The organism is Oleiagrimonas sp. MCCC 1A03011 (assembly GCF_003267965.1).
Classification (GTDB): domain Bacteria; phylum Pseudomonadota; class Gammaproteobacteria; order Xanthomonadales; family Rhodanobacteraceae; genus Oleiagrimonas; species Oleiagrimonas citrea.
In genome coordinates this window covers 675,500-732,629 of the sequence record NZ_MSPY01000001.1, presented here as the reverse complement: position 1 = coordinate 732,629, position 57,130 = coordinate 675,500, and the positions used below count along the sequence as shown (strand labels likewise).

50 protein-coding genes and 1 tRNA gene (1 of these 51 only partly in view) are annotated in these 57,130 nt (G+C 59.8%); 31 read left to right on the top strand and 20 right to left on the bottom strand.

What is annotated here, in order from left to right; genetic code table 11:
• From BTJ49_RS03325 to BTJ49_RS03305, 5 genes are all read left to right on the top strand, one after another.
• Window positions 1-598, top strand: partial view of a TonB-dependent copper receptor gene (locus BTJ49_RS03325; RefSeq protein ID WP_113063904.1) — the 3' end only. The gene continues 1,562 nt to the left of window position 1, outside the view; only the last 598 of its 2,160 coding nucleotides appear in the window; its start codon lies beyond the left edge, outside the window; its stop codon occupies window positions 596-598.
• Between the two features lie 95 nt (window positions 599-693).
• Window positions 694-1,290, top strand: a complete 597-nt coding sequence (locus BTJ49_RS03320; RefSeq protein ID WP_113063903.1) for an aminodeoxychorismate/anthranilate synthase component II — start codon at window positions 694-696, stop codon at window positions 1,288-1,290.
• Between the two features lie 27 nt (window positions 1,291-1,317).
• On the top strand, window positions 1,318-2,352 hold the full coding sequence (gene trpD / locus BTJ49_RS03315; RefSeq protein ID WP_113063902.1) for an anthranilate phosphoribosyltransferase: 1,035 nt from the start codon (window positions 1,318-1,320) through the stop codon (window positions 2,350-2,352).
• A gap of 77 nt (window positions 2,353-2,429) precedes the next feature.
• Window positions 2,430-3,221, top strand: a complete 792-nt coding sequence (gene trpC, locus BTJ49_RS03310; RefSeq protein ID WP_113063901.1) for an indole-3-glycerol phosphate synthase TrpC — start codon at window positions 2,430-2,432, stop codon at window positions 3,219-3,221.
• A 5-nt stretch (window positions 3,222-3,226) separates the two neighbouring features.
• The gene (locus BTJ49_RS03305) at window positions 3,227-3,922 is read left to right on the top strand and encodes a haloacid dehalogenase-like hydrolase (RefSeq protein ID WP_113063900.1); all 696 of its coding nucleotides are present in this window, start codon (window positions 3,227-3,229) and stop codon (window positions 3,920-3,922) included.
• Window positions 3,923-3,973: 51 nt separating this feature from the next.
• Here the strand turns inward: BTJ49_RS03305 and crp are convergent, their stop codons facing one another.
• A complete protein-coding gene (crp, locus tag BTJ49_RS03300; RefSeq protein ID WP_193568481.1) occupies window positions 3,974-4,588 on the bottom strand; it encodes a cAMP-activated global transcriptional regulator CRP in 615 nt (204 codons plus the stop codon).
• Window positions 4,589-5,045: 457 nt separating this feature from the next.
• Between crp and speD the strand changes: the two genes are divergently transcribed.
• Both speD and BTJ49_RS03290 read left to right on the top strand, forming a co-directional pair.
• Window positions 5,046-5,828, top strand: a complete 783-nt coding sequence (gene speD / locus BTJ49_RS03295) for an adenosylmethionine decarboxylase (protein ID WP_113063898.1) — start codon at window positions 5,046-5,048, stop codon at window positions 5,826-5,828.
• Window positions 5,829-5,879: 51 nt separating this feature from the next.
• Window positions 5,880-6,521: an HAD-IB family phosphatase gene (locus tag BTJ49_RS03290; RefSeq protein WP_113063897.1), complete on the top strand. Its 642-nt coding sequence runs from the start codon at window positions 5,880-5,882 to the stop codon at window positions 6,519-6,521.
• 358 nt (window positions 6,522-6,879) lie between these two features.
• Here BTJ49_RS03290 and coq7 read toward each other — a convergent pair whose 3' ends face one another.
• Window positions 6,880-7,521, bottom strand: a complete 642-nt coding sequence (coq7, locus tag BTJ49_RS03285) for a 2-polyprenyl-3-methyl-6-methoxy-1,4-benzoquinone monooxygenase (RefSeq protein ID WP_113063896.1) — start codon at window positions 7,519-7,521, stop codon at window positions 6,880-6,882.
• The gene (locus BTJ49_RS03280; protein ID WP_240601707.1) at window positions 7,518-8,750 is read right to left on the bottom strand and encodes a (Fe-S)-binding protein; all 1,233 of its coding nucleotides are present in this window, start codon (window positions 8,748-8,750) and stop codon (window positions 7,518-7,520) included. The genes coq7 and BTJ49_RS03280 overlap by 4 nt, the downstream gene beginning before the upstream one ends.
• Window positions 8,751-8,883: 133 nt before the next feature.
• Between BTJ49_RS03280 and rplM the strand changes: the two genes are divergently transcribed.
• From rplM to BTJ49_RS03260, 4 genes are all read left to right on the top strand, one after another.
• Window positions 8,884-9,312 carry a 50S ribosomal protein L13 gene (gene rplM / locus BTJ49_RS03275; RefSeq protein WP_113063894.1) on the top strand — a complete coding sequence of 143 codons (429 nt, stop codon included), beginning with the start codon at window positions 8,884-8,886 and terminating at the stop codon, window positions 9,310-9,312.
• Window positions 9,313-9,321: 9 nt separating this feature from the next.
• On the top strand, window positions 9,322-9,714 hold the full coding sequence (rpsI, locus tag BTJ49_RS03270; protein ID WP_113063893.1) for a 30S ribosomal protein S9: 393 nt from the start codon (window positions 9,322-9,324) through the stop codon (window positions 9,712-9,714).
• 33 nt (window positions 9,715-9,747) lie between these two features.
• Window positions 9,748-9,821: transfer RNA gene (locus tag BTJ49_RS03265), tRNA-Gln, on the top strand.
• 85 nt (window positions 9,822-9,906) lie between these two features.
• Window positions 9,907-11,343 (top strand): DUF6538 domain-containing protein, encoded by a 1,437-nt coding sequence (locus BTJ49_RS03260; protein WP_113063892.1) that lies wholly within the window; start codon window positions 9,907-9,909, stop codon window positions 11,341-11,343.
• 33 nt (window positions 11,344-11,376) lie between these two features.
• Here the strand turns inward: BTJ49_RS03260 and BTJ49_RS03255 are convergent, their stop codons facing one another.
• Window positions 11,377-12,738, bottom strand: coding sequence for a hypothetical protein (locus BTJ49_RS03255; protein ID WP_146742251.1), 1,362 nt, complete (start codon window positions 12,736-12,738; stop codon window positions 11,377-11,379).
• Window positions 12,739-12,949: 211 nt separating this feature from the next.
• On the opposite strand from BTJ49_RS03255, the gene radC reads away from it, so the two are divergent.
• The 6 genes from radC (at window position 12,950) to BTJ49_RS03235 (ending at window position 19,720) form a co-directional block, all read left to right on the top strand.
• The gene (gene radC, locus BTJ49_RS03250; RefSeq protein ID WP_113063890.1) at window positions 12,950-13,435 is read left to right on the top strand and encodes a DNA repair protein RadC; all 486 of its coding nucleotides are present in this window, start codon (window positions 12,950-12,952) and stop codon (window positions 13,433-13,435) included.
• Window positions 13,436-13,598: 163 nt separating this feature from the next.
• A complete protein-coding gene (locus BTJ49_RS03245) occupies window positions 13,599-15,380 on the top strand; it encodes an N-6 DNA methylase (protein ID WP_240601706.1) in 1,782 nt (593 codons plus the stop codon).
• Window positions 15,377-16,453, top strand: coding sequence for a BsuBI/PstI family type II restriction endonuclease (locus BTJ49_RS03240; RefSeq protein WP_113063889.1), 1,077 nt, complete (start codon window positions 15,377-15,379; stop codon window positions 16,451-16,453). The genes BTJ49_RS03245 and BTJ49_RS03240 overlap by 4 nt, the downstream gene beginning before the upstream one ends.
• Window positions 16,454-16,507: 54 nt before the next feature.
• On the top strand, window positions 16,508-17,005 hold the full coding sequence (locus BTJ49_RS15410; protein ID WP_146742250.1) for a hypothetical protein: 498 nt from the start codon (window positions 16,508-16,510) through the stop codon (window positions 17,003-17,005).
• A gap of 35 nt (window positions 17,006-17,040) precedes the next feature.
• Complete coding sequence (locus BTJ49_RS15405) at window positions 17,041-17,937, top strand: hypothetical protein (RefSeq protein ID WP_146742249.1); 897 nt, start codon at window positions 17,041-17,043, stop codon at window positions 17,935-17,937.
• Window positions 17,938-18,136: 199 nt separating this feature from the next.
• Window positions 18,137-19,720: a MobA/MobL family protein gene (locus tag BTJ49_RS03235; protein WP_146742248.1), complete on the top strand. Its 1,584-nt coding sequence runs from the start codon at window positions 18,137-18,139 to the stop codon at window positions 19,718-19,720.
• 64 nt (window positions 19,721-19,784) lie between these two features.
• On the opposite strand, the gene BTJ49_RS15400 is transcribed toward BTJ49_RS03235, so the two are convergent.
• The 3 genes from BTJ49_RS15400 to bamE all read right to left on the bottom strand — a co-directional run bounded on the left by BTJ49_RS15400 (window position 19,785) and on the right by bamE (window position 21,712).
• Window positions 19,785-20,375: a hypothetical protein gene (locus BTJ49_RS15400; protein WP_146742247.1), complete on the bottom strand. Its 591-nt coding sequence runs from the start codon at window positions 20,373-20,375 to the stop codon at window positions 19,785-19,787.
• Window positions 20,372-21,283 (bottom strand): hypothetical protein, encoded by a 912-nt coding sequence (locus BTJ49_RS03230; RefSeq protein WP_113063887.1) that lies wholly within the window; start codon window positions 21,281-21,283, stop codon window positions 20,372-20,374. The genes BTJ49_RS15400 and BTJ49_RS03230 overlap by 4 nt, the downstream gene beginning before the upstream one ends.
• A gap of 72 nt (window positions 21,284-21,355) precedes the next feature.
• On the bottom strand, window positions 21,356-21,712 hold the full coding sequence (gene bamE / locus BTJ49_RS03225; RefSeq protein ID WP_168184646.1) for an outer membrane protein assembly factor BamE: 357 nt from the start codon (window positions 21,710-21,712) through the stop codon (window positions 21,356-21,358).
• A gap of 181 nt (window positions 21,713-21,893) precedes the next feature.
• Between bamE and BTJ49_RS03220 the strand changes: the two genes are divergently transcribed.
• Entirely contained in the window at window positions 21,894-22,178 is a 285-nt protein-coding gene (locus tag BTJ49_RS03220) for a helix-turn-helix transcriptional regulator (RefSeq protein ID WP_113063885.1), read from the top strand.
• A gap of 3 nt (window positions 22,179-22,181) precedes the next feature.
• Here BTJ49_RS03220 and BTJ49_RS03215 read toward each other — a convergent pair whose 3' ends face one another.
• A complete protein-coding gene (locus BTJ49_RS03215) occupies window positions 22,182-22,418 on the bottom strand; it encodes a 2-hydroxyacyl-CoA dehydratase (RefSeq protein WP_113063884.1) in 237 nt (78 codons plus the stop codon).
• Window positions 22,419-22,527: 109 nt separating this feature from the next.
• Between BTJ49_RS03215 and BTJ49_RS03210 the strand changes: the two genes are divergently transcribed.
• Window positions 22,528-25,137 (top strand): AAA family ATPase, encoded by a 2,610-nt coding sequence (locus BTJ49_RS03210; RefSeq protein WP_113064033.1) that lies wholly within the window; start codon window positions 22,528-22,530, stop codon window positions 25,135-25,137.
• 19 nt (window positions 25,138-25,156) lie between these two features.
• Here BTJ49_RS03210 and BTJ49_RS03205 read toward each other — a convergent pair whose 3' ends face one another.
• Entirely contained in the window at window positions 25,157-26,689 is a 1,533-nt protein-coding gene (locus tag BTJ49_RS03205) for a site-specific integrase (RefSeq protein ID WP_113063883.1), read from the bottom strand.
• Window positions 26,690-27,239: 550 nt separating this feature from the next.
• Between BTJ49_RS03205 and BTJ49_RS15395 the strand changes: the two genes are divergently transcribed.
• On the top strand, window positions 27,240-28,805 hold the full coding sequence (locus tag BTJ49_RS15395) for a hypothetical protein (RefSeq protein WP_146742246.1): 1,566 nt from the start codon (window positions 27,240-27,242) through the stop codon (window positions 28,803-28,805).
• Between the two features lie 304 nt (window positions 28,806-29,109).
• Window positions 29,110-29,442, top strand: coding sequence for a YegP family protein (locus BTJ49_RS03200; protein ID WP_113063882.1), 333 nt, complete (start codon window positions 29,110-29,112; stop codon window positions 29,440-29,442).
• A gap of 51 nt (window positions 29,443-29,493) precedes the next feature.
• Here the strand turns inward: BTJ49_RS03200 and BTJ49_RS03195 are convergent, their stop codons facing one another.
• Both BTJ49_RS03195 and BTJ49_RS15705 read right to left on the bottom strand, forming a co-directional pair.
• The gene (locus BTJ49_RS03195) at window positions 29,494-29,703 is read right to left on the bottom strand and encodes a hypothetical protein (protein WP_113063881.1); all 210 of its coding nucleotides are present in this window, start codon (window positions 29,701-29,703) and stop codon (window positions 29,494-29,496) included.
• A 42-nt stretch (window positions 29,704-29,745) separates the two neighbouring features.
• Entirely contained in the window at window positions 29,746-29,922 is a 177-nt protein-coding gene (locus BTJ49_RS15705) for a hypothetical protein (protein ID WP_168184645.1), read from the bottom strand.
• 216 nt (window positions 29,923-30,138) lie between these two features.
• Between BTJ49_RS15705 and BTJ49_RS03190 the strand changes: the two genes are divergently transcribed.
• The 3 genes from BTJ49_RS03190 (at window position 30,139) to BTJ49_RS03180 (ending at window position 32,814) form a co-directional block, all read left to right on the top strand.
• The gene (locus BTJ49_RS03190; protein WP_113063880.1) at window positions 30,139-30,744 is read left to right on the top strand and encodes a type IV toxin-antitoxin system AbiEi family antitoxin domain-containing protein; all 606 of its coding nucleotides are present in this window, start codon (window positions 30,139-30,141) and stop codon (window positions 30,742-30,744) included.
• A complete protein-coding gene (locus BTJ49_RS03185; protein WP_113063879.1) occupies window positions 30,741-31,592 on the top strand; it encodes a nucleotidyl transferase AbiEii/AbiGii toxin family protein in 852 nt (283 codons plus the stop codon). Before BTJ49_RS03190 ends, BTJ49_RS03185 begins: the two co-directional genes overlap by 4 nt.
• A 532-nt stretch (window positions 31,593-32,124) precedes the next feature.
• Window positions 32,125-32,814 (top strand): VIT family protein, encoded by a 690-nt coding sequence (locus tag BTJ49_RS03180; protein WP_113063878.1) that lies wholly within the window; start codon window positions 32,125-32,127, stop codon window positions 32,812-32,814.
• Window positions 32,815-33,236: 422 nt separating this feature from the next.
• Here the strand turns inward: BTJ49_RS03180 and BTJ49_RS03175 are convergent, their stop codons facing one another.
• Window positions 33,237-33,560, bottom strand: coding sequence for a YkgJ family cysteine cluster protein (locus BTJ49_RS03175; protein ID WP_113063877.1), 324 nt, complete (start codon window positions 33,558-33,560; stop codon window positions 33,237-33,239).
• Between the two features lie 469 nt (window positions 33,561-34,029).
• Here BTJ49_RS03175 and BTJ49_RS03170 point away from each other — a divergent pair, with 469 nt between their 5' ends.
• The 3 genes from BTJ49_RS03170 (at window position 34,030) to BTJ49_RS03165 (ending at window position 37,599) form a co-directional block, all read left to right on the top strand.
• Window positions 34,030-35,724: a hypothetical protein gene (locus BTJ49_RS03170; RefSeq protein ID WP_113063876.1), complete on the top strand. Its 1,695-nt coding sequence runs from the start codon at window positions 34,030-34,032 to the stop codon at window positions 35,722-35,724.
• 12 nt (window positions 35,725-35,736) lie between these two features.
• Window positions 35,737-36,228 (top strand): hypothetical protein, encoded by a 492-nt coding sequence (locus tag BTJ49_RS15390; RefSeq protein ID WP_146742245.1) that lies wholly within the window; start codon window positions 35,737-35,739, stop codon window positions 36,226-36,228.
• 324 nt (window positions 36,229-36,552) lie between these two features.
• Complete coding sequence (locus BTJ49_RS03165; protein WP_113063875.1) at window positions 36,553-37,599, top strand: LacI family DNA-binding transcriptional regulator; 1,047 nt, start codon at window positions 36,553-36,555, stop codon at window positions 37,597-37,599.
• A 123-nt stretch (window positions 37,600-37,722) separates the two neighbouring features.
• On the opposite strand, the gene BTJ49_RS03160 is transcribed toward BTJ49_RS03165, so the two are convergent.
• From BTJ49_RS03160 to BTJ49_RS03145, 4 genes are all read right to left on the bottom strand, one after another.
• Window positions 37,723-39,393, bottom strand: coding sequence for an alpha-amylase family glycosyl hydrolase (locus BTJ49_RS03160; RefSeq protein ID WP_113063874.1), 1,671 nt, complete (start codon window positions 39,391-39,393; stop codon window positions 37,723-37,725).
• Between the two features lie 74 nt (window positions 39,394-39,467).
• Window positions 39,468-40,928, bottom strand: a complete 1,461-nt coding sequence (locus BTJ49_RS03155; RefSeq protein ID WP_113063873.1) for an MFS transporter — start codon at window positions 40,926-40,928, stop codon at window positions 39,468-39,470.
• A 3-nt stretch (window positions 40,929-40,931) separates the two neighbouring features.
• Window positions 40,932-43,124, bottom strand: coding sequence for a Six-hairpin glycosidase-like protein (locus BTJ49_RS03150; RefSeq protein ID WP_113063872.1), 2,193 nt, complete (start codon window positions 43,122-43,124; stop codon window positions 40,932-40,934).
• Between the two features lie 496 nt (window positions 43,125-43,620).
• Window positions 43,621-44,685: an endonuclease/exonuclease/phosphatase family protein gene (locus tag BTJ49_RS03145; RefSeq protein ID WP_113063871.1), complete on the bottom strand. Its 1,065-nt coding sequence runs from the start codon at window positions 44,683-44,685 to the stop codon at window positions 43,621-43,623.
• Between the two features lie 422 nt (window positions 44,686-45,107).
• Here BTJ49_RS03145 and BTJ49_RS03140 point away from each other — a divergent pair, with 422 nt between their 5' ends.
• The 4 genes from BTJ49_RS03140 (at window position 45,108) to BTJ49_RS03125 (ending at window position 47,265) form a co-directional block, all read left to right on the top strand.
• Window positions 45,108-45,674, top strand: coding sequence for a cation diffusion facilitator family transporter (locus BTJ49_RS03140; protein ID WP_240601704.1), 567 nt, complete (start codon window positions 45,108-45,110; stop codon window positions 45,672-45,674).
• A 165-nt stretch (window positions 45,675-45,839) separates the two neighbouring features.
• Window positions 45,840-46,199, top strand: a complete 360-nt coding sequence (locus tag BTJ49_RS03135) for a hypothetical protein (protein ID WP_113063870.1) — start codon at window positions 45,840-45,842, stop codon at window positions 46,197-46,199.
• Window positions 46,200-46,270: 71 nt separating this feature from the next.
• Window positions 46,271-46,711 (top strand): hypothetical protein, encoded by a 441-nt coding sequence (locus BTJ49_RS03130; protein ID WP_113063869.1) that lies wholly within the window; start codon window positions 46,271-46,273, stop codon window positions 46,709-46,711.
• Between the two features lie 134 nt (window positions 46,712-46,845).
• Complete coding sequence (locus tag BTJ49_RS03125) at window positions 46,846-47,265, top strand: hypothetical protein (RefSeq protein WP_113063868.1); 420 nt, start codon at window positions 46,846-46,848, stop codon at window positions 47,263-47,265.
• Window positions 47,266-47,325: 60 nt separating this feature from the next.
• Here the strand turns inward: BTJ49_RS03125 and BTJ49_RS03120 are convergent, their stop codons facing one another.
• The 4 genes from BTJ49_RS03120 to BTJ49_RS03105 form a co-directional block, all read right to left on the bottom strand.
• A complete protein-coding gene (locus BTJ49_RS03120) occupies window positions 47,326-49,332 on the bottom strand; it encodes an alpha-glycosidase (RefSeq protein ID WP_113063867.1) in 2,007 nt (668 codons plus the stop codon).
• A 191-nt stretch (window positions 49,333-49,523) separates the two neighbouring features.
• A complete protein-coding gene (locus BTJ49_RS03115; protein WP_240601703.1) occupies window positions 49,524-51,869 on the bottom strand; it encodes a TIM-barrel domain-containing protein in 2,346 nt (781 codons plus the stop codon).
• A 418-nt stretch (window positions 51,870-52,287) separates the two neighbouring features.
• Window positions 52,288-53,802 carry a tryptophan halogenase family protein gene (locus tag BTJ49_RS03110; RefSeq protein WP_113064030.1) on the bottom strand — a complete coding sequence of 505 codons (1,515 nt, stop codon included), beginning with the start codon at window positions 53,800-53,802 and terminating at the stop codon, window positions 52,288-52,290.
• Window positions 53,803-53,907: 105 nt separating this feature from the next.
• Window positions 53,908-56,754, bottom strand: coding sequence for a TonB-dependent receptor (locus BTJ49_RS03105; RefSeq protein WP_113063866.1), 2,847 nt, complete (start codon window positions 56,752-56,754; stop codon window positions 53,908-53,910).
• Window positions 56,755-57,130 lie beyond the last annotated feature (376 nt).

Genomic DNA, 57,130 nt, shown 5'->3' with positions numbered 1-57,130 from the left:
GCTCGACATCGGCCTGCAATATCGCGATGCACGTACCAAGGCGTGGGTCTCCGGCTACTACGGCGCGATCGTGGATTTCATCCTGATCCATTACCCGACGGGCATGAGCACGGGCGCAGTGCGCAATGTCGACGCACGCATCGCCGGCGGCGAGGCCGGAGTCACCCATGCGCTGACGAAGCGCTGGAAAGTCGATGCCACGCTGGCCTATGCCTGGGGTGCAAACCGCACCGAGCATCGTCCGCTACCGCAGATGCCGCCGCTGGATCTGAAGCTGGGCCTGACCTACGACACCGGGAAATGGTCGGTCGGCGGGCTGTGGCGCGGCGTGGTCGCGCAGCACCGCGTGGCGGTGGGCGAGGGCAACATCGTCGGCCAGGATCTCGGTCCGACGCCCGGTTTTGCCGTGTTCTCGCTCAACGGCGGCGTTCGCCTCGACGATGCACTGACGCTCAGCGCGGGCATCGACAACCTGTTCAACCGCACCTACGCGGAGCACATCAACGCGTCGTCGGTGGAATTGGCCGGTTACGTCAATACGGTGCGAGTGAACGAGCCGGGCCGCACGGCCTGGATCAAGCTGGCGGTACACATGTAGCGCTCATGACCAGTCGTCAGGTGACGGCGGCGCATGCGGCCGTCACAATAGGGCGCCCTGGCGGCGCCCGTGCCGCTCCATCGAGGACATGCTCCGTGCTGTTGATGATCGACAACTACGACAGTTTCACCTGGAACCTGGTGCAGTACCTGGGCGAGCTGGGCCAGCCGGTGAAGGTGGTGCGCAACGATGCGCTCGATGTCGACGGCATCCGCGCGCTCAAGCCCTCGCGCATCATGATCTCGCCCGGGCCGGGTACACCCGACGACGCCGGCGTGTCGCTGGCGGCGATCGAGCAGCTTGGCGCGGAGATTCCGATCTTCGGCGTGTGCCTGGGCCATCAGTCCATCGGCCAGATCTACGGCGGGGAAGTAGTGCGTGCCAAGCAGATCATGCACGGCAAGACCTCGCCGGTGCGCCACCGCGGCCAGGGCGTGTTCGCCGGGCTGCCGGACCCGCTGGAGGCCACGCGCTACCATTCGCTGGTGGTGGCGCCGGATTCGGTGCCGGACTGTCTGGAGATCACGGCCTGGACCGAAAACCCCGATGGCAGCCTGGACGAGATCATGGGTCTCCGGCACAAGACGCTGCCGGTCGAGGGCGTGCAGTTCCACCCGGAGTCGATCCTGACCCGTCAGGGGCATGATCTGCTGCGCAATTTCCTCGGTTTGCCGCTGCCCAAGGCAGCCTGACACAAATACGTACACGGAGTCGCTTTCATGGCTTTCACCCCGCACGAGGCGTTGCAGCGCACCATCGAGCATCGCGAAATCTTCCACGACGAGATGATCGAGTTGATGCGCGAGATCATGGGCGGCAAGGTCAGTCCCTTGATGACCGCGGCGATCCTGACCGGTCTTCGGGTGAAGAAGGAAACCATCGGCGAGATCACCGGCGCGGCGCGCGTGATGCGCGAGCTGTCGACGCCGGTCCCGGCGCGCGGCACCGAGCACCTGGTCGACATCGTCGGTACCGGCGGCGACGGTGCGTCGAGTTTCAACATCTCCACCACGGCGATGTTCGTCGCCGCGGCGGCGGGCGCCAAGGTGGCCAAGCACGGCGGCCGCAGCGTGTCGTCGAAGTCGGGCAGCGCGGACCTGCTGGAATCGCTGGGTGCGCGCATCGACCTGACGCCGAAGCAGGTCGCGGACTGTCTGGACGAGACCGGCATCGGCTTCATGTACGCCCCGAACCATCATCCGGCGATGAAGGTCGTCGCGCCGGTGCGCAAGGAAATGGGCGTGCGCACGCTGTTCAACATCCTCGGTCCGCTGACCAATCCGGCTGGCGCGCCGAACATCCTGATGGGCGTGTTTCACGAGGATCTGGTCGGTATCCAGGTGCGCGTGCTTGAACGCTTGGGAGTATGGCGTGCGCTGGTGGTGTACGGCCGCGACGGCCTGGACGAGATTTCGCTGGGTGCGACCACCAAGGTCGGCGAGTTGCGCGACGGCGTGGTTCGCGAGTACGAGATCGAACCGGAGGAATACGGTCTGGCGATGGCGTCCAGCCGCAACCTGCGCGTGGATAATGCCGAGGAATCGATGCGCATGGTGCGCGAGGTGCTGGCCGGCACGCCGGGCGTGGCCCGCGACATCGTGCAGTTGAATGCCGGTGCGGCGCTGTATACGGCCGGTAGCGCCGACAGCATCGACAGCGGCATTCACTCCGCGCGCGAGGCCATCGAGAGCGGCGCGGCCGAGCGCAAGATGCTCGATTTCGTGGCCGCGACAAAGCGTCTGGCGGGCGATTGACGCGGGGGTGCAACATCGGCGGCGTTTGCCGTTAAGATGCGAGCCGAGTCGACCTTCCTCCATTCCCCGTTTCGACCATGTCTGACATCCTTCATCGCATTCTCGCCCGCAAGACCGAGGAAATCGCCGAGCGCGAAGCCCAGCTGCCGTTGAAGGAGCTGGCTGCACGCTGTGCGGACCTGCCCGAGACGCGCGGCTTCGCTGCAGCGATGGAAGCGCGCATCGACGCCGGCGATCCGGCGGTGATCGCCGAGGTCAAGAAGGCCAGTCCGAGCAAGGGCGTGATCCGCGACGACTTCGATCCGGCCCGGATCGCCAAGGCTTATGCCGAGGCGGGTGCGGCGTGTCTTTCGGTGCTGACCGACAAGGATTTCTTCCAGGGCAGCGAGGCCTTCCTGAAAGCGGCACGCGATGCCTGCAGTCTTCCGGTGTTGCGCAAGGATTTCATCGTTGCGCCGTACCAGGTGTACGAGGCGCGCACGATCGGCGCCGATTGCATTTTGCTGATTGTCGCGGCGCTGGAGGACGATGCGCTGCTGGAACTGACCCTGCTGGCTGCGCAGTTGAACATGGACGTGCTGGTGGAAGTGCACGACCTCGACGAGCTGGATCGCGCGTTGGCAGTGCCGGCGTCGCTGATCGGCGTCAACAACCGCAACCTGCGTACGTTCAAGACCTCGCTCGACACCTCGATGGACTTGCGCGACTACGTGCCCTACGACCGCGTGCTGGTCACCGAGAGCGGCATCCGTTCGCCGGAGGACGTCGAGCGGATGCGCGAGGCCGGCATCGAGGGATTCCTGGTCGGTGAGGCATTCATGCGCGCCGAGGACCCGGGTGCGGAATTGAAGCGGCTGTTCTTCAGCTGACGACGATGCGTGCAGAAAGGGAAGCGGACGCTGGGGCCGAGGCTGCTCCGGCATCGCGCGTCGTGCTGTTCGATTTCGATGGCGTGGTGCTGCGCGGCGATGCCTTCGCGGCGTTCGTGCGCGCGCGCCTGGAACGCCGACGTTGGCGCAAGTGGCTGGGCCTCGGTCTGTGCGTGCCGCTGCTGCCGACGCTGCCGTTCACCCGGCGCTGGGCCGTCAAGGCATTGATCTTCGCCGTGCTGTGCGGTCTGCGCGAGGACGGCTATCGTCGCTTGGCGCGGGATTTCGGCATCGAGCTGGTGCGTCAGCCGCGCCGTTTCCACCGCCCGGCGCTCACGCGGCTGCGGCAGCATCTGAGCGACGGTGATCGGGTCATCGTGGTGACGGGGTGCGAAGAGACCCTGGTGCGCAGCATCTTCGACGAGCTCGGTCTGCGCGATCTTACGATTCTGGCATCGCGCCTGCGAAGTGGTCGCCTGGGCATGCGCGTGCAGCTGCACAACGTCGGGGTGCGCAAGATCGAGTCGTTGAAGGGGGCCGGCGTCGAGCCGCCCTGGGCCGTGGCGTACGGCGATTCGGCCTACGATCTGCCGATGCTGCGCGAAGCGGCGGAGGCGGTGCTGGTCAATGCTTCGCCAAAGTGGTGCAAGCGGGTCGAGCGGGAGCTGGGTCGTAGCGTCACTCGCGTACACTGGCACTGAGCCTTGCGCTCGTGCCGGCCGCATCCGTGCGGCGCGGTGTGTTTCTCGGGGTCAGCGCGTGCCGCGCACCACGATAGTCTTGCCGGAGACGTCGATCATGCCCTGCTCCTCGAGCTGCTTGAGGACACGGCCGACCATCTCGCGCGAGCAGCCGACGATACGGCTCACTTCCTGGCGCGAGATGCGGATCTGGGTGCCATCCGGATGCGTCATCGCATCTGGCTCGTCGCACAGGTCCAGCAGGGTGCGCGCGACGCGGTTGGTGACGTCCATGAACGCCATGCGGCTGACCTGACGCGAGGTGCGCAGCAGTCGGTTGGTCAGCTGGAAGCCGATCGCGAACAGCAGTTTCGGACATTCGTCCTTCAGCGTGCTCTCGAACAGCTGGAACAGGCGTTCGTAGCTGATTTCGGCCAGCTCGCAGGTGGTGCGCGTGCGCACCAGCGATTCGCGCTCCGACTGATCGACGAACAGACCCATTTCGCCGATGAACTGGCCGCGGTTGATATAGGCCAGGATCAGTTCACGCCCGTTCTCGTCCTCGCTGCACACCGTCACCGAACCGTCGATGATGTAGTACAGCGTGTTGGCCGGGTCGCCCGGGCGGACGATGGCAGTCTTCTTCGGATAGCGACGACGATGGCAGTGCGCCAGAAAGCGCTCCATCGATTGCGGGTCGGGACCGAGCCCCCCGGGCGCGTGATGGCGGACGAATTGCTGCTGTAGCAGGTATTTTAGTTGGGCCACGATGTACTTCCGTCAGCGACAGTCAACGGGTCCCGCGGGAACTCCCCCTACGCGGAACCGGCATGCATCCCCATACTATAGCTATTTATGACTTGTGCGCCTAAGCCAAATCGGAAGCCATTTCGCACGGATGAACATGCGTTCGCATTTGTGCCTTCCCACGACCTGTCTGGAGCGGGGAACAGGATGCTTGCATCTCTTCAAATCCCCGCAGGCATGCCGCATAATTGCGAATTCCGGCGCCGGCGCTTCTGTCGTCGCGCTGCGTTCCGCGCGGCGGGCAAGGGCATTCTTGCAGTGATCCCTTCCGACCGCTGATCTCATTTTGCCGGTGACCTCTGCGCCAGAGCCGACCCGAGCATTCCGGAGGGTAGCCGTGGTGAAACCGCTTCCGCGTCTTCGGCTCCAGGGCTTCAACAACCTTACCAAGGCCCTGAGCTTCAATATTTATGATGTCTGCTATGCCGTCTCCGAGGAGCAGCGGCAGCGCTATATCGAGTACATCGACGAAGCCTATGACGCCGACCGGTTGACGCAGATCCTGACGGATGTGGCCGACATCATCGGCGCCAACGTGCTCAACATCGCACGCCAGGACTACGACCCGCAGGGCGCCTCCGTCACCATCCTCATCTCCGAGGAGCCGGTGGTCGAGAAGCTCGGCAAGGACTCGATCTCCGGCGCCGTGGCGCATCTGGACAAGAGCCACATCACCGTCCACACCTATCCGGAAACGCATCCGCACAACGGCATCGCGACCTTCCGTGCGGACATCGACGTGGCCACCTGCGGCGTCATCTCGCCGCTGAAGGCGCTGAACTACCTGATCGACAGCTTCGAGTCCGACATTGTCATCATGGACTACCGCGTGCGCGGCTTCACCCGCGACGTGAAGGGCAAGAAGCACTACATCGACCACAAGATCAACTCGATCCAGGACTATCTGGCGCGGCACATTCGCCAGAAGTACGAGATGTTCGATGTGAACGTGTATCAGGAAAACATGTTCCACACGAAAATGCACATCAAGGACTTCGACCTCGATACCTACCTGTTCGAGGCGCATTCCGAGGAGCTGTCCTTCAAGGATCGCAAGCGCATCGAGCTGCTGGTGCGCCGCGAGATCGAAGAGCTGTTCCACGGCCGCAACCTGATGTGACGAGACGGTCCGCACGACGCGGGCCGTTTTCACATCGGCGAATGCCTCGACATGCCTATCGACCGACCACCGGAAACGCCGGACCTGGCGCTGTTCGACTTCGACGGCACGCTGACCGTTCGCGAGACCTTCGCCGATTTCATGCGCGCGGCCACTCCGTCGTGGCGTCGTTACCTGGGCGGTCTCTGGTTCGGGCCGATGTATGCCGGCTACAAGGCCGGCTGGGTGTCCGGCAGCCGCATCCGCGCCGAGGTCGTGCGTTTTGGATTCCGCGGCCTGCCGGCGAACGCGCTGCGCGCGGCGGGCGAAGCCTTCGCGCGGAACGTGTTACCGACGCGGCTGGATATGCGCATGATGCAGCGCCTGGACGATCATCGCCGCCGCGGCGACGTGGTGGCCGTGGTCTCCGGCGCGCTGGATGTCTACCTGCAGCCCTGGTGCGCGCAACACGGGTTGCCCGTGATCTGTTCACGCCTGCAGGTGGTCGACCGCCTCGTCACCGGCCGCTACGAGGGCGCCCAGTGCGTGGGCGAGGAAAAAGCGCGGCGCGTACGGGCGGCCTGGGATCTGTCGAGCTTCGGCGAGATCCATGCCTACGGCGATACCGCCGAGGATCACGCCATGCTCGCGCTCGCCCATCGCGCCTACTTCCGCGGCCGGCTCATGGGCGCCGTCGGAGCGCGGACCATCTGAACACCCCGGTGCTCGCGCGACCGTTCTCGCGCGGCATGACCCGGCGGAAGCGGGGCGCGCGCCATTCCGTTGCTCACCATCCGAGCGGCCCCATGGCCGGACTGTCATCACGCGAGCATCATCACGCATGGCCGTCATCGCTCTTGGTCGCCATCCTGGACGGCCAGCTTCTTGGAAAGCCGGCATCCGCATGGCCTTCATTCAAGAGGGGGCGTGATCCTGGGTGGTCGTCGTCGTGATCTTGGGTCACTGCGATCTCGCGTAGTCGTCATCCCGGCGAACACCGGGACCCGGCCGACTCAAGCACCGCATGCGCGCCGAAGAAAGGGCGAGCGCTGCATCCAGGGCCACCGCTTGGTCAGATCCGGTAGGCGACCGCCTTCATCACCTTCGAGGTCAACGCCATCAGCGTCGGGATTGGCGCCGGCAGTTCGATGCCGCCGCGCGCGAGGGCGTTGTCGGCATGGCGAATCTCGTCTTCCTGCATCTGTCTGAGCACCGCGCGCGAGCGTTCGTCCTCGGCGGGCAGGCGTTCGATGTGTTCGGCCAGGTGCGCTTCGACCTGTCGTTCGGTCTCGACCACGAAGCCCAGGCTGACACGGTCGTTGACCGCGGCCGCGGCCGCGCCGATGGCCATGCTGCCGACGAACCACAGCGGGTTGAGCAGGCTCGGACGACTGTCCAGTTCGCGTAGACGATCCGCGCACCAGGCCAGGTGGTCGGTTTCTTCCACGGCCGCTTGCAGCAGATGTTCGCGAGTCTCGTCGTCACGAGCCAGCAGCGCCTGTCCCTTGTATAGCGCCTGTGCGCAGACTTCACCGGTGTGGTTGATGCGCATCAGGCCGGCGGCATGGCGGCGATCGGCGTCTTCCATTTCGACGTCGGGGTGCGCCTGTGCTGGCGATGGGCGTTGGGCGTCGGGCTGGCCCGCGACGGCTTCGAGTGCGTTTTCGATACCGATGAAGAAACGGTCGAGCGGTGTCAGGGTGCGTGCGTTCATGCGGATTCCAGTTGGCGTTCCAGCAGGGTGAGCGGGTGCTCGGTCGGCAACGCGGGATTGCCGGCGGCCAGGTGCAGGCGGCAGCCGATATTGGACGACAACAGACGGTCGACTGCCAAGTCATCGATCTGTTCGAGCTTGATCGCGCGCAGGCGCTCGGCGCGCGCGGGGAAGGTGAGCGCATGGCTGCCGGCCGCGCCGCAGCAGCCCGGGGCGGTCGGCAGGACCTGCACGTCGAGTTCGGGCACGCGGCGCAGCAGCCTGAGCGCCGCGTCCTCGCCCGTCGATTCGCTGCCTCGTGTGCAGGGCACGTGCAGTGCCGCACGCAGGGCGAGCGGGCGGAAGCGCAGTCGATCAGCGTGTCGCGCCAGAAAGTCCAGTGCGTCTTCGACACGGGTTGCCGGAAGATCGTGCCGCAGGGTGTCCAGGCAACCGGACGTGATCGTCAATACGGTCTCGGGAGAATCCGCGTGACGCCAGTCCTTTTCCGTGGCGCGCGCGGCTCGGGTAGCGCGCGCGGGAAGGCCGTCGTGCCGGTCCATGGCGCCACAGCAGCGGACGGGAAGGTGCTGTACGGCAAAGCCCGCTGCATCAAGCAGACGTTCGACCGCCTTCAGGGCAGCGGCCTCCTGTTCGGAGGCCATACAGCCCGGAAACAGGCCGACGCGCGGGCGCTCGGGTGTCGGCGCAGGTCGCGTGTCGGATCTCGCTGCCGCGCCGCGTGATGGGCTTGATCCGAGCATGCGCAGCGCCGCGCGCATGCTCGTGGCAGTTCCGCTGTGAACGCGTTCAAGTAGGGCCGGCATCCATTGCGGTGCGCGCAACACGCGCGCAAGTCGAATCAACGGAGTCGCCAGGCGTGGATGCGATACGATGTCGAGCAGACGTGTCGGTCGTTGCGGTGCCGGCCCGATGATCGCGCGGGTCTGGACCAGAAGCTCCCCATAACGGACCTGCGACGGGCATGCGCGTTCGCATTGTCCGCAACTCAGGCAGTGGTCGAGATATTCGCGAACCGGGTTCAGGTCACCGGTCAGCGAGCCGTCGGCCAGCGCGCGGGCCAGTCGGATGCGGCCGCGCGGCGATTCGGCTTCGGTGGCGTCCAGCGCGTAGGTCGGACAGTGCGGCAGGCACAGGCCGCACATCACGCATTGATCGGCGAGTTCGGCGATGCGTGCCAGAGGCGTGGATGCTGATCCTGTAAGGGGGTCGTCAAACATGCGATTCATGCTATCATCGCCCTCTTACGCACGGTCGGTTGATCGACCGGCTTGCGCGGAGTGCCGGATTCGGCTATTCTTTCGCGCCTTTCGTTTCACCATTGCGGTCCGCCCTACAGGGCGGCTAGACGGGTATTTCGAGATGAATACGTTCAGCGCCAAGTCCGAGAGCGTCAAACGCGACTGGTTTGTGGTCGACGCCACGGGCAAGACGCTTGGTCGGCTCTGCTCCGAAGTCGCTCGCCGCCTGCGCGGCAAGCACAAGCCGGAGTTCACTCCGCACGTCGATACCGGCGATTACATCGTCGTGATCAACGCGGAAAAAGTGGCCGTGACCGGCAGGAAGATGGGTGACAAGACCTATCACCGTTTCACCGGCTATGTCGGCAACATGAAGCATATGTCCCTGCAGGACATGCTGGCCAAGCACCCCGAGCGCGTCATCGAGATCGGCGTGAAGGGCATGCTGCCCAAGAATCCGCTGGGCCGCGCGATGTATCGCAAGCTGAAGGTGTACGGCGGCGCCGAGCACCCGCATGCCGCGCAGCAGCCCCAGACGCTGGAGCTTTAAGGAATCATCATGGCGATTCAGCAGAATTACGGCACCGGCCGTCGCAAGTCCTCCGCCGCCCGCGTGTTCCTGCGCAAGGGCAACGGTTCGATCGTCGTCAACGGCAAGCCGCTGGACGAGTTCTTCGGTCGTGAAACCTCGTGCATGATCGTGCGCCAGCCGCTCGAACTGACCGAGATGACCGAGAAGTTCGACATCAAGGTCACCGTCAGCGGTGGCGGCATCACCGGCCAGGCCGGCGCAATCCGCCTTGGCATTGCCCGCGCGCTGGTCGAGTACGACGAAAATCTGAAGTCGCCGCTGCGCAAGGCCGGCTTCATGACCCGTGACGCCCGCGAAGTCGAGCGCAAGAAGGTCGGTCTGCACAAGGCACGTCGCGCCACGCAGTTCTCGAAGCGCTAAGTTTCGTATATACTGCGCGGCCGATCCGCTTCTTGGGGGATCGTCTAATGGTAGGACTGCAGACTCTGACTCTGCCTATCTAGGTTCGAATCCTAGTCCCCCAGCCAGTTCAGAAAGCCCTGATTCGTCAGGGCTTTTTGTTTTTCGGAAGACCGCCGATGGATCAAATCTTGGATCAAACCAGGATGATCCATGCGCTTGCCCCACCACCTCATCTATCGCCCTTCGGGCTTCACCTTCCGCCTCATCGTTCCCGCCGACCTTCGCAGCCAAGTAGGCAAGGTCGTCATCAGCCGGTCCTTGCGCACCCATGACCGGACTCGGGCGCAGGTTTTCGCCTTAGCGCTGGCATCGCAGTATGCTCAGACCTTCAGGGAGCTGCGGGGGCAGGATGTGGCGGAAAAGGATGCGCCCATCGTTGACACGATTGTCGATGCATTCGGAGAGGGCAAGGTGCGCCCTTATGAGATTGATCTCGAAAAGGGCATCGTGCGCACCGACGGCTCCGACAAAGAACACGAGCGGGCGATGGCCGCGATGGACAAGGCCGGCAAGCTGCGGGCACAGATGCCGGTTCAGGCCGTGCCCGTTGCGGCGAATGCTCAGCCCTTAGCCCCAGCCGTCAAAGCCGGCATGCCCCTGCACAAGGCCATCCGCGATTACTCGGATGTGGAAGGGCCGAACCTGCATTCCAACACCTGGACAGGCCGACAACGGGCCTTGCGCTCGTTCGCCAAGGCGGTCGGTGCAAACACCCCCATCACGACCATCACTCGCCCAATGGCTGCGGACTGGGCGAACGACCTGGTGCGCAGTGGGGTCAGCAAGCGTACCGCCGTCAACTACGTGTCGAACGTGGCGCAAATCTTCGCCTACCTGATGCGTCAGGGGCACCTCACCAACAACCCGGTCAAGGGCGTGATGGTGATGAGCAAGCGCGAGAAGGCCAAGCGCCGCGCCGAAGGCCACGAGTGGGAGGCTTTCTCCGTCGACCAGCTCAAACGCATCTACGCCCCCGAAAACATCGCCACGATGACTTTGCTGCACAACCGATGGGCGGCCATGTTGGGGCTGTATACCGGCGCACGGGTGGGCGAGGTGGCGCAAATCTTTCTGCGCGACATCGTCAAAGAGGGCGACATCTGGTGCGTGCGCCTGACCGTCGAAAGCGACGGGCAAGCCCTCAAGACCGAGCATTCCAAGCGGCTGGTGCCCCTGCATCCAGATCTGATTGCGCTCGGCTTCACCGAGTACGTGAGCCGGTTGCGCAAGATGGGTGAAGAGCGTCTGTTTCCCCATGTGAATCTCAACGGGAAGGCCGGCAAAGGCTCAGGGATTTCCAAGAACTTTGGGTATCTCTTGAAGCGCAAGGGCGTGGCCGTCAAGCCTCGGCGTGAGCATGGCCGGGTGGGGTTTCATTCACTCCGTAAGACCGTGGTGCAGAGCCTGCAAGGCACGGGCGTATCAGACGAGCGGCGGCGAGCCTTCGTGGGCCATGAGCAATCGGACGATGTGCATGCCACCGTCTACATGCGGGCATGGACTGCCGAGGAGCTATCCAGCCTGTGGGCGGGACTGAAGTGGGGCGAGTGGCTGCGGATGGATGAGTTAAGGGCGTTGCTGGTTTAGGCGCATGACGAGGCCTGCTAATCAAAGAGAAGGTCAGCGAAACGGCGTAATTGCTGCATCTGGTGGACCGAACTCGAATTCGATCCAGTCATCGTTTTCGTTTTCATCGGTCTTGATGATGCTCATGCTGCTTGGCAACCGGCCTGCGCGAAGTTGTGCGTCGATCCACTGCGGCATCGAGATGGAGTGTCCGCTCCCGTGAAGTGCTTTGTGCTGTTCGTTGATTTCTTCAGCGGTGCGTTGACCTGCTAGAACTTCAAGAATCTCTCTGGCACTGAATCTTGCACGCTTTCCGCTCATCCTGAATCCTCCGTGGTAGCCCCACCCGAAACCACTTTCTTTCGCTCGATGTGATGCGTTGATGGGCATATTCACCGGTATCGGAAAGGCGTCGAGCATGCTTCTGAACAATGTTTCAAGCTTGGCGTAGATGTCGCCGGTCTTAGCGGGCACCAAGTCCGCTTCCAGCCACATCTTGCGTTCGTGAGCCTGATAGCAGGTGTGCGGCTCTTCACGAACGGTGATTAGAAGGACAAAGTCGACCGAGCTGTGTTGCCTGAGGAACTCTTCAGCGATAGCGCGTCCGGTCAGGGCAATTGAGCCAGTCATTGGGTCTTCGAGTGTGCCGGTGGCACTGTCTCCGACGATTACTCCGACAATGCCGGGTGCTTTGCGAAGCTGCTTCGCCTTTGCTTTGAGTGCTTCATAGAGCGGGTTCTTGTCACGAATCGATGGCGATGTATACGAGGCGTATGACATCGTGCTGAACGTGGGTTTGCTCGGGTCGATGATGAGGCGTAAAGAAGTCGTCTCATTCTTTATGGGAACGTGAAGCACGCGGGCTCCTGCATCAATCTGCTCCTTCAATTTCGGAACAATTTCGTTGCGAACAAGCTCAGGCAGTCGTTTCACCGGAGGTAGGCAAAGTTTCGTCTTCACCCCTCGATTCGATCTTTCCTCTCGATAGTCAATATCCAGCTTCATTCCAGCGTCGGGAAGGCCGAGTTTGACTTGCTGCTCGTATATAAGCTCTTGCAACTTTTGTGCAGGATTTATTTCGTGTAAGCCGTCATCCGAAACCGTTGTGACGTCAGCAGTGATTTCGAGGTCGTTCGACTTGAAGTGGATGTCCGGTTTGCGTCCAGTTTCGAGCGGCAGTTCATCTCGAAGGATGCCCAACTTGGATAGGCCGTGAAAGGTGACGACTTCCCACATGGCCGCCAGACGATCCTTGCCCGGTGTGTTCAATCGGCCGGCAAGTTTTTGGATGCTCTCATCTCCGAGGGTTGTTCGGAGTTGATCCAGGCGGTTTTGAATTGCACGTCGAGCGAAGATCATGCGGGACTCCATGCATGCGCGACCTTTCTGAAGCGTATCGCAGTTCTGCCAGGTCATAAGTGGCTCCCCCCAATACATCTCCCCAACACAGCCTTGCACCTTTCGTGAGCCATCGTCACTGCGCGTCGACAGGCGCAAGACGCAGGGTCTCGTCCACGTTGTTCCCGCCTTCCATCGACCGCAGAGCGGTCGCCTCCAGGTGCTGCCTGCCTTTTCCGCTTCGCTTCTGGAAGGCCCACGGCGCAATCCCGCGCCGGGGAGACAGAAGATGGGCATCGCCAAAGACAAAGCCGGCAACTACCGCCTCACCGGCAAGACCACCGAAACCGACATCCTCGCCGCTGCCGAACAACTCCTGCAACGCAAACTCGAACGCCTGGGTGCCATCTCCGACCCCTGCGATGCCGGCGACTTCCTGCGCATGCGCCTGGCCGGGCTTCCCCACGAAGAATTCCACGTCCTCTGGCTCGACAATCGCCATCGCATCCTGAACTGCCAGAAGCTCTTCAACGGCACCATCGATGGCGCTTCGGTTCATCCCCGCGAAGTGGTCCGCGCAGCTCTGGAGTGCAACGCCGCCGCAGCCATCCTGGCCCACAACCACCCCTCAGGCGTGGTCGAGCCGAGTTCGGCCGATGTGACCATCACCAAGGAACTTCGCTACGCCCTCAAGCTCATTGGGGTTCGCATCCTGGACCACATCGTGGTCGGCGGTGAAGGCTGCACCAGCTTGGCGGGTAGGGGGCTCATTTGAGCCCCTAGCCTGTCGCTGTTCCTGACCAGAATGGATTGGTCTGGATCGACTTGGCATGTAAGAATCGAGGGCAGGATGAACCGGCTATCCGTCTCAGCCTCTGAGCGTCAGTCGAGGCAGGCTGGGCTGTTGGGACAAGAGCCATGGAACAAGACACAGCCCTATGAACACCGCCGTTCAAGCCAATTTGTTTGCCGAAATACTGACGCCGCTGGAGCGCTTCCACGCCTGTAAGGCCATGGCGCGTGGCTATGCGCAGAACAAGGCGAACCCGCGCACACGTTTGTCACATGCCCGAGCCTTTTGTGCTGAGGTGCTGATGGCCTACTGGCGATGCTTGTGCCGAACGCACAAGACATCCATGAAAGCGAAGCGTGCCCCCACGCCGTTTGTCACCATCGCGAAGGAAGCGAGGAATCTTGCGCACAGTCTGGGGGAGCTGATTTCTATTTTCCCCACCGAAGATGCCGGTTTCCTGATGGGCTCGGTCTATACAGGCATGCTGCCGCCTGAAATGCGCTCCCAGCTGGGGGCCTACTACACGCCGCCACCTCTGGTGGCTCGTTTGCTGGATATGGCTGAGGCAGCCGGCTTTGATTTCAAGCATGGCACGGTGATTGATCCGGCATGTGGGGGAGGGGCGTTCTTGGCCCCCGTTGCTCTTCGGATGGTTGAACAAGCTGAAGGCGCCTCGCCGTCGTGGCTGATGCGGCGGCTGGGCAAACGGCTACGCGGCATCGAAATCGATCCATTTGCTGCCTGGATGACCAGTGTTCTGCTGGATGCGGCTCTGATGCCCATATCCATACAAGCCGGACGACGATTGGACAATGTTGTGGAGGTCGCTGACTCGCTTGAGCATCCACACAACGAGAAATACGACCTGGTTGTGGGCAATCCACCCTATGGCCGAATCACCTTGCCGGCGGACAAGCGCGAGAAGTTTGCGCGCTCTCTGTATGGCCATGCCAACCTCTATGGGTTGTTTACGGATCTCGCTCTTGGCTTGGTCAAGGGCGATGGTGTTGTCGCCTATCTGACGCCGACCTCTTTCCTTGGGGGGCAGTATTTCAAAGCGCTGCGACAGCTGCTTCTTGATGAAGTCACGCCCGTTGCCTTCGACTTTGTAGCTGACCGAGAGGGCGTCTTCGATGACGTCCTGCAAGAAACGCTTCTTGCGGCATACACCAAGAAGGACTTCTCAGCAGCGGCCCAAGTGTCGGTCTTGGTCCCTGAAGGCCTCAACGCGGCTCACATCGAAAGCGTAGCTGGAGTCCGGCTGGAGAAATCCAGTGAGCCATGGCTGCTGCCTCGAAATCGTGAGGACACCTCATTCTTTGAAAACTTGGCGTCGATGCCTACGCGGCTCGGTGACCTTGGTTACACCGTTTCCACGGGGCCGTTGGTTTGGAATCGGCATAAGGACCAACTGAAGACCACCAAGAGCAAATCGACACTGCCCATCATTTGGGCTGAGTCGGTCACTACGAGGGGCTTTGCCTTCAGTGCGGACAAGCGCGGCCACGTACCCTACATCGCTCTCAAGGCCCATCAAGATTTCCTGAAGACCGATAGACCTGTCGTTCTGGTTCAGCGCACGACATCCAAAGAGCAAGCCCGGCGCTTGGTCGCGGCAGAGCTGGATGCCGATTTTGTGTCCAAGAACGGAGGGGTGGTGGTAGAGAACCACCTGAACATGGTGGTGCCGACGAATGGCGCTCCACTCATTGGAGCGCATGTCATCGCTGCCTTGCTCAACACCTCTGCTGTTGATCGAGCTTTCCGCTGCATCAGTGGCAGCGTTGCGGTTTCAGCTTATGAGCTCAACGCTGTTCCCATGCCGGGGGCCGAGGCTCTAAAGGCGCTGGAGAAGATGATGGAAAAAGGGATGACCCATAAGGCTCTCGATGAGCACGTGTCCAAACTCTACGGTGGGTCGCAATGAGTCTTCCTGACGTTCCTCCGCTGGAGCTCATCAAGGAGCGGCTGCCTTTGATCTTTCCAGAAGGGACGGAGCATCGAAATTATGTCATCCGCGAGATGGCAGCCAAGACGCTCTACGTCATGTTCTACACGGGAGCGGTTGGGGGCTTGGGCCGATGGGTTCGTCCCAGCCAAATCACGGACATGAGTGATGGGCAGGCCGTGAAGTTAGATGAAGCAGACCGAGAGGCATGGACCGTAGAGTCACTGTCGAGCAAAAAGACGAGGCCGCTCGATACCTGGTATGCGGCCAACAGCCGCGAACCTGTGCGCGATGAAACCATCCGTCTGGGTTTTATCCAATTCAATGCAGTCATCGAGCGCTCAGGACTGCCAACAACGTCTTCCAAACCGAAGTATGCACTGGAGAAGGGCTTCGCTGAGTTGTTTGACCCGGATCTATCAGGCAAAGCCCTGGAAGAAAAGATTGAGGCGTGGCGTGAAACACATTTGAGCGCCGGCGCTGTGGCCAGGGTCAAATTGGTTCGGCGTGGGGCGGTGCGTTCCAAGGATGCAGTCAGTGTGATGTTCCCTGACGGTAGCTCTCGGGCGATGAAGCCAGGGGCATCCAGCGTCATCTCGAAGGCGGTCATTGAAGAATATGCGCCACGATTCTTGAAGAACCCAGTGGTCTTGTGGCTGTCCGAATCTGGCAACAAGGTTGTTGCCAGGGATGATGATTTGGCGCAGAGCCTCAATCTGCATATTGATCAGGCCAAAGCATTGCCGGATGTCATCTTGGTGGATCTGGGTGACGACCACAATCCGGCTAGTCTTCTCATCGTTTTCGTGGAAGTCGTTGCTTCGGATGGGCCCGTCAACGACTTGAGGCAACGCACATTCACTGACTTGGCGGTCAAGGCAGGTTTCAAAGAAGAGCAGTTGCGATTTCTGACCGCCTACAGCGACAGGGGCGACCAGATGTTCAGGAAGACTGTGTCAAATCTTGCTTGGCGTTCTGCGGCATGGTTTGCTTCGGAACCCGATAAAATTGTTATCTTTGCTCACCGTACTGGGATAGATAGAGTGGTTTAGATTGACAATCTTTTGATCTGAGTTATGTCTTGTCTCCTATTTATAGGAGGCAGCGTGAATGCTCAGGAGATGATTCAATATTTTGAAAAAGTTGGATATAAGGTTCAGAGAATAGATGGTGGTTGGAAGGTGACACTAAATGCTTGTACGGAAGAGGAGTATGGGTTTCACAATCAAAAGGACATTTGGGTTTGGTGGCGATTGAAGGTTCAGATGATGCATCGTAGCCGGTGTTGGTGGAACTACATAGCTCAGACTTACTCAAAATCTTCAGAGCATAATGCCACTATTATTTACGATGCGGTCCATCAACTGTTGGGTGGAAAAGGGGCAAGCAAGCTAATGAGATTGCTTGGTGAAAGAGCAGGGAGGTATGCCGAGATGGAGCGGCTGCCTTATCGTTGGCGCTTGTGGTCTATTAATCACGTCAAGCAAAATAAATATTTTAACCCAAGGCAATATCTTATAAAAATAAGATCTGAGTTCGTCAAGAAGAGATTGAGTGATTCTCTGCGTAAATCACGAGAATCCAAGTGTTGCATCAGACTTTGATATAATCTTGTTGATTAACTAGGAGTTCAAAGGAAATGAGCTTGAAGAGCAGGTGGTTAAAAGAGCTTGGGTTCGATGAGACTCGGGATGACATTAGTGCGATTGGCTACACATTTGTTCATGGATATAAAACGCTCATGGAATTGAAGTTTCCATCGAGTATTGATGAAGAAAGCATGACTGGCGCTCTCCTCGGAGCATTTGCTACTAGCTTCAAGCCTGCGGTTTGGGTGTTCGGTTCAGATAACAATCAAAAGTGTAGTTGGGCTCGATATAGGAAATCTGGAAAAAGACCTGACTCTGAGTCAGTACGTGGTGCTGATTTTGCTTTAGTGATAGCGATTAATTCTGATGTATCTAGAATTGCGATTTTTCAGGCCAAGAAAGCAAAAGTAAAGAAATCCGGTCGTTGGATTGATGTTCATCATTATCCGGCTGGTGATCCAAAAAGATCATCTCAAATCGTTTCGTTATTTAATACAGGTAAAAAAATTTTGTCATCCTCAGGAGTCAATAACCCCGGGCTTTCCGAGTGTGGCTGGATTCACTATTTGGCTTACGATGAAGATCGTATTACTCATTTACCAATGACGAAATTCGAAAATGAAATAAATTCTTACTCCGCCGAATCATTCGACGAGTCTTTGCCAGTGAATATAAGTTCGTTTAAATCATTATCTGAACTTCTGCTTGCAGGGTGTGGTAAGGGCGTGGATGATGTAGATGGATGGCTCACACTAAGTAATGATGTTTTGATTAAAGAGCTTCCAGACTTACTGAATATTATGGAGGTCTGTGTAGGGGATGACGGTTCGGGTGGGTTATTGTTGAATCACACTAAAGAACTCGAAAAATTTACACTTTCTGCAAGCCCCTCTATTCCTGAGCCGCTTCTCCAGCCCCCTTCTAGTCCACGCAGGGGGCCTCAATAGAGCGCGTCTTAGTGTTGTTCCAACACAACGCGGCTGGGGCATGACCCCAGCTCACCAAACGCTAAAGCGTCGCCATCGGGCGGCGCTTCTTTTTGTGTCAAGCACCCTTGACATGCGTGCGCAATCTGCTTGGATGAAGTTGGAACGCTAAGCGTTCTCGGTGCCCAAGGATGGACACCGCACCGTCAAGGAGGACTTCATGCACGCACACGCTCGCCCCCACCTGGAAACCCACAATCGCGGCAAAGGCCATTCTTCAGTGGCCGGCGCGGCGTATCGCCTCGGTCTCAAGCTCTTTGACGAGCGGACCGGAAAATGGCACGACTTCCGCCGCCGCAAGCTCGGTGAGGAAATCGTGCGCGCCCTCACCGTAGCCCCCAAGGATGCGCCAGCATGGGCGACCGATCCCGGTTTGCTCTGGAACAAGGTCGAGGCGATGGAAAAGCGCAAGGATGCGCAGGTCGCCCGCGATTACCGCATTCCCATTCCCTTTGGCCTGACCGACCAGCAAGCCGGTGACCTGGCTGAGGAGATGGCCCGTTACATCGCGGCCAATCTCAACGTGCCCGTCAGCATGGGTCTGCACCGCGATGCCGATCGGGATGTGCTCGGGGCAGTGAAGCCCAACGACAAGCAAGGCTTCCATGCCCATCTGTACTTCCCAACCCGTCGATTGGCGAAGGTTGGGGAAGACGGAGAAAGCGAAGGCGGCCAGCCGTTCGGGGCGAAACTAACGTTACTGTCGAACAAGCGCACCTCGGCCGCCTTCGTGGAATCGCTCAATGAGAAGTGGGCGGAACTGGCGAATGGCTATCGCGCCAGCCAGGGGCTGCCGGCGAACTACGACCATCGCAGCTACGAGCGCCAAGGCATCAGCCGGCCAGCCGAGCCGACCGTCGGTCGGGCTGCGGCTGCAATGCAGCGGAAGGGGCAGGACACCAGGAAGGGCAGTGAACTGAAAGATGCCCGCAATCTGGCCTGCCTGTTCGAGCACGTGCATGCGGAAGCCATGAAGTCCCAGCATGCGCGGGCAGTGGCGGATCTCAAGCGTGAGCAGGCCGCCAAGCTGCCTAGGCTGCCTGGCGTGAGCATTGCCAACCGCTTGCAGGCCAGACGAGTCGGCAAAGGCTTCGTGCGGATGGGGACGATGGCCCTGCGTTTGCAGTCCATCATGCCGGCGCCCAAGTCCAAGGCCGACCGGGAAGCCTTGGCCCGCTCCCTCATCCTCGCCGACCACATCGAACAGGTGCTCAGGTCGCTACGGGATGCGCAAGGTCAGGTTTGCTCGATACAGGCGACCCTCGACCAGGCCACCACCCGTCGGCTGGATGCCGAGTTCGAGCGGGACCAGGGGAGAAGGGCACGCAGTCGAGCGGTTCGACGTCTGAAGACCTGGGAGCAAGAACATCCTTGGCGGCGCAGAGCCGCCAAGATTGAAGGCTCAGTCTTCGCCAAAGAGAAGGCCATCATGCGGGCCGACATCGATGGACAGCATGAGCGTGTGCAGGTGATGAAGACAGCGGTTGTCCAAGAGACGGCCACCATTGAGCAGGCGAGGGAGCAACTGGCCGGTGCAGAGGCGGCCGTCACGGCCCGTCAGACCGACTTACAGCAAGCCTTGGCCGAACTAGAGGCTTTGGACCTGTCGGCCAATGGCTTGCTGCGGGTGGTGCCGGAGGAACTGCGGGACGTGCTGGGTGGTGAGGTTGGTCAGGTGCAGTGCGGAGTGGAAACCATGCAGCCTGAAGAACCCGGGAAACTGGAGCGAGGGCTTGAGATGTGATGCCGGCTTGTCGACAGGTGTCCTTCACCAGTTCGCGGTGTTTCGACTGAGGGGGGCTTACGCATCACCTCTGAGAGGAAAAAACGAAACTCAGTACAACATCCGTATGGTCTTGCTTGAACGTGAGCTTCTGAGGGACCCCAGTTTCAAAAGGAATATTTTTAGTGAGTAGCAACGTGCCTTTGGCGTTTGGATTTGTGCCCGTTTCGTCAGTGAAGACTTGGAAGGTCATAACGCCATGTTTTTTGTCACCAGATGCGTGCTTGGGCAAAAAGACATAACGGAATCCGCCGCCGTATTCGACAAACTGAGCATCCCAGCTTGTGTTTGCCCGGGATTGAATCGAATTAACCTTGCCGCCCGATGCAACTTTGACGTAATAATTCATGAATGAGGGTTGTGCCGATGCTGCGCTAACGAACAAGATCGCAGCGGCTGCCAGACCAACTCGCACGAGTAACTTTGGATAGCTCATTTCCCGTTCCCCTTTCTGCAAAAGCCCACCTTCGAGAGTGGCACGATAGCGCAATGTGGTTGCTGTACCAATCCCATGCACTCTAGTTGGTGAGCGTCGAGGCCGGTGCTGCACTACGAAGTGAGGTTGGGTCAGCAGAAAAAAGGCCCCGCTCGAAGCGGGGCAAGGTTGCGAGTTCATCCATGCATCCGTTGGCGCTTTTGCCATCGGCTGCGAATCTTGTGCAGGCTGGCCACCTGCGCCTCCTTCATCGCCAAGGTGGCTCGTCTGCCGTCCGGCAAGGGCACCGTCACAGTCATGCCTTGGGCCATCAAATCGTCGAAGTCGACTTCGTGGGCGGCAATGCCGCAGCCATGAAAGAAGGCAGCCCCGTCCTTGTCGATCGCCAGATAGCGAATGTCCGGTTTGGTGTCGAAATCGTAGAGTTCGAGCGGTTTCTTGAGGGCACGGACTTGGGGCGCTTTGCGGCAGGTTTTGAGTTGTTTCTCGCATGTCTTTTCCCACGCCATCCTGATGTCCCCCTCTGAAGGGGTGAGCTGGCGGCTGTGAGCATTGACCCACCTCTGGAGGGCCCTGGCCGCTCCATTGCTTAGGGTGAAGGTCGTTACGTGCCGTGCCACTGGGGTGCGGTCTGTATCCGGGTGCGTGGCCCATTTGCGGTGGTAATGCTCAATGGGGTCGAGTTCATGGAGGATGACCTCGGTGGTGCCTGTTGCCCGGGCCTCGGTGACTTCGATGTATTTGCCCTCGGTGCCCGGCGTCACGTCACCATAGGTCTGCCCGGTGCTGGTGGTGAAAGTCGATACCCTTCCTGGGATTCCAGGGAACCACTTTTGATAGGTCACATGATTGTGGACGTCACTGAACTGGAAGGCACCGCAACCGAACTTCAGCGTTGTCGGGGTGGCGTCTCGGCTTGTGCTGATGTGGATGAGGCCGTCGTCCGGTGCCAGCTCGAACGCGATGCCTTCGTCTTCGAACGAATTTCGGTGGGGTCGGATGATGAAAGTGTGGAGCATCCAGAGAAGGGTCAGTCCACCAATGAACGCCACGCATCCCCATATCAAGAGCGGGTTGGAAAGATCCATGCTTGCTTCCTTGTCATGCAGTAGTCGTGGGGCGTGGACAACGCCATCGCCCCATCGTCTGGAACCCTGGCTTTAGCCGCCTGCCGTTCCGCTTCCGCCCCACCACTTCATGTAGCGGCCACGCTTGTCGAACTGCACGTAGGTCATGGCGCCTTCTTGGTGCGATTTGCCGATGAAGCCGCCTACGAGAGGAATGTAGGACTTGGCGTCTTGTGAGTAGTGCGAAAAGAAGTAAGACAGTGTGGTGGTGCCGTCCGGGTTCTTGGCAATGCCGGTCGGCTGGCCCAGGAGTTCTTCGGCCTGTGCAACCGTCGTTACACCGGGCTTCAACTGGCTGAGCTTGGCGGGATCGACCTTCTTGCCGGTCTGTAGGGTCATGCAGGCCGACAGCAGAAGGACGGCGGTGAGTGGGAGGAGTTTCTTGAGCATCGTGCTTACCTCGTTCGTGGTGACGGGTAAGCCACGATGGGTGGTTGCAGATTCCATTCGAGCGTCCCCTGAGCTGGTGGAAGATGGGCATCACGTAGTATCTATTATATAGGTAAAAAATCTGAATTACCCATAACTACAACTCAGGTATAGCTTCGTGAGCCGTCCACAGGGTGCGGCCATGAAGCGAAACTCTCTCTACAGCCAGCAGCACGCGGTTCTCATCAGCTTCCTGAGAGAACTGCGCGTGGTCAGAGAGTTGAGGCAGGCCGATGTCGCACTGGCCATCGACCGCCCACAGACCTACCTCTCCGACGTGGAGAAGGGGAAGCGAGGTTTGGACCTGCTCCAGGTGATGGAGCTGTGCGACGCCTACGACGTGTCCTTTCCCGAGTTCGCCAAGGAATTCGACAAGCGTCTGAAGAAAGCCGGCGTCAAACCGACGAAGAAGGTCTCTCGGTCGTAACGGCTAGGCTTTCTTGGGCCTGGCCTTGCCGTCCCGAGCGGACAGCAATCCCATGATGTAGGCGATGCCTTCCTCTTCGGGGAAGAAACCGACCACGTCTGCGACCGTCAGGTTGTGGCGTTTGCGCAGCTCCAGAAACTCGGCCTGGACTTTCGCCATCGGGTCGGTGCTGCTTGGTGCCTGCTCGTCGATGGCGGCAAGGTCTTTCTGAAACTGGCGGAAGTCGTAGGTCGGGGGCATGCTGGAAGTGTAGGGGGTAGGAGTGGGGGATAGAATGATTCAGAGTTTGAGCCATTCGTAGTGCTGCTTGGGTTGTTCCTGAGCTTTGGTGGGGTGCCAGGAGGGCGATATGTCAATTCTTCGAGAGATTCATGCTTGGTCGCAAAAGCTTCCCAAGTGGCAGCAAGATGCGATTAGACGTCTATACGGAATGCGCGGCATAAATCCCGATGACCTGAATGACCTTTATGCCTTGGCGAAGGTTGAGGTTGGGATTGAAGATCCGGAGGATCGTAAGCCAGTCGTCCTGGAAGAAGCTGATGTGCCAACGCCCCCTGTGCCAACACGATTGGTGCAGTTGGCAGCTATCAAAGGCGTGTCGAACGTCAATGCACTGGCTGAAGGCATCTCCTTACCCTTTGCCCCAACAGGGCTCACGGTCGTGTATGGAGAGAACGGGGCGGGTAAGTCCGGATACGCGCGTATCCTCAAGCATGCGTGTCGTGCTCGCGATAAGGGCGAAGCAATTCTTCCTGATGTACGGAAAAACCCCGAGCAAGTACAGCGTGCAAAGGCCGTGCTTGAAGCACTTGTTGACGGGGCGTCCAAGGAATTTCATTGGGAGGATAGAAAAGCAGCGCCCGAGCCATTGTCCGACATCGCAATCTTCGATACACGATGTGCTCAAGCCTACATCGACAATCAAGGCGATTACGCCTACGAGCCGTATGGCCTGGACATTCTCCAGAACTTGGTTACGGTCTGCAACAGACTCAAACAGCAAGCGACTGCTGAGAAACGAAGCAATGCTCCCAGTGATGCGGGCTATGCATCCTTGCTGGACCAGGGCACGGCGGTTAGAAAAGCTCTAGCCGCAATCTCAGGCAAAACGAAGAAGGACGAAATTGAAACCCTTGCATCACTTTCGAGAGAGGAAGTGGAGAAGCTCGATCGGCTGACAAAGACCCTGGCTGAGACGGACCCCAAGAAAAAGGCCCAGAGTTTGCGGCAGCTCGCAACGCGAATCGAAGGCTTGAAAAACCGGATCAAGGATGCCGTAGAAACAGTCAGTGATCAAAAGCTTGCCGAACTTCAAAGCCTCATCGACGCATCGAATAAAGCCAAGAGTGCTGCTGACTTGGCGGGCCGGGTTTTCAGAAAAACCCCTGGACAACTGCCGGGCACTGGCGGCGAAGAGTGGAAAATGCTCTTCGAGGCCGCAAGAGAGTTTTCTAGAGTTTCACATCCAGAACAAGAGTTTCCGGACCTCCCGGAAGAGGCGCTTTGTCCCCTTTGCCAGACCGAACTAAACGTTGAAGGTGTCGGAAACCTCAAGCGGTTCGACGCTTTCGTCCAGGAGCAGGTAGAAAAGGACGCAAAAGAAGCGCGGGATAAAGCAGCTGAAGCATACAAGGTGATCAAGGGGGCACGGCTGGAGCTTGAGATCGACAAGGCATTGGCCGAACAGCTATCCGAGATCAGCAAGCCACTCGAAGAGTCCTGTCAGGCCATGAAGAAAAGCCTGACGAAGCGACAAAAGGACTTGCTGAAGGCTTCAGCGGGAGAAGTGGCTTGGGAGGATGTGGAAGCTTTGCCTGAAGACCCTCAGCATGCGCTCCTGGATGTCATTACCAGCTTGCGCAGGGATGCCGATGCTTTGGATTCTTCGGTTGATGAAGAAGCCAAGGCCAAGATGGTGTCGGATCATCGTGAACTCGAAGCAAGGCAGAAATTGGGCGAAGTGAAATTGGCTGTCTTCGAGGCCATCGACAAGCACGTGCTGTGTGACAAATTGCAAGCGTGCATCGACGGTATGGGCACGACGGGCATCTCCATGAAATCCACGCGCCTGTCCAAGGAGCAAGCGACGGATGAGCTGCTGGATGCTTTGAACGACGAACTCAAGAAGCTGAAAGTACATAATTTGCAAGTGGCGATGAGACCGGAATCTCCGGGCGGCAAGACTCAGTTCAAACTCACCTTGCAAACCCCTGGGGGAGGCGCACCATCTGACGTTCTGAGTGAAGGAGAGCAGCGGGCAATTGCCCTTGCTTCGTTCCTCGCTGAGGTCCGTCTTTCAAAGGGAAAGGGCGGTGTGGTCTTCGATGATCCGGTTTCGTCTTTGGACCATCGGCGCAGATGGGAAGTGGCTTCAAGACTAGCTGCCGAAGCCCTTGAGAGGCAGGTGATTGTCTTCACGCATGACATCTACTTCCTGTGCATCCTTGAACAGAAAGTTGGTGAGCTAAATACGAACTTCGAAAAGCGCTATATATGCAAGACGCCGGCTGGTTTCGGCGTAGATTCTGGGGAACTGCCTTTTGAGGTCGTCAGCTCCGGTCAAAGAATTTCAGGTCTGAATGCTCAGATGGTGGGTATCAGAAAAGCTCACAAAGATGGTGATGAAGGCGAACATCGCCGACTGACCAAAGAAGTCTATGGAAAGCTTCGCCTAGCCTGGGAGCGCACAGTAGAAGAGGTTTTGCTTAACGGAGTGGTTCAGCGCTTTACTGAGGGTGTGTATACGCAGAAACTTAAACGCGTTTTGGTCGAAGATGACGATTTTCGAGCGATTGAAGCTGGAATGACCAAGAGTTCGAAATTTGAACACGATCCAGCGGCGATGGTGGGGCAACTACCAGTTCCCGATCCTGATGAACTTGCTGAGGACATCAAAGCTCTCGCTGACTGGAGGAAGGCCGTGCTCGCTCGTCAAAGTGCAGTTGCTTCAAATCGATGATGGATGGAGGAAATTATGCTTACTCATTCTTCTCCTTGCGCTTCTTCTCACGCTTTAACTTCTGCCGCTCAGCCATCTTGTCCGCTCGGCGGAGATACGTGTCGAAACGGCCTCTAACGTAGGGCTGCAAGGCCACCTCGGGGAACTGGATGCGCCCCAAGTTCTCGATGCACTCGTTGACATCGGGCTGCTGAATGTAGTGCCGGCGCGCCACCGAAGTGCCCCGGCTGTGGCCGAGCAGCTTGGTGATGACCGTCTCGTAGATGCCGGACCGGTCGGCCCATGTCGCAAGACTGTGGCGGAAGCAGTGAAACGTCTTGTCTTTCGTCAATATGCCGCACTTCTTTCTGTATCGACCAAACCACGAGCTGATGCAGGCACCAGGTCCAGACCCCTCCCAATTCAAGCCTGGGAACAGATGCGCACACCCGGCAGCTTTCACGTCGGCCACATATTCCATGAATCCCAATTCGAGCAAGCGAGGATGGATGGGCATCGGGCGATGGGCGTTCTCGGATTTGAGGTGCTGGCCGTCACAGTTGGTGTTGATGGTGAAGCACGGGATGCCACCGAACTCTTCGACGTTGTCGACGTAGAGCTGCGCAATCTCATTCACGCGCAGGCCCGTATACAAAGCAATCTGTGGTGCCCAGTAGAGGTGGGGCTTGGTGAGCTTGTCCATCCGTTCCGGGTTGAACAAGGCATCCAGATCGGCCTTGGAAAATGCCAGCTTGGACGAACCCGTTGCCGAGAGATAGCGCTCGTAAGGAATCTCGCAGGTCGGATCTTGCGTGATGTATTCGCTCTTCACGCACCAGTTGAAGAACGTCGACAGGTACTTGATGTACTTCAGTTGCGTACCCTTTTCGAGCGTCTTGCAGCCGTTGGCCTCGGCGCGGGCAGCGATCTCTTTCGGGGTCAGATTGGCGAACTCTTTCTTGGTCGTGGCGTACTGCGGCAACTTCGCCAGCACTTGGCAGAACTGACTCACGTCTTGCTTGCTGACTTCATCGATGGGCTTGTCGCCCGTCAGCTCCACAAAAATCTTTGCGGTCGCCTGCGCTGTGGCCCGGCTGGCTGGGCTGACCTTGCCAATCTCAAGATTCGTCAGGTGCCTGCGAACCAGTGTGCGCAACATCGGTACAGGCTTGTTCGGCTTTGCCTGTGCCAGAGCGACCTTCTCAACGACGGCCGTCAAACCCTCCAGCACATGGCTCGCAATTTTCTGAGTCGGATCTTCGACGGGCGGACTTGGCCTGGGCGGCGCCGACACGAGGTCGGAAGACCACTCAAAATGAGTGGTGGTCGGCGGTGGGGGAGGTGGGGGCAGCAGGTCCGCGATGGTTTGCCTCACATCGCCAGAAGGCGTGGATTGCCCCAGTCGAGGGTAGGCATGCTTGCAGATCAGCTCGACCACTCGATTCACAGCCTGATCAATCCATTGGTCTGAACCAGGCCCGGTTGCAGAAAGACTGCACAGACTGGGAATGTTGATGCTGCGATGAAGTGGCGGATTGGAGCCAAATTGCTCGTGTCGGGTTTCAAAATGCATAAAGCGTCCTTATTTTTCACCACTACCAAAGCAGCGGTGGACGCTCGGTTTAACTTATAAAAATACATTGTCAATAGCTGGTTTCTCGCCCCCACCTCGAGTCGATCCAAGGATTTGAATTGCGTCAATAAAATGGCTTAACCATGCGGGTCCAATCGTGCCGGTGATCGGGGCAAAAAAATATTTTTAATCAATTATCGTTGACAACTCATTGTTTTATGACAAAGTTATCCATTCAATCGGATGAAATTATGAAATTTCCCCAAATTTTTTTGCTTTCAGTACTACTTTGAAGCGGGGAACAAAATGAAGTAGTACTAAACTCACTCTTTAATTCTTCCCTAATCACATAAAATTTCTTGTAATTCTTCCACCATCCCAATCATACGTACTATTCAAATCTCTGCCCGAGCTCAGCCTCGGCTCTGGCCGCTCTTTCCCCTTGGCGGGGCATCGCTTGAATTTGGATGGCTGAGGTGTCCTAGCCTTGGTGTTGTGGCTTGGTGTAACTTTGAAGTCAATGAATGGTTGAGCTTTGCATGGTGATGCAGTGATTGCTTCGGACGATCTGGGCAAGAAGGGTGAGCACCGGTTCAGTGAGTTATGCGCTGATGCTGGACTCATCGTCAATGGCTCGAAAGATTGCGACAAGGCAGGTTGGGATTTTTCAATCGACTTCGATTTCGATGAAGATGAGAACGGCGTTCTAGATCAACGCTCCTCGCCCCTTAGTTGTCGTGTGCAGCAAAAGACGATACTGGATAAAAATAATAAAGTTGTTCTGCCATTGAAGATGGCGGAGCGATTGGCAAAATTTGCCGGACCTGCCTATATCTCAGTGCTCAAGGTGGCCGATGATCTGAGCTTTACTGCCATGTATTTGATGCACATCGATGAACGGTATCTGGAAAAGATTCTGCGCCGCTTGCGTGAAGAGGCGATAAAGGGAAAGGGGATTAAAAATAAGACGATTAGCTTCAAGCTTCTTGAAGAAGACGGAATTGCTATGTCGGGCGTTTCATTGATGAAAGCGATGAGGGAGGCTATAGGGAAAGACCCCTTTGCATATGCTGCTCGAAAGCAAGGTCTTTTGAAGAGTGTGGGTTACAAAGATCGAGCGATAACTGCTCGTATGAAGATTGTGGGGGCGGGTTCGAGTAAGTTGGGCGATATGTTTCTTGGATTGTCAGAAAGTATTGATGTCAGTAAATTTGAATTGTGGGATGAACGTTTTGGGTTGAGTCTGAAATTAAAAACATTCGATAGTGGAAAATTGTCTATAGAGCCCATACAGAGTGACGAGTGGGGTCTGGTTCTGAAGAGACTTGGTCAACCTCCTGCAAGATTGTCAGCGAATATTTGTAGGTCAGGGATCGTCAATGACAAAAGAGTCAATCTGAAATGCGCGCACTTTTCAATGCTGTTCGATTTCAACTCAAGACCCCCAAATGTTAAATTCACATTCGATATTGCGGGTGTTCAAACCAATGTCGATGAATGGGTTAATTATTGGCGGCTGGCTGACGCATTGAGGTGTCGTGATGGGGGGCTGGAGGTGCAGTCGGAATCTGGTGTGACTGCGTTAGCTTTTGATTTAAAGAACATAAATTTTGATAAGTTGCAGATCGAATTTTTCAAAAAATCTAAGGGAATTCTTGGTTTGTTCGAGGCCCTGTCCTCAGTGCTTAATTATTGCAATGGTGGTCATCAGATCAAGTTCGATTACGATTCAGCTGTTTCTTGCAGTGATACAATCATGTTTCTTGACGGTGCTCTCGCTGGGGGTAACTTTAAAGCAAATTCAAAGTTAGATCTAGATCGGATAGATAAAGAAGATTTTATTCGCGAAGGTGTTGGTGCGATGTTTGTTAATTACTTCATCCTGGGTGAGATAAGGCTTGCATATTTTTTGAAAGGTGTGACAACCAGTAGTGTTATTGGTGATGAAGGGACGATTTGTATGTCAGGTCTTTCTATTGCTGATATGAGGGTGGTAAATGATCAGGAAGGGTACGATAGTTTTGTTGCAAATTGCCAAAGGCAAGGAATTGATGGATTTGCATTCATAGGTAATTATATGGACTTGATTGACCCTCTTATAGGAAGCTACGATTAGAGTTAATGGTTCGGTTCTATATTTTTGTTCCTGCTAATCAGATAGAATTCAATCACGTGTTCTTGATAGTGGTGCGATCCAAATAACACTAACTTAGCCATATAAAATATATCGGTTGATGGCTCAATCTTCTCGCCGATACTGGACCTGACCCAATGTCAGCCATCCCCTACAGACATCCCTGACCTACGGGTCCATCATGGACGACGCTTCCCCTCCGTCATGCCGACTCGGATGTCCAGGCATCCGCCGACACGGGAGTCAGGCTTGGGGGAGCCTCATTCGCTTCTAGGAGGAACCAGTCATGGCAGGTTGGTACGAACTCAAGAAGAGCAGTGACGGCCAGTACATGTTCAATCTCAGGGCCGGCAACAACGAGGTCATCCTGACCAGTGAGCGCTACACGGCCAAGAGCAGTGCCGAGAACGGCATCGCATCGGTCCAGACCAACAGTCCCAAGGACGAGCGTTACGACCGCCGCACGGCAAGCGATGGTTCGCCATATTTCGTGCTCAAGGCAGCCAACGGTGAGGTCATCGGAAAGAGCGAGATGTACTCGTCGACATCTGCGTGCGAAAACGGCATTGCTTCGGTCAAGACGAACGGTCCGACCAAGGATGTGCGCGACAAGACGTAACTACAAATTCGCCGTGAAGAACAAGGCGTCATGCATTCGCATGGCGCTTTTTTACGCCTTCTTGTCCCAGCCCATAACATGACCATCCTCGACCGTGATGCGCAGGTAGAAGCGGTTCACGCCAGTCTGCTGATACTTCCAGACTTTGCGGTCGATGGTCTTGAGCAGCTTGTGGTCCTTGGCGACGGGCGGGCCGAGGGAATCAATCAGTTGTTCTTCGGTTTGCCCCTGCCAAAAGTAGCCTTCAAAGATGCGCTGCACGATGTCCTCATCGCCATACTTGGCTCTTAGGTAAGCTAGGCGTTATTGCTTCTTGGCGTATTTGACCAACATCACCAGGGCGATGACCAAGACGATGGCGACAATGGGTATCACCCAGCCCGTCACTTCGAGAAGCTTTGTCGCCAGGTAGATGGGCAACCCGATAACGATAGCGAGAACTATCAGGGTGCCTTCGGCCTTTGTGGATTTCCTTCCCATCTTCGCTCCCCCTGAGCGGCGTTGCGCCTCATGGCTGTGGCACCGAACCGCTGCCAACTATTTCGCGCTACTCATGGGCTGTCAAGAATTCGCATAGCCTCCCCATAGTTCCGATGTTTGCCAGCAGCATGTAGTGCTCAGAAGGGCTCGTGAACAGATGTTCCAAAATTTCGTCAAATATTTGCAATTAACGAAATAAGGGAACATACTTCACTCATGCTTACGGAGAGTCATACGAAGCGAGTCCTGAATCTGGTTAGCCAGAAGGGGCTTGTGCGTGCCAGTGACCTGAAGGCCATCAAGGCGCCACGGGTCGTTCTGACGCGCCTGACCGCCTCTGGTCAGCTGGAAAGGGTGGGGCATGGGCTTTACCGCCTGGCTGATGCGGATGTTTCGGAATTTGAGAGCCTTTGCACCGTTGCCAGCAAGGTGCCGCAGGCCGTGTTCTGTCTGTTCACAGCACTGCAATTTCATGAACTGACCACGGAGCTACCACGCCAAGTCTGGATTGCCATGCCGCGTGGCAGTCATCTGCCGCGTCTGGACTACCCACCGGTCAAAATGGTCCAGATGACGGAGAATGTCTATCAAGCCGGAGTCGAGGAGCATGTTCGAAATGGGGTCAAGCTGCGGGTTTACAGTGCAGCCAAGACCGTGGCGGACTGCTTCAAGCACCGCAACAAAGTCGGGCTGGATGTCGCCATCGAGGCTCTCAAAGACGCTCTGGCCAAGAGCAAGGCGACGTCGGACCAGCTGTGGCGCTATGCCAAGGTCTGCCGAGTGACCAATGTGATGCGCCCGTATTTGGAAGCCATCCAATGAAGGATTTGGCGGCCTCGGTGCGTGCCCGATTGCTCAACGTGGCCAAAGCCCAGGGTGTGGATTTCAACCAGGTGCTGGTGCGGTTCGCTTTGGAACGAATCCTGTATCGCTTGAGCCGGTCTGAACATGCGGAGCATTTTCTGCTGAAGGGAGCGCTGCTCTTTACCCTCTGGTATGACATGCCGCATCGGGCCACACGCGATGCTGATCTGCTGGGCTTTGGTGCCAGCGATTTGGAAACCGTTGCTCAGACTTTTCGTGACATTGCTAGCGTCGATGTGGATGACGGGATTGTCTTCGATCCTGGTTCGGTAGCCGTAGAGGAAATCCGCAAAGATGCAGGTTATGCCGGCGTAAGAATTCTCATCAGTGGAAAATTGGGTAAGGCGCAGTGCAGAACACAGATCGACATCGGATTTGGTGATGCCGTAACGCCAGGGCCCGTTGATGCAACGTATCCAGTGCTGCTGGATGATCTTCCCGCGCCTCAGCTCAGAACCTATCCGGTTTACACGGTCGTTGCCGAGAAGCTGCATGCCATCGCGCTGCTGGGCATGACCAATAGCAGGTTGAAGGACTATTTCGACATGGCTGTGCTTTTGGAGCGTGAATCGCTGGATGTCGACCTGCTGGCCCAGGCCATTAAGGCCACATTTGAGCGCCGAGGGATGTCTGTGCCAACCGATGTGCCGATAGGTCTCACGGATGAATTCGCGCACGATGAGACAAGGCGAGTGATGTGGCAGGCATTCGCCAAGAAAAACCAACTCGAAGTTGAGCCATTGGACGTCATAGTGGACCGGTTGCGCGAGACATTGGGGCCTGCGCTGGGGCGTGCCAGCGGATGAGGCGAATCCGTGTTTGGGCTTCCATCCAATGGGCTGATCAGCCCCATCGCCCCATGCTAGGCTTGGATCAAACTTTGGCACACAAATCCCAAGGTTTGATCCACGCAAGGGTAACTGAATCAATGGGTTGGGCTGGCCTCAAAAGATCCTAGTCCCCCAGCCAAACAGGAACCCCCGCTCCGGCGGGGGTTTTTGTTTGGCTGGGAGAACGGTAAGTCGGAGCTCGTTCGACAAATTTGTCGGGAACAAATTTGGACAGCCGAAGGCTGGCCCCGGAGCGCGTAGCGCGGAGGGGTGAGGCCCATGGACGGAGCCAAACAATCCTGGTCCCTCCAGCCAATAAAAAGCCCCGTTTCGGCGGGGCCTTTTTTTGTCTGCAGGAAAGGCAAGTCGAGCCGGATTCGACAAATGTGCCGGGAACAGATTCGGGTAGCCGGAAGCTGGCCACGCAGTGCCCGGTACGAAGAAGCGAGGCCCAGTGCAGGGTTCGGCCGTGATACGTTCCGGACTCACCATCTATGAGAGTCGTGTCATGAAGCACGTGGAAGCACACCGAACGCATCGGACCGGCTGGCTCAGGGCGGCCGTGCTTGGCGCGAACGACGGCATTGTTTCCACGTCGAGCCTGGTCCTTGGCGTTGCAGCGGCCGGTGCGAGTCCCCAGGCGATTCTGGTTGCGGGTGTGGCCGGTCTGGTCGCGGGCGCCATGTCGATGGCGGCCGGCGAGTATGTTTCGGTCAGTTCGCAAGCTGACACCGAACGTGCCGACCTGGCCCGTGAGCGCGAGGAGCTGGATACCCGTCCGGAGCACGAGCACGCGGAATTGTCGGCGATCTATGTCCGACGCGGGCTGGATGCGGACCTGGCCGCGAAGGTGGCGACCCAGTTGATGCGGCATGACGCGCTCGGTGCGCATGCACGCGATGAGCTGGGCATCTCCGAGACCTTGTCTGCGCGTCCCGTGCAGGCTGCGCTTGCTTCCGCCGGTACGTTTGCGGTGGGCGCGGCCCTGCCGTTGCTGGTCGCGGTCCTGGTCCCGACGTCCATGGTCCTGTGGGCGGTCTCGGGCAGCTCGCTCCTTTTTCTGGCTCTGTTAGGTGCTCTGGCCGCACGCGTTGGAGGTGCTCCCGTGATGCTGGCCACCTGGCGCGTCACATTCTGGGGCGCCCTGGCGATGGCATTGACGGGCGGCGTTGGCGCGCTTTTCGGCGTCGCGGCGTGAGCGGCGACGTGTCGAACTCGAGCTGTCGGCCGGCCTGAAGAACAGGCTGGCCGACCATGAGCGCGATCTGCGGGCCAGACGACATGAGGCTTCCGCGGCCCTCCACGTTCAACGCGAAGCGGCTTGGATTCTGACCCGGATTTACCGGATCAGCATCGGCCATCGCGCTTACGGACTCCCTGCGGAAGCGTTGCCCGTAGCGTCCTGGTGGGGGCTTTCGCGCGCAGCGCGCTTCTTGGCCAACTTTTCCTCTTTCTGCTTCTTCTTGGCGATTTCGCGTTGACGCTTTTCGTATGAGTAATTGGTCTTTGCCAATCTGGGACTCCTGCGTTGAGTGAAAGAAAGTTTTGGTTCGTGCTCGTGCGGCGTCCCTCCATGAGGGGCATCGAGAGCGACGTCGCGCGCGTGCGGACAGCCTGCCGTCAGGCGGGCGTCAGAGCCGTGCTGTCGGCAGGGCGTTCATCATGTTCGGCGCGGACGGCCCTGCAATAGGGGCCATCCATGACGAAGCGCCGGCATACCGAAGGGCGCGTTTCGTAGATACCGCAGTTCATGCGGGCGCCGTCCATCGCCACGCACCAGCCCTCCGGGTCCTTGGCCATCACGTGCAGTCCGTTGTCCGTATGGGTGGTGAGATGGTCCGGAATGCGGTCCGACGCCTGAAGAACGACAGTCAGGCGACAACACACCGCATCGCAGGCCGAACAATGGGCCTTCCCAGGCGCGGGCAGCTTGCGCGCGCTCATGCGGAAAGGCCCGGTCGATCGCGAGAGCTACCCAACGGATAACCGCAGTACGGTGCGACCGCTCCGCGCCATGGGCAAGGACGACCGAGGCTGGGCCAGCGAGAGACGCGCTGGATCGAGGATGCGTGCGGGCTGCACGCGGAAATAAGGGGCATGATCGCTCCCGGGGACAGAATCCCGCGGCGTGGCATGAGAGGGAGCGAGGCGGGCGGCAGACAGCCGCGCGAGACGCGCAGAACAAGTCGTAAGGTGCGCTTGTCTGCCTACCTTACATCATCGTGGCCGGGGGCAGCGGCGAGGAAGTCGCCGTAGGCGGGCAACACAACGATTTAATTGCCTCCGTCCCCTTTTCTGAAATTGTCCCTGACACCTAATTCGTTACAACGCGCAGCAAATCCTCGGCAGCACGACACCGGCATTGCCGCACGCGCCGCCGCCGCCGCCGCATTCGAGTCACCACTGCAGTGCAGTGGCCTCGATCATAGTCATCGCCATTGCGGTTGTGGTTTCGGTGGTCACGTATGGCGCGCTTGCAGAAACAGCGGGTGTCTGGGCTGCTGGAGCGATTGCCGGAGCCGCATCCAGTGCTGCCAGTCAGCTAGCCGGCGATACTTTGGGCATATCGCATGGATTTAGCTTCAAGCAGGTGCTCGTGGGGGCGGTCGGTGGCGCGATTGGCGGAGGACTTGCCAGCGAATTCAGTGCCGAAGGATCAGTGTTTGCGAGCACGACAGGCAATGGAGTCAACTTTGCCGGGAACGCCATCATCGGGGCTGCTACATACGGCAGCACGTATGAAGCCGATAAGCTCATGAACATGCCGGCCCACTTCAGTTGGGCGGGGTTTGTCTCGTCGGCGGTGGGCTCGGGCGTGGGTGGTGAAATCGGTCCGTCGAGCGATCAGGCCAAGAACATCTGGAGTACCGATACTTTGCTCGAAAGGGCCGGGTCGAGCTTGGCTCAGGATGTCACAACTCGTGAAGTCAGCCTCGGGCTGGGCGATAGCCATGTGCAGAGCTGGCAGCAGATCGGTGAAGATGTCTTTGGCAATACTCTGGGTAGTGCGATTGGTAGTGATATCAATAAGCGCATTGCGCGGAAAAAGCAGGATGAGCTGAATAGAAGTCTTGAAAAGCTGAAAAACAATGAAAATAAGTTGATGGATGAATCGATGGTGGATGTTCAGAAGTCCATTGATGCGGGGTTGAGCAAGGGGTTGAATGATTTCTGGAAAAATTATGATGCGGTCGCGAATGACAAGCTTAATGCTGCAATTGATGGGTATGTCGAGAGTAGGATAAATGAAGGTGTTGACCGCCAGATAAATGCATCATGGATTTCGTATGAGGGGAGGGCGTCTAAGGCGGCGGGTGTCGTGACCATGCCTATTTCGAATTCAGAAGTGGTGCCGATTGGTTTCGATCTGGCTAGTGCGGGAAGAGGTGTCGACGGCAACTTATTGTCGCTCAATCCGCAAAATCGACTGCTGTTGAGTGATGGTCTGTATGGGCGTGGTTATATCGATGATTCCTCCAGGTTTATAAGAGGGAGGTATGTGCCTGGTGGAGATTTTTCCGGTTGGAATAAGCTGGAGAACAGTATCCAGGCCACAGGTACGCTGGTTGATTTTGGCAACATACTTGCCGAATACAAGAATATAGATACGAGTCTATTCGTGGGGATGGGTTTGGGGCGATCTGCGCGAGGTGGTGATTTCTTCTCATCCTTATGGTTTACCAGCGGTAAAACAGGTGGGCTGGTGGCACCTGATCCAACTTGGGAGTTTGGGTTTGGCTCTGCGGCAAAAGAAGCTTCAGCTTCAGGCAAGTCATGGGGTTTCTTGACTGACTTGGAAGGTGTGGGGAGAACTCTGGGGTATGCTGGGCTGGCTGCTGAAACAATCGATACTGTCCGGAAACCTACGGTTTCGAATGCTGGTCATCTAGGGTTTTCTGCGGCACTTATGTATGGCGCGGAGGTTGTGGGTGGCGCTGCGATTGCGCCGGTAGCTCTGTTGGACATTTTCATGGAAAATCATCGTGCTTCGAACGGACAAACTGGTTGGATTGCCAATTATCTTGATATGCGTGATGCGCAGCAAAAGCTCTATGATTACAATCCGACCCTGTATAATCATATGCATAACCTTCCTACTAAGCTTTAAGTGGAGCTTGTCATGGCGGTAGCTCGGTTTTTTAGAGGGGTCTTTGAATTTCTTGTCTATTGCGGGTATGTCAATGAGTTTGCGCGTACGGGTTCCCATCGTAGGGCGCTAGTCAAGGTCCCGGTTTGGACTGCTGTTGCCTTTTTGGTCCCTATTTTATTTTCGGTTCTGGCCTTGGGTAAGGCTGTGGCGGAGATTGGAATGATGGCTTCCTTGTCAGGGGGGGCATTCCCTCGCTTTTTGGGGCTTTTGGTTTGCGTGCTTGCTTTTATTGTGGTGGCTGCATATGCGAGATCTGTGGCGGAGCAGTCTGTAAGTAAATACAAAGATAAAAAGCCCGTGAGCAGATCCTTTGTTGTTTCACTTCTGTTTTTCATTATGTTTCTTCCATTGATGCCTATGGTTGTTATTATGAACCATAGTTTTGTTGCTTCGTTTTTATTTATGTTAATTTATTATTGTGTTATATATGTCGCCTTGGTAAGAAGGAGGTTGGTGGTTTAATTTTTTGTGTTGTGGTGTGAACTTTATGATTTTTATGCGCTGACTAAAATCAACTTCCTTCCGGCAGCGGTTCTAGTCGGCACGGTAAATGCCCTGCGCTTCGATCGGGTATCGCGATTATTTCGTACAGACGTAGCTAAGTGGGATTGGTTCGTTGTGATCGTGAGCGAATGATTCTAGAAAGTGGGGGCAGGTGCGCTCGGTCCGCGAGTTTGTTGGGTACGTCTAGGGCTGTGGCAGGCGTGCGGGACACAGTACACTGTCTACTAGCCGTTCCCAGGGATTCGGGCGGCGGCTTGACCTACAGGCTGCACCGAGCGTCCCGTGACTACCGGCAAGAGCAAACCCACCTCCATTGATATCGCCTACCTGACCGGCTTTTCGCAGGCCACGGTGTCGCGCGCGCTGCGCAACAGTCCGCTGGTCAGCGAGGAGACGCGGCGCAAGGTGCAAGAGGTGGCGCGGCAGCTGAACTACAAGGTCGACAAGAACGCGTCGAACCTGCGCACGCAGCATTCGGGAACGCTGGCGTTGCTCTTCTTCGAGGACCCGACGGCCGACGATTCCCACATCAATCCGTTTTTCGTGTCGATGCTGGGGTCGATCACGCGGGCCTGCGCGCAGCGAGGCTACGATCTACTGATCTCTTTCCAGCAGGCCTCGGACGATTGGCATGCGGACTACGCCGATAGCAAGAAGGCCGACGGCATCATCCTGCTCGGGTATGGCGATTATGTGACCTACTGCGACAAGGCACGCAAGCTGGTCGAGCAGGGGACGCATTTCGTGCGCTGGGGTGCGGTGCTGCCGGATCAGCCGGATACCTCCATCGGTTGCGACAACTACAGCGGTGGCCGTGTCATCGCCGAGCATCTGCTGGAGCAGGGATGCAAGCGCATCGCTTTTCTGGGCGAGGCCACCAGGCACTACCCCGAGTTCTTCGAGCGCCATCATGGTTATGCCGAAGCGCTGGAGGATGCTGGCCTGGAGGTCGACCCGGAACTTCAGGTCGACGCGGAGAGTACGCAGGGCTCCGGGCATGCCGCGATGGTGGAGCTGCTTGAGCGCAACGTGCAGTTCGATGCCGTGTTCGCCGCTAGCGATCTGATTGCCATCGGTGCCATGCGGGCGCTGGATGAGCGCGGGCTGCGCGTGCCCGAGGATGTCGCGGTCGCCGGTTTCGATGATGTGCCGAGTGCCAGTTTCGCCCATCCGCCGCTGACCACGGTGCGTCAGGACACCAAGGAAGCCGGGAGCATCCTGGTCGACAACCTGCTGCATCTGATCCACGGAGATCCCGTGGAGACTTCGATTCTTCCGATCCGGCTGGTGGTGCGGAAATCCAGCGTGCGGGGCGACGCCACGCGTTAGTGCTTGCCGGCCAATATACGGGTGGCGCGCCGGCAGGTCGCAGGAAATTGCGAGGTTCGAACTGATACCGCGCGCGGTGCATCACGGCATCGCATCGTGCGGATGCCGTGATGTGGCCATACCTCAGTGCGTGTAGACGCCGGACGGATGTCCGCGCTCGTTCATTAGGTGCGTCAACGCGGCGACTAGATCGGGCTGCCGCGCCACGGCATTCAGGAGATAGACGCGCACACCGTGCGCAGGCACGGTCGCATGCAGCACACCGTGGGCTGGCACGGCGACATCGTTACCGCCCATTGCGGCTTTCCAGTCGCCGGCCTGCAGGTACTGCGTGACATTGAAGTCGGCGGCTTCATCGGCCTTGTTCAGCAGCACCAGTGCGATCTGGTGCGTGCCGTTGTGTTGCAGCACGCGGTAGAAGGCGGCTTGGTCGCCCTTCATGTGCTCGACCAGCATCAGGCCGCGTTGCAGCGCAGGGGTGTGTTCGCGCAGCTGTGCGATGCGTTTCAGGTGCTGGTAGATCGGCGACTTCGATGCGGCGTCGATGCGCTTCTGGCCGAAATAGTTGCGGTTGCCCTGATGTTCGCCCTTGCCGCGTTCGAAGCCGATTTCCGAGCCGTAGTAGATCGCCGGAATGCCGCGCGCGGTGAACAGGAAGTTGTTCGCGTCGATGAAGCCGTTGTCGCTGGCATCCAGGCGCTTCATGTCGTGGTTGTCGTAGAAGGTGACCAGACGGTACGGGTTGGCGTACGGGCCGTTGGTCAGGTACAGCGCGGCCTGCAGCGTGCCGAAGTCGCTGTGCGGGTGCTCGAAGACTTTGCGCATCGCGTCCTTCAGCGGGAAATCGAGCAGGCTCATGCTGCCGCCGCTCTTCCAGGTGTACTTGCCGAGGTTGTCGACGTTGGAGTCGAACGCTTCGCCGAACATGAAGAAGCCCGGATGCTTGGCATGAATGGCTGCGGCGAATTTGGCCCAGAAGCGCGTGGACATGTGGTTCATGGTGTCGATGCGGAAGGCGTCCGCGCCTTCGCCGATCCACTTCAGGTACGCGCCGACGAAGTACTTCAGCACCGCCGGATTCTGGTCGTTGTTGTTGGACAGCTGCGCCAGGTCGGGCCAGGCGTTGTAGAAGCGCTGCAGCGGATGCTTGACCGGGTCCAGCTTCCAGGGCGGCAGGTTGTCCTCGTCGGCGATGAGTTTGCCGTTGGCGTCGAAGATCTGGCCGAACTGCGGTTGCTTGACCGGCATGCTGAAGGCGGGCGAGCCGTGGTTGAGCACGATGTCCTGCACCACTTTCAGGCCGGCGGCGTGCATGCCGTGGGTGAACTGCGCGTAGTCGAGGTGCTTGCTGGGCAGGTGTTCGTCCACGCGGTAGAAGTTGATGCCCCAGTAGCCGTGGTAGCCGCTCTTGCCGTGGTCGGTGAGTGTGCTGCCCCACTTCACCGGATCGCCGCCGGTGAAGGCCTGGTCCGGATTGTCGACGATCGGCGTGATCCACACCGCGCCGAAGCCCATGCCGCGAATGTAGCCGGCGTTTTCCAGCACGCCCTTGAAGTCGCCGCCGAGGTAGCCGATGTTCGCGGTCTGCCCGTTCGGGCCGTGCACCGGGATGTCGAAGGTCGGGTGTGCGCCGCCCTGGTGGCGATGATCGTTGGACGGGTCGCCGTTGACGAAGCGGTCGGTGACCACGAAATAGATCGCATGGGACGCGAAGGGAGTCGTGGTGCCGACGAAATCGGCCGGTTCGTGCGGCGTCGCGGCGATCGTACCGTTGTTTGCGGAAAGGCCTAGCATCAGTGCGATAGCGCCAGCGGCAAAACGGTGTCTGTGGGACATACTAGCTACCTTTTGCAAAAAGACGGTTCGGATCAGGTCGGTTCGCTCACGCGCAGCGTCAGCAGGCCGGCCAGGATCAGGCTCGCGCCGCCGAGCATCAGCGCGTAGATCGGCTGGCCGTGGAAGAACACGCGCAGCAGGATGCCCAGCACGCTGGCGGCCAGCAGCTGCGGGATGACGATGAAGAAATTGAAGATGCCCATGTACACGCCCATTTTCTCGGTCGGCAGGTTGTCCGACAGCAGGGCGTAGGGCAGGGACAGGATCGAGGCCCAGGCGAAGCCGACGCCGACCATGGACAGCAGCAGCCAGTCCGGGTCGCGTATGAACAGGAACGAGATCAGGCCCAGTCCACCGAGGACAAGATTGATCAGGTGGCTCCAGCGCAGGCCGATCGCGCGCGCCATCAGCGGAATCAGCGCGGCGGCCACGGCGGCGAATCCGTTGTAGGCGCCGAACAGCACACCGACCCAGTTCGCGCCTTCGTTGTACAGCGCCGACTGCGTGTCGGTGGTGCCGTACTGCACCGCGGTCACTGCCGAGGTGGTGTAGATCCACATGGCGAACAGCGCGAACCAGGAGAAGAACTGCACCCAGGCCAGCTTGCGCATCGGTCCGGGCATGCCGTAGAGGTCACCCATGACCTGGCGCACCATGCCGTGGCTACGCGTACGACTGAGCCACACGAACAGGGCGCCGAAGACGATCAGCATGCCGGCAAGAAGATACAGTTCCTTTTCCAGCTGCCCGTAATAGATCACGGCGGGCGTGATCAGCCCCACGACCAGAAACGCCAGCCCGATCGTCCACGCACGGGAGGCGTCCACGGGAGCCGGCGTACGCACGGCTTCACTGAAATCCTGCAACTGCGCGGGCGGGTATTCGCGTGTGGTCAGCACGGTCCACAGGATCGCGCCGAGCAGCACCGCGCCGCCGACGTAGAAGGCGATGTGTACGGTCGTCGGGATCTGCCCGGCCGGGGCCGTGTTGGCGACACCGAAATGCGCCAGGACCCAGGGCAGCAGCGAAGCCACCACGGCACCGATGCCGATGAACACGCTCTGCATCGAATAGCCGAGCGGTCGCTGACGGGTCGGAAGCTGGTCGCCGACGAAGGCGCGAAACGGCTCCATCGACACGTTGAACGAGGCGTCCATGATCCACAGCAATCCTGCCGCGACCCACAGCGCGGGGGCGTTGGGCATGGCGATCAGCGCCAGCGTGGCCAGCACCGCACCAGCCAGGAAGTACGGACGACGGCGGCCCAGGCGGTTCCAGGTGCGGTCGGAGAAGTGGCCGATGATCGGCTGCACGATCAGGCCGGTCAGCGGTGCGGCGATCCACAGCGCGGGAATGCTGTTCACGTCCGCGCCGAGAGTCTGGAAGATGCGGCTGACGTTGGCGTTTTGCAGCGCGAACCCGAACTGGATGCCCAGAAATCCGAAACACATGTTGAAGATCTGCCAGAACGACAGCTCGGGTTTGCGCGTCATGCTCTAGTTCCCCTGTTTCGGCAGTGGTGCGATGTGCAGATCGCCGACGTCCGCCTCGTTGAGCGGACCGGAGGCGCCGCCCTGGCCGCCGGTGAAATGCACAAAGTGCTGCAGGTTGCTCATGTTGAAGCCCTGCTCCAGCGCGAAGCTGCACGACTGCCCGGCCACGGCATGGAACTGCACCATGGTCGAGTTCTGCTCGGCGATGCTGTGCGGCAGCACGATCGGCCGGACCTGCGGCGCGAGCTTGCCGCAGAAGATTTTCAGCCGCTTCACGCCGGCGGTGACGCCCGTGTTGATCGGGCCGTGATCGTTGTTGTAGCGCAGCCAGGCGGTGAACGTGCCGCTGCGCGGCGCCTTCCAGCTGCGCGGCCAGCCGCCGTCCACGGTGGCGATGTCGCCCTTGCAGACTTCGGGGCTGTGCAGGGATTCCAGGCCGTCCTTGCCGCGGACGGTGACGCTGAAGCACTGCAGGCCGTCGGCTTTGGCGAGATCCGCACGGCCATCGATCGCGCCATGGCGATGGCCGTTGATGTACAGCACGCCCGGCGCGGCGGCGGTTACACGCCACTTGGTCCCGTCGGCGACGACCTTCGGCGCATCCGGCGTTGCGGGCAGGTAGAACGGCGCGTTCATGCGCAGGGGCGGGGCCTTGACGATCTTCGCCACCAGCTGCACGATCGTGTCGTCGCCCTTGTGCTGCACGGTGCCGGCGACCAGCAGGTTGCCGTCGAGCTTCGCCGGGCGCTTCAGCGTGACCGTGCGATGGCCCAGGTGCAGCGAGATGCTCTTGCGATTGCCGAACAGCATCGGCACGAGCGACGTCGGCAGCTTCGGCTGCACGGCGTTGTCGTTTTCCAGTCCGAACACGCCATGCAGCACCATGTCGAGGTAGCCGGCGACCGACCATTCCTGGCGCGGCGAATCGACCACCGGCCCGCTGAGCTTGCCCTCGTCGACGTGGATTGACTGGGTGCGCAGCGAGTAGTTCTCCATGTTGGTCGCTTCCAGCGCCGCGCCGCGCATCTGCGTGCGCAGTTCGTGAGCGATGCGCGCCGGGTCGTTCACGCGGCGCGCTGCACGCAGCGTATATTCGCTGACGAACGGCCAGATCGCGCGATTGTGGTAGATCGGCTGGTTGCGGCGTTCGGGCCAGATCACCGGGCTGCCGGCGGGCCAGGTCGGGTAGTTCGCCAGCGCCTGGCGCGCGCGCTCGGGACCGGCGACGCCGCTGACGATGGCCAGATCGGTGCCCAGCAGGTCGTAGGCGTCGAACGGGGCCGGATGCACGCGACCGCCGATGTAGCTCATGTACAGGCCGCGGTCGGAGCGCCAGAAGTGCGCGTTGATCGCTTTCTTCAGCGCATCGGCCTGCGCGCGGTAACGTGCGGCGACCTTGGCGTCATGGCGCTTGGCCGCCATCTGCTGGCCCAGGCGCAGCGCCTCGTAGTGCAGGACATTGGTGGACAGCGCGAACGACTGCGCGATGAACACCACGTTGTTCTGCGTCCAGTCCGGATAGGTCTGTTCGCGCCAGTCGAGGAACGAGGTCTCGCCGCGGTACAACCCGGTGACCGGATCGTAGGCGTACAGGCGATCCTGGCTCATGGTGTGGTTCAGCGCGGTATAGACCTTGTTGGCAAACGCCTTGTCGCCGAGCAGGTGACGCGCGCCGAGGAACCACACCACGCGGTCGGTACTGATCGGCCAGCTGCCGCCCGAACCGGTGTCCTGCATGACGTACTGGCCCTGCGGTACATCCTTGCCCCGCGTCGGCGAGAGCTTGAACAGCAGCGAGTTGCGCGCGCGCCCGGGCACGAAGCGCCATAGGCCGAGGTCGATCGAGAACGACAGGTCGCGCGTCCACACGAACGGCCACTTCTTGCCGGCGATCAGGCAGTGGCAGGGAATCGGCTTGCCGTGGTCGAAAGCGCCATCGGTGATGTTCTCGACCGAGATCTTCTTCAGGTCCGATTGCGCCATCGCGAACAGACCGTCGAACAGCGGACTGGCAGTGTCGACCGTGAAGGCTTGCGGGTCGATGGTGCGCGTCGTGGTATCGGTCTTGAGCACGTAGCGACCGCCGGGTGCGGTCTGCATCGTGGCGTGCCGATTCATCCAGTCGACGCGGTGGTGCCAGACGGGCGCTGTCGCCTGTCCCGCGGCCATCGCCGCCGTCATCAGCACACTCAGCATGCCGCACCCCCGAACGACGCCGTACGCGCCGCATCACGCTTGCTCATGCGGGTCATGGCCGCGTCCTCCCACTACTTCAGCTACAGGAACGTCCGATTCTACGGCGGCCAGCCGGGACATGCGCGGCGCACGGTCGGATCTTGATGTGTCCTGCATGGTAGGCATGCGGATGTGGCGGGAGCCAGTGAATGCATACGTATTCATCGCCCCGCTGTTGGATTGCGGCACGTCACGATTCGGTCATTTCGGCCTCAGGAATCGGTGTGATCGCGGGCCGCAGGCCGGCCGATCACGCCGCGGCACAGACCGCAGAAACACGGCAAGGTGCAGGAGGGAGCAAGGCTTATGGAGACATGTCCAGCCCGTACGTTGGCAGGGTGGGTCTCTTTCGCTATCCCATTTGCCCGTGCTTTGTGCGCTCCGACGACCGATTCCACGAACGGAGCGGCATGCCACTCCGTCCTCTTCGTTGTGAAAACGAGCGGTTCGGCGGGCGTCAACGAACGGGCTGCATGGCCGCCAGGTATTCGTCCGAATAGTCGATCCGGAATTCCTGCCACATCACCAGATGGTCGGACATCTGGAAGGTTCGCCATTGGCGGAAGCTGAGCTTGCCGCGCTGGGTCTCGAATCGCGCAGCGTCCTCGGCTTCGCGGAACACGTACTGGTAGTAGTCGAACACGCCGGCGCGTTCGGTGGGTTGGAAACGGAACTTGTACGAACCGCTCGCGATCTGGTCGTAGTGCTTCTTCTTGTCGACGTTGCTGCCGGGTACCTGCTGCAACTCGGGCGACACCGAAAAACGGCCGCCTTCGGTCAACGCCTCCATGGTCTGGTCTTTGCGGTTGAAGATGTTGAAGTCGCCCAGCAGGACCAGGTTTTCACCGTTGATCTTCACCTTCTCGCCGCCGCGGTCGACGGTGTGCTTGCGTGTGCGTTTGCTCAGCAGCTTGACCAGCGAGCGAATCTCCTCGACCCGTTTCTTGTCGTTGGCACTCTTGGTGCCGTAGTAGATGTGCACCGTGCACAGCGAGAAACGCGCCCAGCCGCAGTGCCAGTTGGTGATGAACGGCGTGCGTGCGAATTGCAGCGTCTTGAGGTCGCCCGGAATGACCAACTGGCCGGCCAGACCACCGAACTGGACCTTGCGTGTGTCGTACAGGAACACCATGCGTTCGCCGTTGCCGCGGCGACCCTGGGTCACGTCGGTATAGATGCAGTCCCAATGCTTGCCGAGCGCGGCTCGCAGGCGGTCGAGCGCGTTCAAGTCCTCGCGCACTTCCTGCACCGCGACCAGATCGAACTGATCGATGATCTCGGCCATGTAGTAGATGGCTTCGTCGGTGCGTGCGCCGCCCTTGCCGGAGTCGAACTCGCGGATGTTCCAGGTGGCGATGAGCAGGTTTTCGCGCAGGTCGCGCTCGGGAATCGGCACCCCTGCATCCGGCACCTCTTCACTCGGTGTTGGAGGGCGGAACCCTTTACGCAGCCGTTGCAGTCCTTCGACGATGTGCTTGCGTTGACGCGCCGGGAGACGCTTGAGCGGGTAGTAGTACGGCATGATCGATCCAACTCCCTGTAACGATGCGGCGTCCCGGACCGAAGACGGTTGTGTTCTGGCCGTGGATACGTGCGACCTGCCTGGCGTCCACGCCGGATCGCTGCATGCCCCATGTCGTCCGACCGCGCATGGCAGGGCAGTCGGGCCCCTCAGGCAAGCCTTCGATCATCGTCGTAGGGAATCAATACGACGGAAGGCGTAGTCCCGCCTGTATTTGCAGGAAAGGCGAAGCGGGTCTCGGTTGAGGCCCGCGTTGGGGCCGAGTTGTTCATTTGTGCGATCGTACTTGCGAGACACCGGCCATCACCGTCATGCCAGGACGGCTTGCCGCGAAGACGTGCATCGGGGTTAGGGTAGGACGGCAGGCGCGCATGCTGCGCGTGGGGCTTCCGGAATCGAGCATGAACTCCATGGATCGCACATTGCGCAAGATCGTCGCACTGGTGGCTGTACTGAATCTGGCGTATTTCGGCGTCGAATTCGCGCTCGCGCTGTCCATCGGCTCCGTGTCGCTGTTTGCCGATTCCATCGATTTTCTGGAGGATACGGCGGTCAATCTCCTGATCGTCGTGGCGCTCGGGTGGAGTCTGAGGCGTCGTGCGCGGGTCGGAATGGGCATGGCTGCCCTGCTGCTCGTGCCCAGCGTGTCGACGCTTTGGATGGCCTGGCAGAAGTTGTCCGTTCCCGTGGCGCCCGACGCCACGCTGCTTTCATTGACGGGAACGGGAGCGCTTGCGGTCAATCTGTTCTGCGCCTACCTGCTGGCGCGTTACCGCCACGTCGGCGGTAGTCTCACGCGCGCTGCATGGTTGTCGGCGCGGAACGATGCGCTGGCCAATGTCGCGATCGTCCTGGCCGGGCTGGTCACTGCGGTGACGGTCTCGCCCTGGCCGGATCTGGTCGTTGGCCTGGGAATATTCCTGATCAATCTCGATGCCGCGCGCGAGATCTATGAGGCGGCCCGGAAGGAGCGGGTGGCCGCTTCCTGAGGCTGCGTCAGGTCAGCGCAGCGTTCGTCATGCCAGGGGTAATGCCTGTGGATCTGCGGCGATGCATCAGGCGCATCGCGGACAAGCGCTGCTACTTGGCGATCCGGCTCGGCGGAGGGTATGGTCGGGATGGAATTCCGGCTCGCTTCAGCGAGGGCGTGCGCCATGATGAAGAACCTGATTCCCAAGGTGTTCTACGACGATCTGCAGGATGGCCTGGATCTGTTCGTGGGTGGTCTCGGTTTCGAGGTGATGTATCGCGACGACACGCTGGCCGTGGTGGCACGGGACGGTGCCAAGGCATACCTGGTCGAGAATGCCGACTACGCGGCCATGGATCGGCCGGAGTTGGCGATCGAGACGGACGACATCGATGCGCTGCATGCGGAAATCTCCGCGCGCGGGCCGCAATGGCTGCATCCCAACGTGCCGAAGGTGATCATGCAGCCGTGGGGCGCGCGCGAATTCGCGGTGCTGGACAGCACCACGGTCTGCGTCGTGTTCCGGGAGTGGCCGGCGGATTAGACTGGCCGGATTCGTTCTGGCAGGACCGCAGACCTATTCACCAGAGCGCCGCATAACGTGGAGTACGGAACATGCTGATTCGGGGCCGCTGTCATTGCGGAAACATCGAATTCTCTCTGCGCTGGGAACCCGACCCATCACGGATTCCGGCGCGCGCCTGCGATTGCTCGTTCTGTACTCGGCACGGCGGCGTGTGGACGTCGCATCCCGATGCGTCGTTGCGCATCGCGCTGCACGACCCGGCGCGTGTTTCCCGCTATGCCTTCGGCACACGCACGGCGGATTTTCTCGTCTGCGCGCACTGCGGCGTGGTGCCGGTGGCGGTCAGCCGCATCGAAGGTCGCCGCTATGCCGTGGTCAACGTGAACACGTTCGTCGGGATCGAGCCTTCCCTGCTGCAGCGCGTGTCGTCGCATCTCGGCGAGGAAAGCCGGGATGCCCGCCTGGACCGACGCAGCAAGAACTGGATCGCGGACGTCGAGTACGTCGACGAAGGTGAGTGGGAGGCGTGAACGTTCTCACGTTCGGAACGGTACGCGTCGCGCGCCGGTTCGTTCGAATGGCCTAGGAGGAATGCACCGATGGATGGCGCGGTCCCGTCGGGCATACTTTCCACGGTGGTCATGCACGTTGGAGGGGAGAGCGTATGAGCAAGGCACCGAAGTGGTTCATTCCGGTGGCGGTGGTTGCGCTGCTGTGGAATCTGCTGGGTTGTGCGGCATACCTGATGGACGTCACCTTGACGCCGGAGGACGTGGCGAAGATGGCGGCGGCCGAGCAGGCGATGTATGCGGCTAGGCCGGCATGGGCCATCGCCGCGACGGCCACGGCAGTATGGTTCGGCGCGGCGGGTTCCCTCGGCCTGGTGCTGCGCCGGCGTTGGGCGATGCCCGTGCTGGTGTTGTCGCTGCTTGGCGTGATCGCGCAGGACATCGCGGTGTTCGGTCTGATGCGCGGCGTGACCATACCGGCTCCGGCGTATGTGCTGCAGGGACTGGTGCTGCTGGTCGCCATCGCGCTGGTGTGGATGGCGCGGACCGGCATCAAACGGAACTGGCTGCGTTAGGTTTTCCGCTTGCAAAAAGTCACACCGCCCATTGCGGGCGGCGTGACGGGTCGTGCGTGATTACTGCTCCAGAATCGCGCCGTAGTGGCCGTCGACGGTGACGGTCACGTTGCCGTTCTGCACCGTATACGTGCCGCCGTTGAGCACGTCGGTGACAGTGCTGCCGTCGGTCATGCTCAACTGGTAGGCCGGTACGGTCACGGTGTGGCTGCTGCTGTCGTTGTTCAGCACCACGGCGATGCGATGGCTGGCGTCGAAACGCCCGAACGCATAGATGTGGTTACTGTCGTCGGTCAGCAGGGTCATGAACGAGCCGGTGCGCAGCGCTGAATACTGCTTGCGGATGGCGATCAGCTTCTGGGTCAGGGCCACCGCGCTGTTGTTGGTGGTGCCCTGCGACCAGTCGAAGGTGCGGCGGTCGTCCGGGTCGTTGCCGCCCTGCATGCCGTACTCGTCGCCGTAGTAGATGGTCGGTGTGCCGACGTAGGTCATCTGGAAGATCAGGCCCAGATAGGTCTTCCAGATGTCGCCGCCGCAGCGCGTGGCGAAGCGCGAGGTGTCGTGCGTGCCCAGTTCGTTGGTCATCGTCTGCTGCACGTCGGTGGGCAGATCGGCACGGGTGCCGTGCAGCCAGCTGTCCAGGCCGCTCGGCGTCAGCGAATTGCTGCTGCCGCTCTCGTCGACGCCGCAGATCCATTCGGAGACGGGGTTGGTGAAGCCGTTGTAGTTCATGGCGCCGTCCCACTGGTCGCCGCTGCTGAGCCAGGAGGAGGCGTCGCCCCAGAATTCGCCGAGGATTTCGGCGTTCGGGTTCACCGACATCACCGCTGTGCGCATCTCGCGCATGATCTGGTGATTGACCGCATCGCTGCCGTTGTTGCCGTTGGCATCCAGATACTGCGCGGCATCCAGACGCCAGCCATCAATGCTGTACGGCGCTTTCAGGTAGGTCTGCATGACTGAGGTGCTGGAGCCGTAGATTGCATTGCGCACGGCCGAGCCGCTGGCGCCGTAGTTCAGCTTGGGCATCGAAGCAATGCCGAAGAAGCCCGAATAGGTGCCCGGCCACTGCTGGAAGGTGTAGTAGTCGTACCAGGTGCTCGACTGCGACTCGTAGGCGCCGTTGCTGCTCCACCAGTTGTAGCGGTCGAACCACTTATGGGTGTCGCCGGTGTGGTTGAACACGCCGTCGAGGATGACGTAGCCCTTCGGGCCGTTGCTGGTGCTGTGGACGTCGCCGATCAGGGTCTGCAGCAGGCTGTTGGTGCCGAACGCGGGGTCGACGGTGGTGTAGTCCTCGGTGTCGTACTTGTGGTTGGTAGGCGACTTGAAGATCGGGTTCAGGTAGACGATGTCCGCGCCCAGCGTGTTCTTGATGTAGCCCAGTTTGTCGATGACGCCTTGCAGGTCGCCGCCGAAGAACACCGCGCTGTTGCAGCCGCCGACGTTGGACGTGACGCTGCTGCCCCAGGCGTGCTTCTCCGTGGCGCAGCCGGCATAGGTGTACTGGCCGTTGGTGACGTCGTTGGAGGTGTCGCCGTTGTAGAAGCGGTCGGGGAAGATCTGGTACACGACGCCGTTCTTCATCCAGTCGGGCGTGGTGAAGCCGGGGATGATGAAGAAGTCGCCGGAGCTCGGCTCGCTGGAGCTGATGCCGGCGGCGTTGTACCAGGCCGTGGACGAGCCGTCGTTGATCTGGAAGCGGTAGTACTTCTCCGAGCTGCTCGCGGGAATGGTGCCCTGCCAGTAGTCGAAGCGGCCGGTCGGATCATTGGAGACCCAGTGCATGGCGACCCAGTGGAAGCTGGAATCGGCGCTGTCGTAGTACTTGATGTTGGCGCTGGTGATGTCGCTCTTGAAGGTGCGCAGGGTCAGCGTCACCGATTGGCTGGCCGTGGGTTCGGGGTGGTTGTCGTAGGTCGGTCCCTGATCGTGGAACAGGCCGTTCCACTCCACGTTGTTGTCGTTGCTGGCGGCATGCACCGGAGTGCTGACGCAGGCGCCGGTCAGGGTCAGGGCCATGCCGAGTGCGAGCGCATGCAGCGCCATGGGTTTGCGAAATTGCATTGGGTGTCCTCCTCCTCGTTGTGGTCATGCGCCGCGCGGCCGTGAACGGACTCGGCGCGGCAGATTCCCCCGTGTCGCATCGGCTTCCGACGCGCGTCCGGTGCGGCGGAAGCCTGTCCGGCGTGGGCCGCCGGATCGTTGTCATGGACCGCGTGCCGGTGGCCGCGGTCTCGTTGTTGGTTCGTCGTTGTTCAGTGCAGCGTGATGGCGCGCGCATGGCGCGCATCCAGCCGTACCCAGGTCACCGGGCCGTAGCGGTCGTGCCCGGTGGCCCAGCCTTCGCCATCGGCATTTCGCAGCGCATCCAGGTCGGCGTAGCGTCGGGATACGCCGGTGATCGTTTGGGCGTCGGTGCCGTGAATCTTCACCAGGTAGTGGCGCAGGTCTGGCGTGTAGCGGCCCGATGGCGCGTCGATGCGGAAGTGCACGCCATTCGCGTCGCGCCGCGTGCTCAGGCGCTGCAGGTAATACACGCCATGTTCGTAGGCGTAGGTGCGACCATCGTCGTCGTAATAGTCGAAGTGCGTGGCGTGCGCGGCCGGGAACACGTCGACGGAGACGGTCTTGACCGGATGTTGGCCGACGTAGTCCATCACCGGCTGGGTCGGAATGATCGCGCCCTGGCGGATGAACAGCGGGATGTCGCGCCAGTCGGTACTGTCGGTGTTCAACGTGATGGTTCGTCCGCCTGCGTAGCGCGTGCCGGTGAACCAGTCGGTCCAGGTGCCGGCGGGCAGGTAGATGTGTTTCTTCGTCTGGTTCTGTTTCACCACCGGGGATACCAGCAGGCTGTCACCGAACATCCACGCACCGACGTCATTGCGGACCTTCGGATCGTGCGGCCAGTCGAAGGTCAGCGGACGCACCAGGCCGACGCCGTGCGCGTGGTACTGCCAGGCATAGGCGTAGATGTACGGCAGCAGGCGATAGCGCAGGCGAATGGCGGCGCTGGCCGCGCGTTCGGCCCTGGCACCGTAATGCCACGGTTGGCGCTTTTCGCCGGAAACGCCATGCACGCGGAAGATCGGTACAAAGGCGGCGAACTGCATCCAGCGGGCGTAGTTCTGATTCGACGGATGTCCCTTGAAACCGCCGGTGTCCATGCCCCACAGCATTGCGCCGGTGTCGATGGAGGCGAGCATGCGCTGGCGCTGGCCGGCCATGCTGGCGAAGCCGGTCTCGATGTCGCCCGACCACAGGCCATAGGCGTAGCGCTGCGAGCCGAGCCAGAAGTTGCGATTGATCGACCACACGCGCAGGTCGGTGTGGGCACGCTGGGCGTCGTACAGCGATCGCTGCATGTTGAGGAACTGGGTGTCGTCGCCGGTCTCGTCGGCCTCGTCGTTCCACCAGCCGACGATGCCCTCGTCGAAGGAGTACTTCATGGCCAGTTTGCCGAACCACTGGCGTGTCAGCGGCAGGTCGAAATCGACGTCCTTGACCGGCTTGTGCGAGAAATAGTCGTTGCTGACCTTTTCGCCGGGGACCCAGAGGTGGTGCGCGGTGGCGAAGCGGCCTTCCACGGTGTTCACGTGGATGCGCGGCTTCATGATGCCGGTCAGCTGCATCCCCTCAGCGGCCAGCTCTTTGGCCAGTTTGCCGGATGGACCGTCGGGGAATTTCTTCGGATTCCAGCGGAATTCGCCGTAGTGATCCTCGCCCCAGGCCTTCCAGTCGAAATCGAGCGTGAAGTTGTCGATCGGGATGTGCTTGGCGCGGTAGGTGTGGACGATGTCCAGCAATTCTTTCTGGTCGATGCCCCATTGGCTGTTGGTGAAGCCCATGGCCCATTTCGGGAACAAGGGAGCGTGACCGCTGAGGTCGGCGACTGCGGCGAAGATGGCCTTCGGGTCGCCGGCAATCAGGTAGTAGTCCGCATCCGGTCGCGACAGTCCGTCGATGCGCATGCGGTGGTCGTCGAGATCGAATCGCGCGCCCTTGCTGTCGACCAGCACGGCGAAACCGTCGGTGCTCCATACCAGCGGCGCGCCGGAATGGCCCTGATGACCGGCTTTGGCGACCTGCCGACCGTGCCGCAGCAGGTCCGCGCCGGCTTTCTCGAAGGCGTCGAAGCCGCCGATGCCGTATAGCGGCGCGTTGGCCGAGAAGCCGAGATCGATGCGGCCCTTGGCCAGGGTATCCAACTGGGTCTGCGACAACAGCGGGCGGGTGGCTCCGGGGCGGCGCACGGACAACGTTTCGCGCAGGGTATCGACGTCGACCCGAAGACCCGCAGCGCGCAAGGTGATGTGCTGGCCCGAGTGCTGAATCTTCACCGGATGCTGCGCGTTGCGAGGCGCGTGTTTCGACATGACCAGCGTGGGCGGCGTGTGCCGGTCACCAGGCTGGAAATGCACGTGCAGCACATTGTCGCGCACCAGTTGCAGCGACAGCGTGCCGTGGTCGATCTTCAGGCTTACGCCATCGTCGGCGACGATCCGCGCGAGTGGCTTCGGTGAGGAAGCGTGCGCAGGCATCGCCGAGATGGACGCGGCTGCGCCGAACAGGAGTACTCCGCAGAGCGTACGAATGGGCATGGTCGGAAAGCCTTTATGCATGCAGTGCTGTCGTGAAGTGTTCGTTCTCGCAACGCTTCACCGAAAAAGGATGGAAGAGGGCGTGTATTTCGCGATGGCGTCCGATCAGGCCGCGGTGTGCTGCGCATGCCGGTGGGATACGGTCTGACACCGCTGCAGGCGGCAGGTCGCGCAGTGCGCGGGTCGTCGGCGAATGGCGCGTGGGCATGGCATGTTCCCGGCGTGAAGGCTGATCGCAACGGGTGTATCGGACAGGTCCCCGGGTCACGCGCACGATGCGCGGGACGCGTTCTCTACGATGCCACGGCCGGGCCTTCCGCAGGCCTTAAATTGCCTTTACGCATACGTATTCATTGCGATGCATCGCGGGTTTCATGGGTGCTGCGATGCAGCAGATGCATACGGTTGCAGGGCACGCTCAGCGAGGCGGCGGCGGTGCCTTGCAGTGACGCTCGATGAATGCCTCGTGGGTCGGCATCTGATCCGTCGCGCGATTGAGCAGGGTGCGGATATGCGCGAGGAATTCGTCCAGTTGCTGCGGCGACACGGCGTCGGCCAGGGCGTGATAGCGCTGCGGTTCGATGTGCTGGCCGATCAGCACCTGCAGCCAGCCGACGTCGGTGAACAATTCCTCGCTGTCGCGGTAGATCTGGCCGCTGGCGCGAAAAACGTCCAGCTTGCGCTGAAGGCTGTCGGGAATCTCGATATGGCTGCAGTGTCGCCAGAAGGGCGTGTCGCGGCGCTCGGTGGCGCGGTAGTGCAGGATCAGGAAGTCGCGAATGCGTTCGTATTCGAAGCGGGTCTGGCGGTTGTATTCGTCGATCAGGGCCGGATCAAAACTGCGGTCCGGGAACATCGACAGCAGGCGACTGACGGCGGACTGGATCAAGTGGATGCCGGTCGACTCCAACGGTTCCATGAAGCCGGCGGAGAGACCGATGGCGATGCAGTTGCGATGCCAGAAGCGGCGTCGGCAGCCGGTGTTGAAGCGCAGCAGCCGCGGTTCGGTCAGCGCCTTGCCTTCCAGGTTCGCCAGCAGTGTGGCGGCGGCCTCGTCGTCGCTGATGAAATCGCTGGCGTAGACATGGCCGTTTCCGTTGCGATGCTGCAATGGGATGCGCCATTGCCAGCCGGCCGCGCGCGCGTTGGCTTGGGTATAGGGCCGCAACGGCGCCATGCGGGAGCTGGCCACAGCCGTGGCGCGATTGCAGGGAAGCCAGTGGTTCCAGTCGTCGTAGCCAGCGTGCAGGGTCTGCTCGATCAGCAGGCCGCGAAAGCCCGAGCAGTCGACGAACAGGTCGCCCTCGATCACGTCCCCGTTTTCCAGTCGCACCGATTCGATGAAGCCGTCGGTATCGCGCAGGCTCACGTCGACCACCTTGCCTTCCACGCGCTGCACCACGGCCGGATCGCATTGCTTGCGCAGGTAGCGCGCATACAGTCCGGCATCGAGGTGATAGGCATGGCGTAGGCCGGTCAGCGGGCTGTCGCCGACGCGTTCCATCTGGGCCATGCGTCCGGCCTGGCACGCGTGGGCATTGATCGAGTAGGCCCACAGGTCGGGCGCGCCATCGCGCCGTCGATCGCGAAGCCAGTAGTGCTGGAAGGGAATCAGGCCAAGCGGCAGGCCGATATCGCCGAAGGCGTGCAGATAGGAATCGCCGACGCGGCCCCAGTCGTTGAACTGGATGCCGAGCTTGTAGGTGCCCTGACTGGCCTTCAGGACTTCGCGTTCGTCGAGGCCCAGAAAGCGGTTGATGTGCTGGATCTGCGGAATGGTCGCTTCGCCCACGCCGACGGTGCCGATGGCGTCGGATTCGACGAGACGGATCGCCAGGTTCGGGCCGAACGCACGGCCCAGCAGTGCGGCGGTGATCCAGCCGGCGGTACCGCCGCCGAGGATGACGACCGTTCGGATGGGGGATGCGCTCATGAGTCCGGATTCCATGTCGGTTGTCGGATCGACAGGCAAAAAAAAGCCCCGTTGATGCTACGCAACGGGGCTGATCTGGGCAAAGCCAGAGAGAGAAGTGCCTACTTAGAACTTGTAGGACACGCCGACTTCGTAACGGCGGCCGTAGTTTTCCCAGGTCAGGATCTGACGCGGGTCGTGGTTCTGGTAGGTGATGAACTTCTTGTTGGACAGGTTCGAGCCCTGCAGCAGGATGGTCAGTCCCTTCATCGGGCCGCTCTGCAGGCTGTAGCTGATCTGCGCATCGTAGGTGCTGCCACCCTTGATGGTCTGCTCGATGCGTGAGGCGCTGATGCCGTAGACGCGGCCCAGGAAGCTGCTGCGGTAGTTCTGGCTCACGCGGGCCTGGAAGCCGTTGTGCTCGTAGTAGATCGTGTTGTTCACCACGTGCTCGGACAGGCCCGGGACCGTGATCGGATCCGGGTTGCCGTCATACACGATCGAGCTCTTGGTCAGGTTGCCGGAGAAGATCACGCCGAACCCGTCGAGCACCGGAGTGAACAGGCCCAGCGGCGTGTTCAGCACGGCCTGGACGCCCTTCACGTAGCCTCGGCCACTATTGGTGGGCACCGAGGCAATGCCCAAGGTCGTACCCAGCTGCGACAGATCGGTGGTGCCCGCGTATGCCGTGTACTGAGAGAAATCTGTCAGCACGGTGGTTGACGGGTTGATGTAGTCACTGAGCTTCAGGAAGTAGCCCGAAAGAGACACGTAGCCCTTGCTGTTGCCGAAGTAGTGCTCGATGCTCAGATTGTAGTTGTCCGCCATCGACGGCAGCAGCTTCGGATTGCCACTGTTGCTGCTGAAATACGCATTGTTCGGGTCGCTTGAAGCCAGATGCGTGTTGTTGGTGTTGACGGCAAAGCTCGCGTTCATCTGATCCATGCGCGGACGGGCCATGGAACGCGCGGCGCCGAAGCGCAGGTCGGTCTGATCGGTGAGACCGAGCACCAGATTCACGCTGGGCAGATAACGAGTGTACGAGGTGCCGCCTTGCACAGGGATCACCGCGGTCTTGCCGACGTAGGAGCTACCCGGAGCCACGCGACCGCCCTGCGAATCCTGCGTGGTGTGGGCAACCTGTAGGCCGAAGTTGCCGCGCAGCGGGAAGTTGCCGAGCTGCGTGTCCAGGTTGAACTGGACGAACGGCGTGGTGTCCTTCTCGTGGACCTTCCAGTCCGGCGGCATCGGCAGGCTCGACTGATAGGCCGGTACCTGGTCATACGTGCCGTTCTGGATCAACGCGATCGGGTCGTAGATGGGCAGGTTGCCCACGCCCATGAAGCTGAGCTGCGTATCCGAGAAGGCACCCGACGGCAGGGCCGCGGTCTGCGCGCCCCACGGCGAGGTGGTGTAGGTCAGGTTGCCGTTGTTGGGTACCAGGAAGCGCTGCTGGATATTGAAGCTCTTCTTGCGGTCCTCGCGATCGATGCCGAACTTGATGCTGGCGATCGGGCCGTCGACGAAGCTGCGCTCGGCACTCAGGCGAAGGTCGGAAATGCGGTCGACCACGTGCGGCGCGTTGACGAAGCCACCCTGCACAAGGCCGCTACCGCCGCCCCAGCCCTGCGGATCGGTCAGCACGACCTGGCTCGGGCTGTAGTCGAGCGAGTTGTTCAGCTGCCACAGGTTGCCGCTGCCGCCCTGGGTGAAGTTGAGCGTGTCGAACGGACCGTTGTCGGCGCCGAAGGCCGTACCCGAGTAGCTTTCGATGAAGGCATCGCGACGATCGGCATGCGAAATGCTGGCGTCCGCTTCAGCGGACCAGTCTTCGTTGATGCGCCACTTGTTGTTCCAGCCTACGTTGTAGACCTTCGACAGCGAGCGGTTGTAGTCGTTGCGGATGACCGGCTTCACGTGCGTGAAGGTGCCCTTGGTGATCAGTCCACCCTGAGCCGTGTAGCCCGGTTCCAGCTGGGCATTGCCCCAGGCCAGCGGGAATTCGATGCCCTTGGAGTGCTGGCGGTCATGGAACCGGTCGTAGGTCATGTCCAGCGTGCTGGTGAAGTTCTCGTTCGGCTGGAACTGCAGCGTGGCCAGCAGGCCGGTGCGCTTGAAGAGGTCGGACGTCGCGTAGTTCTTCGAACCGCCGATCAGCGCGTTGCCGCCCGCGGCGGAGTTGTCGGTCGGGTAGCCCCAGGGCGCCTGATGCTGGATCTGGGTGGGATTGGATTCCATGTCCAGGCCGAGCGTGACGCCGAAGGTGCGGTCGGCGAACTGGTGCACCCACACGCCGTTGACCTTGTAGCCCTTGTCGCTGACGCCCTTGCCCGGGGCGACCTGGTTCATGCTGTTCCAGATGTAGCTGGCGTTGATCGCCGCGATCGGCTTGTCTTGCTCGAGCGGACGGATCGTGTGCATGTCCACGGTACCGGCCATGCCCTGGCCGACCAGCGCCGCCGAGGGACTCAGGTGTACCTGGACGCTGTTGAACCAGCTGGCCGGGTACTGATCGAACTGCACGCCGCGGTTGTTGCCGGTGCTGACCTGCTGACGGCCGTTGACCAGCGCGGTGCTGAAGTCCGGGCCCAGGCCGTGGATGGTCAGCACCTGCGGGCGGCCGTTCAGGCGCTGCACGGCCAGACCGGGCAGGCGGCCCAGCGAATCGGCGATGGAGGTGCCCGGGAGCTTGCCGATCTGTTCGGCGGAGACGGCCTCGACGATGACGTCCGAGTTGCGCTGCGTGGCGATGGAGTTCTGCACACTGCTGGCGAAGCCGGTGACTTCGACGGCGCTCAGTTTGGTCGCCGAAGCGCGCTTCTTCTGTTCTTTCTTGTCAGCTTTCTGGCTGGTCGCCTGATTGCTGTCCTGAGCCTGGCCGTTGGTAGCAGGCTGGGTGGCATAGGCGCCCGTGGCCGTCATCAGCATCGCCGACGCCAGCGCGGCGCTCAGCAGATTGCGCTTGAGAATCATCTTGGTTGTCCTCCCCGAATGGATCGCGTTTCTAGGAAATCGTGTCGCCGATAGCCCTGCAGCGATCGGAGACGACAAACGTTCGAGCCTTGTCACGGCTACGTAACATTTCCACGATGGTAGCTCCGGCTCGATCCCGGGCGGAGAATTCTGCATACGTATTCATACGCGCCCGAAGGCGTGCGTTCTTGCGGAAAAATGCCGTGAATGACCGTCCGAAGCCCTGTATTTCCGGGCTGAGGCGCGCCTCCTTCCGGGAAGTTGCGCCACTCGGGCGTGGATATGAATACGTATGCAACCCCATCGGCTCCGGTGCCTATGCACAGTTAAGCTTGGAGCGATTCGCTGTCTAGCAGTGTCGATGCCGATATCGGCG

Coding starts and splice junctions, on each gene's coding strand:
- trpD (WP_113063902.1), top strand. CDS start 1,318: ATGGCTTTCACCCCGCACGAGGCGTTGCAGCGCACCATCGAGCATCGC.
- trpC (WP_113063901.1), top strand. CDS start 2,430: ATGTCTGACATCCTTCATCGCATTCTCGCCCGCAAGACCGAGGAAATC.
- BTJ49_RS03305 (WP_113063900.1), top strand. CDS start 3,227: ATGCGTGCAGAAAGGGAAGCGGACGCTGGGGCCGAGGCTGCTCCGGCA.
- crp (WP_193568481.1), bottom strand. CDS start 4,588: ATGGAGCGCTTTCTGGCGCACTGCCATCGTCGTCGCTATCCGAAGAAG.
- BTJ49_RS03290 (WP_113063897.1), top strand. CDS start 5,880: ATGCCTATCGACCGACCACCGGAAACGCCGGACCTGGCGCTGTTCGAC.
- coq7 (WP_113063896.1), bottom strand. CDS start 7,521: ATGAACGCACGCACCCTGACACCGCTCGACCGTTTCTTCATCGGTATC.
- BTJ49_RS03280 (WP_240601707.1), bottom strand. CDS start 8,750: ATGAATCGCATGTTTGACGACCCCCTTACAGGATCAGCATCCACGCCT.
- rplM (WP_113063894.1), top strand. CDS start 8,884: ATGAATACGTTCAGCGCCAAGTCCGAGAGCGTCAAACGCGACTGGTTT.
- rpsI (WP_113063893.1), top strand. CDS start 9,322: ATGGCGATTCAGCAGAATTACGGCACCGGCCGTCGCAAGTCCTCCGCC.
- BTJ49_RS03260 (WP_113063892.1), top strand. CDS start 9,907: ATGCGCTTGCCCCACCACCTCATCTATCGCCCTTCGGGCTTCACCTTC.
- BTJ49_RS03255 (WP_146742251.1), bottom strand. CDS start 12,738: ATGACCTGGCAGAACTGCGATACGCTTCAGAAAGGTCGCGCATGCATG.
- radC (WP_113063890.1), top strand. CDS start 12,950: ATGGGCATCGCCAAAGACAAAGCCGGCAACTACCGCCTCACCGGCAAG.
- BTJ49_RS03245 (WP_240601706.1), top strand. CDS start 13,599: ATGAACACCGCCGTTCAAGCCAATTTGTTTGCCGAAATACTGACGCCG.
- BTJ49_RS03240 (WP_113063889.1), top strand. CDS start 15,377: ATGAGTCTTCCTGACGTTCCTCCGCTGGAGCTCATCAAGGAGCGGCTG.
- BTJ49_RS15405 (WP_146742249.1), top strand. CDS start 17,041: ATGAGCTTGAAGAGCAGGTGGTTAAAAGAGCTTGGGTTCGATGAGACT.
- BTJ49_RS03235 (WP_146742248.1), top strand. CDS start 18,137: ATGCACGCACACGCTCGCCCCCACCTGGAAACCCACAATCGCGGCAAA.
- BTJ49_RS15400 (WP_146742247.1), bottom strand. CDS start 20,375: ATGAACTCGCAACCTTGCCCCGCTTCGAGCGGGGCCTTTTTTCTGCTG.
- BTJ49_RS03230 (WP_113063887.1), bottom strand. CDS start 21,283: ATGGATCTTTCCAACCCGCTCTTGATATGGGGATGCGTGGCGTTCATT.
- bamE (WP_168184646.1), bottom strand. CDS start 21,712: ATGCTCAAGAAACTCCTCCCACTCACCGCCGTCCTTCTGCTGTCGGCC.
- BTJ49_RS03220 (WP_113063885.1), top strand. CDS start 21,894: ATGAAGCGAAACTCTCTCTACAGCCAGCAGCACGCGGTTCTCATCAGC.
- BTJ49_RS03215 (WP_113063884.1), bottom strand. CDS start 22,418: ATGCCCCCGACCTACGACTTCCGCCAGTTTCAGAAAGACCTTGCCGCC.
- BTJ49_RS03210 (WP_113064033.1), top strand. CDS start 22,528: ATGTCAATTCTTCGAGAGATTCATGCTTGGTCGCAAAAGCTTCCCAAG.
- BTJ49_RS03205 (WP_113063883.1), bottom strand. CDS start 26,689: ATGCATTTTGAAACCCGACACGAGCAATTTGGCTCCAATCCGCCACTT.
- BTJ49_RS03200 (WP_113063882.1), top strand. CDS start 29,110: ATGGCAGGTTGGTACGAACTCAAGAAGAGCAGTGACGGCCAGTACATG.
- BTJ49_RS15705 (WP_168184645.1), bottom strand. CDS start 29,922: ATGGGAAGGAAATCCACAAAGGCCGAAGGCACCCTGATAGTTCTCGCT.
- BTJ49_RS03190 (WP_113063880.1), top strand. CDS start 30,139: ATGCTTACGGAGAGTCATACGAAGCGAGTCCTGAATCTGGTTAGCCAG.
- BTJ49_RS03185 (WP_113063879.1), top strand. CDS start 30,741: ATGAAGGATTTGGCGGCCTCGGTGCGTGCCCGATTGCTCAACGTGGCC.
- BTJ49_RS03180 (WP_113063878.1), top strand. CDS start 32,125: ATGAAGCACGTGGAAGCACACCGAACGCATCGGACCGGCTGGCTCAGG.
- BTJ49_RS03175 (WP_113063877.1), bottom strand. CDS start 33,560: ATGAGCGCGCGCAAGCTGCCCGCGCCTGGGAAGGCCCATTGTTCGGCC.
- BTJ49_RS15390 (WP_146742245.1), top strand. CDS start 35,737: ATGGCGGTAGCTCGGTTTTTTAGAGGGGTCTTTGAATTTCTTGTCTAT.
- BTJ49_RS03160 (WP_113063874.1), bottom strand. CDS start 39,393: ATGCTAGGCCTTTCCGCAAACAACGGTACGATCGCCGCGACGCCGCAC.
- BTJ49_RS03155 (WP_113063873.1), bottom strand. CDS start 40,928: ATGACGCGCAAACCCGAGCTGTCGTTCTGGCAGATCTTCAACATGTGT.
- BTJ49_RS03150 (WP_113063872.1), bottom strand. CDS start 43,124: ATGCTGAGTGTGCTGATGACGGCGGCGATGGCCGCGGGACAGGCGACA.
- BTJ49_RS03145 (WP_113063871.1), bottom strand. CDS start 44,685: ATGCCGTACTACTACCCGCTCAAGCGTCTCCCGGCGCGTCAACGCAAG.
- BTJ49_RS03135 (WP_113063870.1), top strand. CDS start 45,840: ATGATGAAGAACCTGATTCCCAAGGTGTTCTACGACGATCTGCAGGAT.
- BTJ49_RS03130 (WP_113063869.1), top strand. CDS start 46,271: ATGCTGATTCGGGGCCGCTGTCATTGCGGAAACATCGAATTCTCTCTG.
- BTJ49_RS03125 (WP_113063868.1), top strand. CDS start 46,846: ATGAGCAAGGCACCGAAGTGGTTCATTCCGGTGGCGGTGGTTGCGCTG.
- BTJ49_RS03120 (WP_113063867.1), bottom strand. CDS start 49,332: ATGCAATTTCGCAAACCCATGGCGCTGCATGCGCTCGCACTCGGCATG.
- BTJ49_RS03115 (WP_240601703.1), bottom strand. CDS start 51,869: ATGCCCATTCGTACGCTCTGCGGAGTACTCCTGTTCGGCGCAGCCGCG.
- BTJ49_RS03110 (WP_113064030.1), bottom strand. CDS start 53,802: ATGAGCGCATCCCCCATCCGAACGGTCGTCATCCTCGGCGGCGGTACC.
- BTJ49_RS03105 (WP_113063866.1), bottom strand. CDS start 56,754: ATGATTCTCAAGCGCAATCTGCTGAGCGCCGCGCTGGCGTCGGCGATG.